We start from the raw sequence: 56,859 nt of genomic DNA on the forward strand, positions 1-56,859 counted from the left end.
ACCCGCCCGCGACTGGGCCAGGTCTGGCAGACCTCGGCGAGAGTGGCGACCAGGCCATAGAGGGCATCGTCGCGCCCCAGGGCATCGGCATGCTCGTCAAGGGTGGCGAACACCGCATCGGTGGCCCGCGCCAGCCGTGGATCCAGGGAAACGCCCTCGCGGTGGAAGGGCAAGGGCCGTCCGCCGAGGATGTCCTGCACCAGGGCCGGCGGTACATAGAGCATCCGATAGCGAAAGCCGCAGGCGGCACCGGCGCGGCCATCGTGGACCTCGTCCGGGTGAAAGACCATGGTCTCGCCCGGCAGACTGCTGGCCTTGGCACCGCGATAGGAAAAGCTCTGCACCCCGGCCAGGGTACGCCCGATGGCATAGGTCGCATGGCGATGGGGATCGAAGGCATGACCGCTGAAAAAGGCCTCGATGGATTCCAGGCGGTCATCCAGCGGGGCATGCCGGACCCAGTCGCGGGGCGAAGGCAGGGCGGATGTCGAAGTCATGGCCAACCTCCCGGGCGGCGATCAGCTGAGCAGGTCGCGGTAGGCATCGTGGAACAGCAGCAGGGCACAGCCTACCAGGCTCAACCCCAGCAGCCGATTCACCCAGCGCAGGCCCCGTCCGCGCAGCAGGGTGCGACCCAGCAGGCTGCCCAGCAGCGCATAGCAGGCCGGCGCCCCGCCAGCGGCGATGGCCAGCGGCAGCGAGCAGAGGGCGATCTTGGCGCCGGTCACCTGGGCCGCCGGAAACATCACCGTGGCGATGGGCAGCACGGCCAGCCAACCCTTGGGATTGAGTCCCTGCATCAGCAGTCCGCCCAGAAAGCTCAGCCGCGCATCCTGTGTCCCCTCGGCGTCGGTCGCGACCGTCGGCGTCGCCCTGGCGAGACGATAGCCCAGGTACAGGCTGTAGGCGCCGCCGGCCAGCGCCAGCCACGGCAGCACCCGGGCAGACACCAGGGCAGCACCGCCATAACCCAGGCCGAGAAACAGCAGCAGCATGGCGCAGCCAACGCCGAGATGGAAACCCAGGGCGCGCCGGGCCTGGCCCTGCAGACCGGCGTTTAGGCCCAGGGCGTTGACCGGGCCGGGGCTGTACATGACGCTCAGGGCATAGAGGACGATTTCCAAGGGGCACCTGCCGGAGTTCTAGGGAGAGGCCCAGGCTAGCCAGCGCGCCCTGCCCTGGCTTGTACGTTTGTGGCTCGTCCGCCTTGAGGGTCATCGTACGACTTGGCAGAATCCCGCTTTCCCTCGCCTGTCGTGGAGATCTCCCTTGTCCAGCGATCGCAGCACCCTGGCCTGGCGGGGCCGTCCCGATGGCAAGCCGCCGACCCTCAAGGACGTGGCCCGCCTGGCCGGAGTCTCGCCGATCACCGTTTCGCGTACCCTCAACCAGCCGGAGATCGTCCGTCCGGCGCTGCGCGAAAAGGTCTTTCGCGCGGTACGCGAGAGCGGCTACCAGCCCGCCATGCTCACCGCTGGCAGCGCGCCCCAGGAGAGCCGGCTGATCGCCATCCTGGTACCCACCATCGTCAACTCCATCTTCGCCGACACCGTGCAGGCGCTCATGCAGACCCTGACCAGGGCCGGCCACCAGACCCTGCTGGGCCTGACCGACTATTCCGCCGAACGCGAAGAGCAGCTAGTGGCCGCCCTGCTGCGCCGCCGTCCCGACGCCATGGTGCTCACCGGCACCCTGCACACTGCTGCCAGCCGGCTGCGCCTGTCCCAGGCCGGCATTCCGCTGGTGGAGTGCTGGGACCAGGGCGAGCGACCGCTGGACATGCTGGTGGGCTTTTCCCATGAGGCGGTGGGCCAGGCCATCGCCCGACAGCTACTGACGCGCGGCTATCGCCACTTCGCCAGCCTGACCCTGGACGATCCCCGGGGGCGGCTGCGCCGCGATGCCTTTCGTGCCGAACTGGCCCGCCAGAGACTGGCCGCGCCAGCCGATGTCAGCCTACCACCGCCGGCCACCCCGGCACTGGGTCGCCAGGGCTTGGCCCGCCTGCTCGAGATCGGCGCCCGTCCCGAAGTGGTGGTCTGCAGCTCCGACACCCTCGCCCACGGGGTACTCGCCGAAGCCCATGCCCGCGGCCTGCGCGTACCGGCGGAGCTGGCCGTGATGGGCTTTGGCAACCTGGCCAGCGCCGCCCATCTGCTCCCAGCGCTGAGCACCGTCGATGTCCGCGGTGCCGAAATGGGCACCCATGCCGCCGCGGTGTTGCTTGCCCGCCTGGCGGGTGCGGAGGCCCCGCGAAAACGGGATACCGGCTTCGAACTGGTCATGCGCGAGAGCACTCGCTGACGCTTGAATGATTGCGTAATCAGCTTAGCGTCCTCCTGCAGGTGCCGGCCTCGCCGCCGGCTTTGCCCGCTGAAAAGGACAATAACAATGCGCACTTCCCCTGAGCCGTCGCGGCGTACTCGCGTCCGCTATCTCGTCCTGGCGATGATCTTTCTGGTGACGGTATTCAACTACGTCGACCGCGCCACCCTCTCCATCGCCGCACCGGCCATGCGTCACGACCTCGGTTTCGACGCCGTGGCCATGGGGCTCGCCTTCTCGGCCTTCGGCTGGGCCTACACCGCCATGCAGATTCCCGGCGGCATCGTGCTCGATCGCTTCGGCTCCCGGCTGGTGCTGGGCGCCAGCCTGATCCTCTAGTCGGCGCTGACCTTCCTGCAGGGCTACGTCGGCCTCTTCTCCTCGGCCCTGCTGGCGCTGTTCGTGCTGCGCTTTCTCATGGGCGTGGCCGAGTCGCCGGCCTTTCCGGCCAACAACCGCCTCACGGTGATGTGGTTCCCGCGCCAGGAGCGCGGCCTGGCCACCGCCATCTTCCAGTCGGCGCAGTATTTCGCCCTGGCGGTGTTCACGCCAGTGATGGTGATCCTGCTCAACCAGTTCGGCTGGGAGCACGTGTTCTTCTGGACCGGCGGCGCCGGCATCCTCATCGGCCTGCTGTGGTTCGCCACCGTGCAGGAGCCCCGGCATGACAGACGCGTCAGCCAGAGCGAGCTGGACCATATCGAGGCTGGCGGCGGCCTGCCCGACCTGGGCGACACCCGGGCGCCCTTCAGCTGGCGCACCTTCAAGGCCATCAGCGGCAATCGCATGATGCTGGGCATCTACCTGGGGCAATTCTGCCTGACCACCATCACCTGGTTCTTTCTCACCTGGTTTCCCACCTACCTGGTCGAGGCCAAGGGGCTGACCATGCTCAAGGTCGGCCTGATCGCCGCCATCCCGCCGGTGGCCGGCTGCCTGGGCGGCGTTCTCGGCGGACTCTGGTCGGACGGCATGCTGCGCCGCGGCTACAGCCTCACCGCCGCGCGCAAGACGCCGATCATCGTCGGCCTGTTGCTCTCCAGCAGCATCGTGGTGGCCAACTACACCCAGTCCATCGCCCTGGTCACCCTGGTGATGTCCATCGCCTTCTTCGCCAAGGGCGTCGGCAACCTCGGCTGGTGCATCGTCGGCGATGTCTCGCCCAAGCGCGCCATGGGCGTGAGCGGCGCGCTCTTCAACTTCTGCGGCAACATCGCCAGCATCGTCACCCCACTGGCGATTGGCCTGATGATCAGCCAGCTCGGCTCCTTCGACGTGGCCCTCACCTACGTCGCCGCCATGGGCCTGCTCGGCGCCTTCTCCTACCTGGTCATCGTCGGCCCGCTCAAGCGCCTGGACCTCGGCGAACTCAACGACGAGCCAGCCGCCACCGCCGACGCCGCCCTGCCTGCCACCCGTCCCTGATCCCTCACCCCGGAGACTTCCCCATGACCGATATCGCCTACAGCGCCGACCAGGACCGCATCGCCTGGGTCCGCCTGGCTTCCGTGTTCCTGCCGCTGGCCACCCCCATCAGCGACGCCAAGGTGCTCACCGGCCGGCAGAAGCCGATGACCGAGATCGCCATCCTCTTCGTCGAGATCGAGACCCGCGACGGCCAGCGCGGCCTGGGCTTCAGCTATTCCAAGCGCGCCGGTGGCCCCGGCCAGTTCGCCCACGCCCATGAAATTGCCCCGGTGCTGCTCGACGAGAACCCCAGCGACATCCAGAAACTCTGGACCAAGCTCTGCTGGGCCGGCGCCTCGGTGGGTCGCAGCGGTCTCGCCACCCAGGCCATCGGCGCCTTCGACGTGGCCCTCTGGGACCTCAAGGCCCGTCGCGCCAACCTCTCCCTGGCACGCCTGCTGGGTGCCCAGCGCGACTCGGTGCGCTGCTACAACACCTCCGGCGGCTTCCTGCATACGCCGCTGGAGCAGTTGTTGGTGAACACCGACCTCTCCCGGGAAAAAGGCATCGGCGGCATCAAGCTCAAGGTCGGCCAGCCCGACTGCGCCCTGGATCTGGAACGTGTCTCCCGCGTGCGCCGCCACCTGGGCGACAGCTTCCCGCTGATGGTCGACGCCAACCAGCAATGGGACCGACCCACCGCCCAGCGTATGTGCCGGCGCTTCGAGGAATTCAACCTGATCTGGATCGAGGAGCCGCTGGACTGCTACGACGCCGAAGGTCACGCCGCCCTGGCCGCGGCCTTCGACACCCCCATCGCCACTGGCGAGATGCTGACCAGCATCGCCGAGCACCAGGAATTCATCCGCCTGCGCGGTGCCGACTTCCTGATGCCCGACGCGCCACGGGTCGGTGGCATCACCCCCTTCCTCAAGGTGGCCGCCCTGGCCGAGCAGGCCGGCGTGATGCTGGCACCGCACTTCGCCATGGAATTGCACGTGCACCTTGCCGCCACCTATCCCACCGAGCCCTGGGTGGAACACTTCGAATGGCTGGAGCCGCTGTTCAACGAACGCCTGGAAACCCGTGACGGGCGGATGCAGGTACCGACCCGTCCGGGTCTCGGGCTGTCCCTGAGCGAGCGGGTACCCGGCTGGACGGCGCAGGAAGCGGAATTCGGCCGGCGCGCCTGACACCCGCTCTGGCACTCGAACTCCGCCGGGGTGTGGCACTCTATCCAGGCCAAGGCCTGGATAGAGAAATCCCATGTTCGGATCGCTGCGCAGTCGTCTGATTGCTCTGCTGCTGATGCTCGGCGGCATGGCCGTCGGGGTCGGCTGGCTGATGATCCTGCTCCTGCGCCAGTCGGAAAGCGCCCAGCTCGGCCAGGCCACCGTGGAAGCCGAGCAGGCCTGCCAGGCCATCGCCAGCAGCTACCGGTTCTACAGCAATGGCTGGTCCGGACCTACCGCTGGCCTCGTCGATCCGGCGCTGCAGCGCAGTCTCGCCGGCGTGGCCAGTGTCGCCCTGCTGCGCTATCGCGGCATGGCCGGTGGCCTCTGGCAGGAACAGGCCGGGCTCCTGGCCGATGCCAGTCCCTTCACCCTGACCGCCGCCGAACGCCAGCACCTGGCCGATCTCTCCGCCGCGACCCTGGCCGAGGCGCGCAGCCTGAGCGACAGCTTCAGCGCGGACGGCGCCACGGTGCTGGTCGCCGCCTGCCCGCTGTCCGGCCCCATCCCCGATCTCGCCGCCTGGACCCTGACCCGCCTGACCTTCGCCGAAGGCAGCGGCCAGCGCCAGCTGAAACTGGGCCTGGGTCTGCTGCTGCTGGCCATGCTCGCCGCCACCCTGCTGCTCGGCCGACTCACTTGGCAGTGGTCGCGGCATGTCGCCCGGGTCGAGCGCGATCTCGGCGCCAGTGCCAGCCATGACCTGCCCACCCTCGCCCTTACCGGCGAGCGCGAGCTGGATCGGGTGCTGACGGCGCTCAACCAGGCCGGCCAGCGCCTGGCCCAGGCCCGCAGCGAAGCCCAGCGGCTGACCACCCAGGTGCATGCCAGTGAGCGGCTGGCGGCCCTCGGTCGGGTGGCCGCCGGGGTCGCCCACGAGATCCGCAACCCGCTGGCCGCCATGCGCCTCAAGGCCGAGAACGCCCTGGTCGGCGACAGCGGCCGTCAGCAACGAGCGCTGGACGCCATCCTGCTGCAGATCACCCGGCTGGACAGCCTGCTGCGTCGCCTGCTGGACCTCACCCAGCCGCCGCAACTGCAACCGACCACCGTCGAGCTCCCGGCCTTTTGCCGCGAAGTGCTGGCCGGTCACGAAGACCAGGCGGTCCAACGTGGTATCCACCTGACCGCCAGGGTGGCCGTCGAGCAGGGCTGTTTCGATCGCGACGCCCTGGCGCGTGCCCTGGACAACCTGCTGCTCAACGCCCTCCAGGCCGCCCCGGCCGCCAGCGAGATTCGCCTCGACGCCAGCCGGCGCGGCGACTGGCTGGTGCTGGCGGTGGAAGACGCAGGCCAGGGACCGCCTGCCGAGTTGCGTGCCCAGCTCTTCGAGCCCTTCGTCACCGGTCGCCCCGAAGGCACAGGCCTCGGCCTGGCCCTGGTCCGCGAAACCGCCCGCGCCCATGGCGGCGAAGCGCGCCTGATCGAACCCTCCGTCCCCACTCGCTTCGAGATCCTCCTGCCATGCCAACCCTGCTGATCATCGACGACGACGCCGGTCTGCGCGACGCCCTGGCGGAAACCGCCGCGGACCAGGGCTACCGGGTGCTGCAGGCCGAAGAAGGCGAAGCGGGCTTGCGGCTCCTGGCGCAGGAGACGGTGGACGCCGTGCTGCTCGACCTGCGCATGCCCGGGCTGGATGGCCTGGAGGTACTGGCGCGCATCCGCGCCCTCCCCGAGCCGCCGGCGGTCACGGTGCTCACTGCCTTCGCCAGCGCCGGCAATACCATCGAGGCCATGCGTCTCGGCGCCTTCGACCACCTCACCAAGCCCATCGGTCGCGATGACCTGATCCGGGTGCTGGCCGGCATGACCGCCCAACGCGGTCCCGCTGCGGCGCCGCCGGCCACGGTCGAAGGCCACACCCTGGTGGGCGGCAGCGACGCCCTGCGCCAGGTGCAGAAGACCATCGGCCGCCTGGTGGACAGCGAGGCCACGGTGCTGGTCACCGGCGAGACTGGCACCGGCAAGGAACTGGTGGCCCGCGCCATCCACGAGCACGGCAAGCGACGCGGGGCGCCCTTCGTCGCAGTCAACTGCGCCGCCATCCCGCCGGACCTGCTGGAAAGCGAACTCTTCGGCCATGTGCGCGGCGCCTTCAGCGGGGCCACCGCCAATCGCCTAGGCGCCTTTCGCGAAGCCCAGGGCGGCACCCTCTTTCTCGACGAGATCGGCGACATGCCGCTGGCGATGCAGGCCAAGATCCTCCGCGCCCTGCAGGAACGCGAGGTGACCCCGGTGGGCGGCGCACCGGTACGCCTGGACGTGCGCTTGGTGGCGGCCACCCACCGCGACCTGGCCCAGCGCGTCGCCAGTGGCGACTTCCGCGAGGACCTCTTCTATCGCCTGCACGTGGTACCCATCCACCTGCCGGCCCTGCGCGAGCGGCGTGCCGACATCCTGCCGCTGGCCGAGCACTTCCTCGCGCCCAGCGGTCGCGTCCTGGCGGACGATGCCGCCGCCCTGCTGCTGCGGCACCCCTGGCCGGGCAACGTGCGGGAATTGCGCAACGCCATCCAGCGCGCCGCGACCCTCGCGCAAGGCGAGCGCATCGTCGCCGCCGACCTGGCCTTCCTGCAGGGCGAGACCCCGGATGCGGTCACCATCGACGCCAGTTGGCCGGAGGAGACCCTGGCGGAAGCCACCGCGCGCCTGGAGCGGCTGCTGATCGAGCGGGCCCTGCAACGCAGCGGCGGCAATCGCGCCGAGGCGGCCCGCCGGCTGGGCATTCATCGCCAGCTGCTCTACACCAAACTGAGTCGACTGGGCCTGGGTGTCGGCGAAGAAGACAGCGGGATCTAGGCTGTCCGCTTTGCCGACAGGTCTGTCCGCCAACCGGACGCACTGCCTGGTCCGGATGGCCACCAGAAATCGCAAGCTATTGATTTACATATAAAATAAATGTTGGCACAGGCCCTGCAATAGCGTAATCGTCAACCACCGCAGGAGTCATCCATGCCTACCAAGACCCAAACCCTCGTGATCGGGACCTTCGCCCTGCTGTCCGTCAGTGGCCTCGTCCTGGCACAGACCGCACCCGCCGGCAGCGCGGCCACCACCACCGCTGCCAGTGCCCAGATTCCCACCCAGCAGGGCCAGCTCAAGCAGTTCCTGCTCAATCCCCGGGGCGATATCGACGGCCTGATCCTGGCCGACGGCACCGAGGTCAACACCCCGCCGCACCTGTCCGAGCAACTGGCCGCCACCTTCAAGCCAGGTGACAGCATCAACGTCGTCGGCCTGCGCGCCGCCAGCCTGCCGCTGGTCCAGGCGGTCTCGCTGACCAATGTCCAGACCGGCAAGACAGTCACCGACGAAGGCCCCGAGCGCAGCGGCAAACCGCGTCCGCCGCCGCCCCGTCCGGGCGTCGAACGCGATAACGACAGCCTCCAGGGCCAGATCGTCCAGCTGCTGCACGGTCCCCGTGGCGACGTGAACGGCGCCCTGCTGCAGGACGGCACCGCCCTGCGTCTGCCGCCCCACGAAGCGCTGCGCCTGCAAGCCCTGCTCAAGCCTGGTCAGAGCATCGCCGTTCGCGGCGAGCTGGTGGCCAATGCCCAGGGCCGTGCCTTCCGGGTCAGCGCCCTCGGCGCCGATGCCAACTCGCTGCAGACTCTGGACACCCCGCCGGTGCCCCGTGGCCCCGGTCGTCTGCCGCCGCCCCCGCCCCCTGGCGTCCAGCCGGTCGCCCCGGGTGCCCAACCGCCGGCGCCGCCCGCTCCGCCGGCCGGCTGATCAGGCCAGCAGTCGCCGGGTCGCTTCGGCGATCCGGCGGCAGGCTTCCTCCAGCACCTCCCGCGAGGTGGCGTAGGAAACCCGGAAGTAAGGCGCCAGGCCAAAGGCCGAGCCTGGCACCACCGCCACCCCGCCCTCGTCCATGAGGTAGCGGGCAAAGGCCGTATCGCTGTCGATCACCTCCCCGTTCGGCGTCCGCCGACCCAAGACCCCCGCGCAACTGGCGTAGACATAGAAGGCCCCCTCGGGCCGCCGCGCCGACAGACCCGGCACCGCATTTAAGGCATCCACCACCAGATCCCGCCGCTCGCGAAACAGCTCGCAGCGCTCGCGCACGATGTCCTGCGGCCCATCCAGGGCGGCGATGGCCGCGGCCTGGCTGACCGAGCAGGGGCAGGAGGTCACCTGGCTCTGCACACTGGCCATGGCCTGGATCAGCGCCTTCGGTCCACCGGCGTAGCCCAGGCGCCAACCGGTCATGGCATAGGCCTTGGAGACGCCGTTGATGGTCAGGGTACGCTCTCGCAGCCGCGGCTCCAGCGCCGCCGGGGTGACGAAGCGAAAGCCGTCGTAGAGGATGTGTTCGTACATGTCGTCCACCATCAGCCAGACCTGCGGGTGGCGCAGCAGCACCTCCAGCAGCGGCCGATAGTGTTCCTCGCCATAGGCCGCCCCCGAAGGGTTGGACGGCGAGTTGAGCATCACCCAGCGGGTACGCGGGGTGATGGCCGCCTCCAGGGCCGCGGCGGTCAGGCGGAAGCCATCCTCCTCACGGCACGGCAGCACCACCGGCGTGCCGCCGAGGATGGTGACGATGTCCGCATAGGTCACCCAGAAGGGCGCGGGGATGATCACCTCGTCGCCCGCGTCCAGGGTCGCCATCATGGCATTGAAGATCACCTGCTTGGCGCCGGCCGAGGCGGTCACCTCGTCCTGGGCGAATACCAGGTCGTTCTCACGCGCGAACTTGCGGCGGATGGCCTCCTTGAGCGCCGGGCTGCCGTCGAGCACCGTGTACTTGGTCTGGCCGGCGCGGATGGCCTGGATCGCCGCTTCCTTGATGTGCTCCGGGGTATCGAAATCCGGCTCGCCCGCACCCAGCACCAGCAGATCGGCGCCCTGGCGGCGCAGGGCGTTGGCCCGCTCGGTGATCTTGAGGATCTCGGAGACGCCCACGGAGGCGAGGCAGTGGGCGAGGTGCAGGGTGGAAGCGGCGGCCATGACAGGGCTCCAGGCAGAGATGAAAGCGGGTGCCGGCGGCGTCCGGCAGGGTCGTCTCGCACTATCGAACCGCCGCGGCCGGCCTTCAAACGCTATAAAGGACTCACGTCATTCCGCCGGGGCATGGTCTGCTGCCGGCCCGGGCGCTAGAGTGGCGGCCATGTCCAATACCCGCTCTCCCCTCGCCGCCTACCGCCGGGCCCTGGCCCAGGGCGACCGCCTGCCCGATACCGCCCAGGAGGCCGCCGCCCAGCAGCTGGAAGCCTGCCATGGGGCGCTGCTGGCGGGCCGTCCGGCACGCGGCCTCTATCTCTGGGGTCCGGTCGGTCGCGGCAAGACCTGGCTGCTGGACCTGTTCCACGCCAGCCTGCCGGTGCCCGCCCGCCGCCAGCACTTCCATCACTTCATGCGCTGGGTGCACCAGCGCCAGTTCCAGCTCGGCGGCACCCGCGATCCTCTGCAGGCGCTGGCCCGGGAACTGGCCGCCGAAGTGCGGGTGCTGTGTTTCGACGAACTCTTCGTCAGCGACATCGGCGACGCCATCCTGGTAGGCGGCCTGCTGCGCGCCCTGCTGGACCAGGGCCTGGTGCTGGTGGTCACCTCCAACCAGCCGCCGGAGCAGCTCTATGCCGACGGCTTCAATCGCGAGCGCCTGTTGCCGGCCATCGCCGCGCTCCAGGCGCAGCTGGACGTGCTGGAGCTGGACGGCGGCCAGGACCACCGTCTGCATGAAGGCCAGGCCGAACCACGCTATTGGGTGGACGATCCCACCGCCCTGGCCGCGACCTTCGCCCAGCTCACCGTCGGCCAAGCCGCGACCGATGAGCCCCTCGCCCTCGGCGAGCGCCTGTTGCCGGTTATCCAGCGTGCACCCGGCGCGATCTGGCTGGACTTCGCCACCCTCTGCCAGGGCGCCTGGGCGACCACTGACTACATCGATCTCTGCACCCGCTTCCCTGCCCTGTTGCTGGGCAACGTCCCCTGCCTGTCCGGCGATCCCCGCGCGGGCCGGATCGCCCGCGGCACCGAAGACGGCGCGACGCGCGTCCTCGCCGGCGATCGCGAACTGCCCCGCCTGGCGCCCCAGGACGACGCCGTGCGCCGCTTCATCGCCCTGGTCGACGAAGCCTACGACCGCCGCCGCCCGCTCTACCTGAACGCCGCCGTGCCCCTGGAGCAGCTGTACACCCGCGGCTTTCTGGAATTTCCTTTCCGCCGCACCCTGAGCCGGCTCAGGGAGATGCAGCAGGCGCGGTACTAGGCGGACCCGAACGATCGCCCTGCGGCGACGAGGCACGCCACGGAGCAGCAGGGCCCCGTGTTAAGGTGGGACGTCCTTTCTCTTCACGAGGCCCGGTCATGACTCCGCGCATCGAACCCTTCTTCGACGCCACCACGTCCACCTTCACCTATGTGATCTACGAGGCGCCCGGCAGTCGCTGCGCCATCGTCGACTCAGTGCTGGACTACGATCCGCATTCGGGCCGCACCGCCACCCTCTCGGCGGATCGCGTCGCCCGCTTCGTGCGCGACCAGGGGCTGACGGTGGAGTGGCTGCTGGAGACCCATGCCCATGCTGACCACCTCTCCGCCGCGCCCTATCTGCGCCGGCAACTGGGCGGCCGCATCGCCATCGGCGAGGGCATCCGCCGGGTCCAGGGCGCCTTCAAGGACGTCTTCAACCTGGAAGCGGAATTCCGCCTCGACGGCTCCCAGTTCGACCACCTGTTCCAGCCCGACGAGGTCTTCCATATCGGTGCCCTGACCGCCTGCGCCTTGCACGTGCCCGGCCACACCCCGGCCGACATGGCCTATCAGGTGGAAGAAGCACACGTCTTCGTTGGCGATACCCTGTTCATGCCCGATGTCGGCTCGGCCCGTTGCGACTTTCCCGGTGGCAGCGCCCGCGACCTCTATCGCTCGATCCGCCGCCTGCTGACCCTGCCGGAGGCCACCCGTCTCTACCTGTGCCACGACTATCCGCCGGCGGGTCGCGAGGCGCGCCACGAGACCACCGTGGGTGAAGAGCGCGCCCTCAATGTCCACGTCCGCGATGGGGTGGACGAAGACGCCTTCGTCGCCCTGCGCACCCGCCGCGACGCCACCCTGTCCATGCCGACCCTGATCCTGCCGGCGATCCAGGTGAACATCCGCGCCGGTACCCTGCCGCCGGCCGAGGCCAATGGCCGCCGTTACCTGAAGATTCCCATCGACGGTTTCTAGCGCAGGCACCATCCGTCGTACAAGCCAATAGCCACAGGAATTGGACGCAGCGACACCGCTGCGTCCAGGCTTTTCCGGGCGGGGCAAACCTGGCGCACCTTGCAACCCAGCGGCCAGGTTGGACAGGCCTTCGGCCAAAGCTAGATACGGTCCAGACAGTGGCGCCTGGCCAGCGACCACCCATCTCCCGACCGGGAAACCTTGCCGCGTTCGCCCCTCCATAGCAGGGCAGGCAATGCGTTCTGCACTACATTCCTACGAGAGGTAGAGCGACCATGACCACCAAGCAATCGAATTCCAATCCAGGCAACTTCGCCAATGATCGCGAGAAAGCCGCCGAAGCCGGCAGCAAGGGCGGTCAGAACAGCGGCGGCAGTTTCGCCAATGACCGCGAGAAAGCGTCCGAGGCCGGTCGCAAGGGCGGTCAGAACAGTGGTGGCGGCCAGCGGTAACCCGGCGTCATTCAGACCATGACCAAGGGCAGGATCATCCTGCCCTTCCTGCCCTTCCTACCTTATCACCTCTCGTTACTTCGCTCCGGGCTCGGGTATCACCGAGATCTGCCCATTCTTCTCCAGCACCGCGAAGCGGATCTGCTCCAGCCGCTCCAGCCCCTGACTCTGCCGCGCCGCTTCGAGGATGTCCTCTTCGGTCAGGCGGGCCTTGCGCAGCCGCGCGGTCAACGGCTTGCCGTACTCCACCACGATCAGCGGCACGCCATCGAGAAAGCGCCCCACCTTGGGTGAGCGCTCCTTGAACAGCGAAAGCAGGATGTCGATCAGCACCAGGGTGGCGATCACCACGAAGGCGTTGATCACCGAAAAATCATCCCCCAACAGCGCCTGCTGGGTCGCCTCGCCGATCACCAGCAGCAGGACGAAATCGAAAGTGGTGATCTCCGACAGCGCCCGGCGCCCGGTGATGCGAAAGAGCACCAGCAAGAAGACGTAGATCGCGGCGGCGCGCAGGACGGATTCCATGGCAGTTCCTAGGGATAGACGAAGGCAGAGAGTTCCAGGGGTGGCTGGCCGGGTCGCAGGATGCGCCAGTCGACCGTGCCCAAAGCATCCGGACGCAGCGCCAGGTGCACGCGATTCGACCCCGTACCGCCGGCCAGTTCCAACCAGAGCACCCCGTCGCTGCTGGTCATGCGCAGGGGCTGCGGATAGAGAGCTTCCACCGTCCAGTCGGCCACCAGGCGTTCGTCGAGGCCGACGCGGTTGACGCCGGGCGCGAGTTCCAGGGTCAGGGTCGCCGCTGCCCCGCGGCGCTGGAAACGCTCGTAGTCGACCCTGAGCTGGCCATCGTCGCTGATCCGGGTCGCCTTGGCCCAGGGCCCGCCACTGGCGAACAACCCGGCCAGGGCCAGCGCCACGAACATGGCCAGCAGTACCCAGCCCAGCCGCTCGCAGCGCCAGATCCAGCGTTGCAGGCCCGGCTCCTCGCGGATCGGCAAGCGCTTCTCCAAGGGTGACGCCATGACGGTTGCTCCGGAATGCGATAGCCCTTGGAGCCTGACCGAAGGTCGCCGGTTCGACCGCTTCGCCCCACCCTGGGGCATACTGCGCGCCCCCTTTCGCCTGGAGTCCTGTCGATGCCCGTCTGGTGGCTGCTCGTCCTGCCCTTCATCGCCGGTGCCTGCCTGCCGCTGCAGGCCGGCATCAACGGTCAACTGGCCCGGCACCTCGGCAGTGTCTTCGCCGCGGCGTCCATTTCCTTCCTGGTCGGCCTGCTCGCCCTGCTGGGCCTGACGCTCTGGCAGCGCGGCGTCCCCACCCTGGGGGCCTTGCGCGAGTTGCACTGGTGGCACTGGTGCGGCGGTCTGCTGGGCATGTTCTTTATCGCCATGGCCGCCTTTGCCGGTCCGCGCATCGGCGCCACCCTGTTCATGGCGCTGGTGATCGCCGGCCAGCTGGCCATGTCCCTGAGTCTGGATCACTTCGGCTGGGCCGGTTTTCGTCAGGACCCGGTCACCCTGGGCAAGCTGGCCGGCGTGGTGCTGATCGGCGCTGGCGTCTGGTGCATCGCCCGGGCCTAGTAGAGATCGCGGCGGTAGCGATCATCCTCCAACAGCCGCTGGACCTCGGCCTCGCCGAGCAGCCCCTGCAGGGTGGCGTGTACGCCACGCCCCAGCCCTTGCAGACTGCCGCAGACCATGATCACGGCATCCGCCGCCAGCCAGTCCAGCAGCAGGTCCGCCTGCGCGCTCAGGCGCTCCTGCACGTAACCGGCGCCGTCCCGCGAGAACACCCGGTCCAGCCGGGCCAGCTCGCCTTGCGCCTGCCAGGCATCCAGCTCCGCTCCATAGAAATCGTCGTGCGTCGCCGTGCGTTCGCCAAACAGCAGCCAATTTCGCCGGTGTCCGGCGGCGATGCGGGCGGCCAGCAGCGGGCGTACCCCGGCCAGGCCGGTACCGGCAGCGATCAGGATCAGTGGGCGCTCGTCCAGCGGCGGCCGGAAGCCGGGGTGGGCGCGTAGCCGCGCCTGTACCTGGTCACCGGGTCGTAGCGCCGTGGTCAGCCAGCCGGAGGCGATGCCCAGGCGGCCATCCGCCTTGCGCTCCTGGCGTACCAATAACCGCAAGGCGCCTTCGCCGGGCAGCGAGGCGATGGAGTACTGACGTACGACGAGCGGCTTCAGGGCGTCGACCAGGGCCTGGGCGTCCAAGCCCGGTAGCGTGGTCTGGTCTTCCGGCAGCAGACGGGTTTCCAGAGCCGTCGCCAAGGTGAGCGTCACCCCCCCGATCTCGACCCTGCTGTCAGCGGCCAGGCCCAGGGGCTGCAGCCAGGCCGCCACGCGCTCGGCGCGCTGGCGCGGCGCGATCTCCAGCAGGTCACCCGGTGCCCAGTGGCTTCCAGGCGGTGGCCGCAGCTGCAGCTCGAAGGCAGCTCCGCCGGGGCTGCCGGCGTTGAGCCGCTGCACCGCCGCCAGCTGCCAGGACTGCAGCGGACGCTCGGACGGTGGCTCGGCACACGCAGCGCCCAGGGTCTGCAACTGCCCCTGCCAGACCGCAAGCGCCAGGGGGTCGCCATTGTCCACCTCCACCGGAGCGAACAGTGACCGGGCGCCCTGTCCATCCAGCCAGGCGTCCAGCCGTTGGGCGAAGGCGCAGTAGGCCGGATAGCGCCGGTCGCCCAGGGCCAGCACCCCATAGCTCAGGCTTGGCAGCGTTGCCGCCTGGGTCAGCATCCGCCGCTCGAAGCCGCGCGCGGCATCCGGGGCCTCGCCGTCGCCGTGGGTGGCGACGACGAACAGCGCCCGGGTGGCCTGCTGCAGCCGCTCCACCGAGAGACGCCCGAGCGCGACCACCTCGGCGCTCAGCCCCGCCGCCTGCAGCTGGCCGGCGGCTTGCCAGGCCAGCGCCTCGCCCTGGCCACTCTGGCTGGCATAGCCGATCAGCCAGTCGGCGCTCCCTGCCGCGGCCGGTGTGAGCCCGCTCTGCGCCTGGCGCGCCTGGCGGCGTTTGCGCCGGCGATCCAGATAGAGCCAGAGTCCGGTCACCATGAACAGCGGCATGGCCAGGCTGGCGAGCAGCAGGGCGATCCGTCCCGCCAGGCCGAAGTATTCGCCCGAATGCAGGGCATAGACGCTGAGCAACAGCCGGGCACCCAGCGGCTGCTCGCGGTAACGGCGATGATCGAGCACCCGCCCCTGGCCATCGAAGACAAGGCGATTGAGGGCGCGGAGGTGCTCGGCATCCTCGGGCAGGTACCAGAGGGTGGGATGGCTGACCTTGCGCGCCGGATTGGGCAGCAGCAGGCCGTAGCCCTCGATGCGTCCACCGGTCTCTGCGCGAAAGCTCTGCCAGAGCGCGTCCAGATCCACGTCCTGGCGCGCCACCACCCCCGTGGTCAGGGGCTCCGGGGCGGCGCCCAGCAGGCGCTCGCTGGCCTCGCGGTACCAGTCATAGGACCAATAGAGACCGGTCAGCGCCGCCAGCAGATAGAGCAGCAGGCACCAGGTGCCAGCCACGGCGTGCAGGTCCCAATGGAAGCTGCGCCCACGGCGCGCCCAGTCCAGGGTCAGCCAGGTGCGCCAGCGGCGTACCTGACGCGGCCAGCGCAGGTACAGCCCGGACAGACAGAGCACCAGCAGGATCAGGGTGGCGGCGCCGGTCAGGGCCTTGCCCACCGGTCCCAGGGCCAGGGAGCGGTGCAGGTCAAGGATCAGGCGAAAGAACGCCTGGCCACGGGGCGACGTCAGCACCTCGCCGGTGTAGCGATCGAACAGCTGCACCTCGCCACGGCCCTGACCCTTCGCCGGTGCCAGACCGAGCAGGCCGTAGCCCTCCCCCGCCATGCTGGAAACGAAGCTCAACTCCCGATCTGCAGGCACGAGACGCTGCCGCACCTCCGGCAGCGTCAGCGGACGCTGGTCCGGAGCGGCGGTGGTCGATGGCGGATTGAGCAGTTGCAAGAGCTCCAGCTGGAAGCTGTAGAGCGCCCCTGTCACCCCCAGCACCACCAGCACCAGGCCCGCTGCCAGCCCGAGCAGGCTGTGCAGCTGGAAGAGGCCCCTGCGGATCAGGGCTGAGCCCATTGTCGCAAGAGGTTGTGATAGACGCCGGTCAGTTGCAGGCAGGCCTCATGGCCCTGCCCCAGCTCGGCGGCCGCCCGCTGGATGCCCTGGTCGAGTTCGAACAGCTGACTGCGCTGACCGGCATCGCGCACCAGGCTCTGGATCCAGAAGAAGGAACACAGCCGCGCGCCTCGGCTGACCGGCAGCACCCGGTGCAGGCTGCTGGCCGGATAGAGGATCAGGTCGCCGGCCGCCAGTTTGACGCTGTGGGCGCCATAGGTGTCTTCCACCACCAGCTCGCCGCCGTCGTACGTGTCCGGCTCGCACAGGAACAGCGTGGCCGACAGGTCGGTACGCAGATAGCCGCTGCCATCCGGCAGGGCCCGTAGCGCATTGTCCACGTGCAGCCCGAAGGACTGGCCGCCCTGATAAAGATTGAACAGCGGCGGAAACACCCGCGCCGGCAGCGCCGCGGCGACGAACAGCGGATGCCGCGCCAACGCCTGCTGGATCAGTTCACCCACCGCCCGCGCCGCCGGCTCGTCCGCCGGCAGCTGCAGATTGTCCTTGGCCATGGCCGACTGGAAGCCGGCGGTGTGCTTGCCATCGGCCCAGGCCGCCGCCTCCAGTCGCTGGCGGCACTCCCCTACCTGCTCTGGCGTGAGCACACCCGGAACGCTGATCATCATTGGCGCTGTTCTCCTCAAAGCCGAAAGCCCTGCGGGTGCAGGGCTCGGCGTCTGGCGGACGACCTTAGAAGCTGTAGGTCGCGGTCAGGATGGCGGAACGGGCATCGCCATATTCGATGGCCGACGACCGGGTGCTCACGCCCAGTTGCGAGCGGACCCGCTCCACATAGTCCTTGTCGAAGACATTGTTGACGTTGAGTTGCAGGTCGACGTTGCGATTGACGCGATAGCCGACCATGGCGTTGTGCAGCCAGTAGTCGTCGAGCTTGGCGCCGTCGTTGCTGGAGGTGACGTTGCGCTCGCTGACGTAGCGGGCACCATAGCCCACCCGCCAACCGGCCGGCAGCTCATAGGTGGTCCAGAGATTGAGCGAGCGCGGCGGGGTGTTGGCGAGGGCCTGGCCTTCGCGATTGCGCCCGTCCAGGGTGTCGGCGGCCTTGAGCGTCTCGCTGTCGAGGAAGGTGAAGTTGGCGTAGACATTCCACTGCGGGGTGATCCGCCCGGTGGCGCCCAGCTCGATGCCCTGCACGCGCTGCTCGCCGGCCAGGGCGGTGCTGCCGTCGGCCAGGGTTTCCCGGGCATTGCTCTTCTCGACGCGGAACAGGGCGCCGTCCAGCTCCAGGCGCCTGTCGAGGAATTCCCACTTGGTGCCCAGCTCCCAGGTCTTGTTCTTTTCCGGACCCAGATCCTGGTTAGCCGCGCTCAGGCCGGCGCCGGTGGAGGTCAGGCTTTCCGCCGAGGGGTTGAAGGAGGTGCCATAGGCCACATAGACCCGGCCGTTCGGAGCCGGCTTGAACACCAGGCCAGCGCGCCCGCTCAGCTTGGCGTCATCGGAACTCAGCTTGGTCTTGGCGCCGCGCACGCCGTTGGCGACCGGGGTGGTGTCGCTGTCGCCGTCGAACCAGTCGTAGCGCAGGCCCAGGTTCAGATCCCAGAAGTCGTTGAGAGCGATGGTGTCGAAGGCATAGAGCGCCTTGTCGGTCAGCACGTTGTTGGCGATGGCCGAGGTCTGCTTGTTGGTCGCGCCGTCATAGCGCTCCGGCGGCGCGGACAGGGAATAGCCTGCGGCCGGGAAGGTCAGGCCATAGCTGTAGGTGTCGCGGTCGTAGTCCTCGCGGGAGAACTCGGCGCCCAGCACGAAGGAATGGCCCAGGCCGAAGGTATCGACGTTGCCGGTCAGGTTGGTCTGGTTGATCCACATCTCCGAGGTCACGTCGCGGCCATAGCCCTGGGGGCCGGCCGGGCGATAGCGACCCGCGGCCACGCCATCCAGGTTGACGTGGGACGCCGAGATCACCACGTCGCGCTCGATGCGGCTGTAGCGGGTCAGGTTCTGCAGGCTCAGGTTGTCGTTGAAGCGATGCTCCAGCTCCACGGTGAAGACATTGTTGTCGATGTCTTCCTTGTCGATGTTCTTGAAGCCGAAATAGGCATCGCGATCCACCCCGCTCAGACGCTTGCCGTTGAGCGCTGGCACGCCGTAATCGGGCTGGTTGTTGTCGGTCTGGTGGAAGTAGCTCAGGGTCAGCCGGGTGTCGTCCGACAGGCCCAGGGCCAGCGACGGCGCGATGCCCCAGCGCTCGCGGTCGATCTGATCGCGGCCGGGCACGTCGTTCTCGTGGGCCATCAGGTTCAGGCGGAAGGCACTGTCGGTACCCACGCCCTGCAGCGGCTGGTTGGTGTCCAGGGTCAGGCGGCGATAGCTGTCGGTGCCCAGGCCCGCGCCGATGCGGGTGAACTGGCGGTTCTGGGGCTTCTTGCTGATCAGGTTGATGGAGCCACCGGTGGTGCCGGCGCCGCCGAACACCGAGTTGGGGCCCTTGATGACCTCGACCGACTCCAGGTTGAAGGTGTCGGTACGGTTGGTCTGGGTGCTGTCGCGCAGGCCATCGATCTGGATGTTCGAGTTGGCGCTGAAGCCGCGGATGTTGATGCTGTCGCCGGAGCCACCACCGCCCTCGCCGGCGTTGAAGGTGATACCGGATACGTTGGACAGCACCGATCTCAGACTCAGGGCCTGCTGGTCCTGGATGACCTGCGCCGGCACCACGGTGACGGTCTGGGGGGTGTCCAGCAGGGGCGCGGTGTACTTGCGCGAGGCGGACTGTTCGGCCTTGAAGCCTTCCTGCTGCGCCTGACCTTCGATGGTCAGACTTTCCAAGCGGGTCACCGGCTCCTTGGCGTCCTGGGCCTGCGCCCCGAGGGACAGCGAAGCGACGGCGACACTGAAGGTGGAAACCAGCAAACGGCGCTGGGACAGCGAGGACATTTCCTTGGACATGATGGCGGGCCGCCTCCTTATGTGAATGCGGCGCGATTCTATTTGCAAACGATTATCAAATCCATAGCGAATGTAAACTATTCTTAACAATCCTGGTAAATAGACTGACAAACCGCTTTTCGCCAGGCATGAAAAAGCCCGCGTCCCTTGCAGGGCGCGGGCTCGACTACCGCGGGAAGGCCTTAGAGGTAGAAGGCCTTCAAGGGCGGGAAGCCGTTGAATTCCACCGCGCTGTAGCTGGTGGTATAGGCACCGGTGGACAGCCAGTACAGGCGGTCACCGCTGGCCAGGTTCAGCGGCAGGCCATACTTGTAGTGCTCGTACATGATGTCGGCGCTGTCGCAGGTCGGCCCGGCGATGACGACTTCTTCCATCTCGCCCTTCTTCTCGGTCCAGATCGGGAACTTGATGGATTCATCCATGGTTTCGATCAGGCCGGAGAACTTGCCCACGTCGGTGTAGACCCAGCGCTCGACGGCGGTGCGCGACTTGCGTGCCACCAGCACCACTTCGCTGACCAGGATGCCGGCGTTGGAAATCAGCGAACGGCCCGGCTCCAGGATGATTTCCGGCAGTTCGTCGCCGAAGTCTTCCTTGAGGAAGCGGATGATCTCCTCGGCATAGGTCTCCAGGCTGTTGGTGCGCTGGATGTAGTTGGCCGGGAAGCCGCCGCCCATGTTGATCATCTTCAGAGTGATGCCGTCTTCTTCCTTGAGGCGCTCGAAGATCACCTTGACCTTGGCGATGGCAGCGTCCCAGACGTCGATGTCGCGCTGCTGGCTGCCGACGTGGAAGGAGATGCCATAGGGCTCCAGACCCAGTTGGCGGGCCAGGATCAGCAGATCCAGGGCCATGTCGGGCTGGCAGCCGAACTTGCGCGACAGCGGCCAGTCTGCCGAGTTGGAGCCTTCGGTGAGGATCCGCACATAGATGCGCGAGCCCGGGGCGGCCTTGGCGATGTTGCGCAGGTCGGCCTCGGAGTCGGTGGCGAACATGCGCACGCCCTTCTCGTAGAAGTAGCGGATGTCCTTGGACTTCTTGATGGTGTTGCCGTAGCTGATGCGCTCCGGCTCGACCCCGGTGGACAGCACCTTGTCCAGCTCGTAGATGGAGGCGATGTCGAAGTTCGAGCCCTTGTCGCGCAGCAACTCTGTGATCTCGATGGCCGGGTTGGCCTTGACCGCGTAATAGATCTTGGCGAACGGGAAGTTGCCAACGAGGTCGTCATAGGCCCGGCCGATGGTGGCGGTGTCGATGACGACGAAGGGGGTTTCCTGCTGGTCGGCGAAGGCCTTCATCTTCTGGAAGGTTTCGCGAGAATAGTAATCTTCGACCTTGATGGACATGCGTCGGACTCCCGATGGGCAGAACAAATTGAAGGAGGGGGTGTTCTGAACGCCTAATCCGTTTCCCCACTTTGGTTCGCCTACTTCCCAAGGCACATCGCCGAAAGCAAAAAGGTCAACGCGTACTGGCGTTGACCTCGCTGTCTCGTCGTCGGTACTTGAGCCGGATGGATCGTTTCCAGCATGGACGTTCGGGCGCGAACTTTAGGGCCAGACGTCCCAGAGATCAATGTTAAATCCGTGATCTTTACCGAACGGTGACGCGCGCGGACTCACCCCCACTCCTGCAACCGACCGGAGCGGGCGACGAGATGTTCCGGAGGGGCGATGACAGGGGGTTGCCGAGCGGGCAGAGAAGGTGGGGAAGGTTGCAGCGTTGGGCTTCGACGATGGAGCTGTCTCAACCCAACCTACCAGAGCCTGGGCCCGTAGGTTGGGTTGAGCGCAGCGAAGCCCAACACGCCCAACCCCAGCGCCTTACCGGAACGGCGGCTCGTCGAAGCTGCGCAGCTTGCGCGAGTGCAGGGAGTCGAGCTGGGTACGCAGCTGGTCGAGGGCGGCGATGCCGATGGCCAGGTGCTGGCTCACCGCGCGGGCATAGAAGGCGTTGGCCGAGCCGGGCAGCTTGATCTCGCTGTGCAGGGGCTTGTCGGACACGCACAGCAGGGTGCCGTAGGGCACCCGCAGGCGATAGCCCTGGGCGGCGATGGTGCCGCTCTCCATGTCCACCGCCACGGCGCGCGCCAGGTTGATCAGCGGGCGTTCCTGAGCCCAGCGTAATTCCCAGTTGCGGTCGTCGTAGGTCAGCACGGTACCGGTACGCAGGCGGCGCTTGAGCGCCTCGCCGCGTTCGCCGGTGACGCTGGCGGCGGCCTCCTGCAGCGCTACCTGCACCTCGGCCAGGGCCGGGATGGGAATGTGCGGCGGCACCACGCGGTCGAGGATGCCGTCGCGCCTCATGTAGGCGTGGGCCAGCACGTAGTCGCCGATGGTCTGCGACTGCCGCAGGCCGCCGCAGTGGCCGATCATCAGCCAGCAGTGTGGGCGCAGCACCGCCAGGTGGTCGGTGATGTTCTTGGCGTTGGATGGGCCGACGCCGATGTTGACCAGGGTAACGCCATGGCCGTCGCTCGCTATCAGGTGGTAGGCCGGCATCTGGAAGCGGTGCCAGGCGATGGCGGCGATGACCGCCTGGGCCTCGGTGGGGTCCATGTCACGTTCGATGATGACGTTGCCCGGCAGCACCAGGCGCTCGAAGCGCGGATCGCTGCGCAGTTGCTCCAGGCCATGCTGGATGAACTGGTCGACGTAGCGATGGTAGTTGGTCAGCAGGATCCAGGGCTGCACGTGGCGCCAGTCGCTGCCGGTGTAGTGGACGATGCGTCTCAGCGAGAAGTCGGTACGGGCGGCATCGAACAGGGCCAGCGGCAGCGGATCGATGCGCTCCCAGTCGTAGTGGCCGTCGGCGATGTCGTCGTGGGCGGCGGAGAGATCGGTGCTGGGAAAGACCCGCGCCAGCTCGGCGGCGGTCACGCCGCTACCGGCCAGTTCGTCGCCCTGCTCCACCACATAGGGGTAGGGGATGTCCTGGCGACTGCGACCGACCTCGACCTGGACGTCGTAGTCGCGCATCAGCGGCTCGAGCTGCTCCAGCAGATAGCCGCGAAAGGCCGCCGGATGGGTCACGGTGGCCACATAGGTGCCGGGCAGCTGGATCTTGGCGTAGGCGCGGGTGGTGGCCGGCGGCACGCCGGGCGCGCGATAGCGGATGCGGATCTCGGGATAGCGGAACAGCTGGCGCTCGGCGGCGCTGGGTTCGACGCGATCCTTGAGATAGCGCTTGAGCGCCGCATCCAGGGCCTGGGTGGCCTCCTGGTGCAGCGCCGCGAGCCGGTCGACCGCCTCGCTGGCGGTGGCGACGACGGTGAAATCCTCGGATACGGAGGTCATGCAGGTTTCCTTGTTGGGGCGCTGGCTATAGCTGACACCCTAACACCCCTGGGTGACAACGGCTGTGACGGCTCATAGGGGTTTGTCACCCGGGGCATGCTGCTCCCACAGCCGGCGATAGTGGCCGTCGGGCCGCTGCAGCAGCGATTCGTGACTACCCTCCTCCACCTTGCGGCCGTCGCGCAGCACCAGGATGCGATCGGCATGGCGGATGGTGGACAGCCGGTGCGCCACCACGATCAGGGTGACCTGGCCACGCAATTCGTCCAGCGCCCCCTGGAGCCGCGCCTCGGTGGCGCTGTCGATGCTGGCGGTGGCCTCGTCGAGCAAGAGCACCTTGGGTTCGCGCAACAGCGCCCGGGCCAGCGCCAGCAGTTGCCGCTCGCCGGTGGACAGGGTGAAGCCGCGCTCACCCAGCAGGGTATCCAGGCCTTCCGGCAACCGCGCCACCAAGTCGTCCATATGGGCGGCAGCCAGGGCCTCGCGCAGCCGCGCATCCGATACCTGGCTGCCCAGCAGCAGGTTGTCCCTGAGACTGCTGGAACGGATGAAGGGCTCCTGGGGCACGCTGGCCAAAGCGGCGCCCAGCACTTCCGGAGTCAGCGTGCCCAGTTCGCGACCGTCCAGGCAGAGGTGGCCGCCGGTGACCGGTTGCAGTCCGGCGAGCAGGTCGAGCAGCGTCGACTTGCCGCTGCCGGTGGGGCCGACGATACCGAGAAAGGTGCCCGGAGCGATGTCCAGGTCGATGCCGTGCAAGGTGTCGTGACCCGCGCCGGCATGGCGGAAGCGCACCGCGTCGAGGTGGAAGTGCGCGGTCGCGATGGGGCGGTCATCTTCGCCACTCAATGCCGGCTTCTCTTCCAGCAGGTGCAGCAGCCGGGTGCCGGCCACCGTGGCCTGCTGGAACAGGTTGAATCTCTGGGTGATGTCCATCAGCGGCTCGGTCACCCGCCCTAGGTAGGTGACGAAGGCATAGAGCACGCCGATCTCGGCGCCGCCCTGCAGATGCCCCATACCGTAGACCAGCAGCAGCACCGCCAGCACCGCCACGCTGACCAGGTCCAGCGCCGAGCGCAGCAGCAGGCCGGAGACGCGGATGGTGCGCATGCGGGCACCGTACTGGGCCTGGTTGAGGCGCTGGAAATCCTGGCGGAAGCGCTCGGTCTGGTTGAAGGCCTGCAACAGACCCATGCCGCCGATGGCCTCGCCCAGCCGGGCGCTCTGCTCGGCGCGCAGCATCCGCACCTCCATGGCCGCCGCCCCGCTGTATCGCTGATAGGCCCAGACGATCAGCACCGCGGCCGGGATCAGCAGCACGGCGATGGCCATCAGCCGTACGTCGAGCAGCGCCATGGCCACCAGGATGCCGATCAGCAGCACGATGTTGCCGACCATGTTGCCGAGAAAGGCCACATAGAGTTCACGCAGGGCATCGGTGTCGTTGGTGACCCGCGCCACCAGTTCGCCGGTGGCGGTGCGATCATGGAAGCTCTGCGGCAGGCTCAGCACATGACGGAACAATCGCCGGCGCTGCAGGAGCACCACGTCCATGGCGATCTCGGCGAAGCGTAGCGATTGCAGGTAACGGCCATAGGCGGCCAGACCCTGGGAGACCACATAGGCGGCGACCAGGCCCACCAGCGGCCAGAGGCGCAGGTCGTGGGGCACCAGGTAGTTGTCCAGATAGTGCTTGGTCAGCCAGGGCCCCAATACGTCGAACAGGGTCGCCACGACCAGGATCGCCAGGGTCCCGGCCAATTTGCGCGGATTGGCCAGCACCGGCTTGAGCAGCAGGGAAAGCACGCGGGTCTTGGTCATTGGCCGGCCTCCTCCGCCTGCTGCAGATTCCAGAGTCGGGCATAGAGACCACCGGCGGCGAGCAGCTCGCCATGGCGGCCCCGCTCCACCAGGCTGCCCTGGTCGAGCACGATGATCTCGTCGGCGTGCTGCACGGCCGAGAGCCGGTGGCTGACGATCAGGGTGGTACGCCCCTGCAGCCTGGCCAGCGTCTTGAGCAGGCGGGCTTCGGTGGCGGTATCCACCGCCGAGAGGGTGTCGTCCAGCAGCAGGATGGGCGCCGGAGAGAGCAGCGCCCGCGCCAGGGCCACCCGCTGGCGCTGGCCGCCGGAGAGGGTCAGGCCGCGCTCGCCCACTGGCGTATCCAGCCCGTGCGGCAGGGCCGCCAGGTCGGTGCCGAAGGCGGCGGCGTCGAGGGCTTCGCGGATCTCTCCGGCGGTGGCGTCGGGGCGACTGAGGGCGACGTTTTCGCCCAGGGTACGGGCGAACAGGAAGGGATCCTGGGGCACATAGGCGAACTGGGCGCGCAGGTCGCCCAGCCGGTAGTCCTCCAGCGGCACCCCACCCAGGCGAATGCAGCCCTGCTCCAGCGGAAACTGGCGCAGCAGCAGGCGCAGCAGGGTGCTCTTGCCGCTGCCGGTGGCACCGACGATGCCCAGCGTATCGCCCGCGGGCAGGTCGATGACCACGTCCTGCAAGGCCGGCTGGCGTGCCTGGGGATAGGTGAAGGCCGGGATATAGACCGACAGATCCGCCTGGTCCGGCGGCGTCTGGGTGCCTTCGTCACGGATGCGCTCGGTGACGGCGAACACCTCCTCCAGCCGACGGGCACCCGCTTCGCCGCGCTGCAGCAGGTTGAAGCACCAGCCGATGGCGAACATCGGCCAGATCAGTTGCACCAGATAGAGGCTGAAGCTGGTCAGCTGGCCGAGGGTGATATGGCCGTCGAGATAGCGCCAGCTGCCCATGACCAGGGTCAGCAGGGTGGCGAGACTCAGGGCGACGAAGATGATCGGCTCGTAGCGCGCCTCGGTGCGCTGCACCTGGTAGTCGGCCTTGGCCACGCTGCGGGCGCGGGCGTCGAAGTCGTCCAGCTCGGCTTCGATCAGGGCGTGCTGGCGCAGCATGCGCAGGCCGCTCAAGGCTTCCTGGGTACGGTCGTTGAGGGCGGAAAAGCCGGCCAGCGCCAGGCCGAAGCGCTGCTGCACCCGCCGCGCCACCCGATAGAAGCCCCAGGCCATGAAGGGAAAGGGCAACAGCGCCAGGGCGGCCAGGGGCGCGTCGATGCCGATGAACATGGCCAGCAGTACCAGCAGCAGGGTCAGCATGCCGTCGAAACTGGCCAGCACCCCTTCGCCGGCGGCGGTCTCCACGGCGTCGATGTCCTGGGTCGCGCGGGCCAGCAGGTCACCGGTGCGACTGGACTGGAAGAAGCCGGGGTCCAGCCGCGCCAGCTTGGCGAAGAAGGCGTCGCGCAACTCCACCCCGACCTGGTAGGAGGTACCGAACAACCGCACCCGCCACTGATAGCGGAGCACATAGAGGCCACAGCCGACCGCCACGATCAGGGCGACGCGCCAGAGCAGGCCGGTCTGATCCAGCTCGCCGGCGCGCAGGGCGTCGATGGCCTTGCCGATCCACCAGGGCAGCGTCAGGTTGAGCAGGCCGACGCCCAGCAGGCAGAGGATGGCAGTCCCGTAGGCACGCCGTTGGCGCAGGAAGAAATCACGCAACAACCGCCACAACGCCATAGAACCGCCTTACCCGAGCAAAGGTGCAGTATATCGGCTACCCAACCGGCAGCGGAGTTCCTTCGTCCCGATCCAGGTCCCATGTCAACGGGTGGCGCAGGGCGCGAGGTCGTTGTAGGGTGCCACTCCCTGCGGCACCCGGCCGCTGCGCCCCTTTTTCCTTTGCTAGGCTGACGCCCATGACCCTCGAACCCCAACGTCCTGTCGTCCTCTGCCTGTCCGGCCACGATCCGAGTGGCGGCGCCGGCCTGCAGGCCGACATCGAAGCCCTGCTCGCCCAGGGCTGCCATGCCGCCCCGGCGGTCACTGCCCTGACCGTGCAGGACACCGTCGACGTGCGCGACTTCCGGGTGCTGGATCGCGAGTGGGTACTGGCCCAGGCCCGGGCGATCATCGCCGACCTGCCGGTGGCGGCGGTCAAGCTGGGCATGCTCGGTTCGGTGGAGATGGTCGAGACGGTGCTGGAGATCATGGAGGCCCTGCCGGGCGTACCCCTGGTCTGCGATCCGGTGCTGCGCGCCGGTGGCGGCGGCGCCCTGGGCAAGGACGAGGTCGGCTACGCCATCCGCGAACGGCTGCTGCCGCGCGCCACCATCGCCACCCCCAATCTGCCCGAGGCGCGCATCCTCGCCGAGTTGCCCGAAGGCACCCCGGAGCAGTGCGCCGAGCGCCTGCTGCCTTTCTGCGCCCACCTGCTGATCACCGGCGGCCATGGCGAGGAACACGAGGTGCACAACCGTCTCTATGACCGCGCCGGTGGCTGCGTGACCCACGTCTGCCAACGCCTGCCCGGCAGCTACCACGGCTCCGGCTGCACCCTGGCCAGCACCCTGGCCGGGCGCCTGGCCCTCGGCGAAGCCCTGCCCAGCGCGGTGCGCAGCGCCCTGGACTACACCTGGCGCACCCTGAGGGACGCCGAGCGCCCCGGTCGCGGTCAGTACGTACCGCGCCGCCTGCCGCTGGACTTCTGCTCATGAGCCCCCTGCGCGGCCTCTATGCCATCACCGACAGCGCCCTGCTCGCCGAGGGTCGCCTGCTGCCCTATGTCGAAGCCGCGCTGCAAGGCGGCGCCCGGCTGGTGCAGTACCGCGACAAGTCGGGCGACGCCAGCCGCCGCCAGGACGAAGCCGCTGCCCTGGCCGAGCTCTGCCGCCAGCATGGCGCCCAGCTGATCATCAATGACGACCTCGCCCTGGCTCGCCAGCTGGGCGTCGGCCTGCACCTGGGCCAGGAAGACGGCTCCCTGGTCGCGGCCCGCGCCGAACTGGGGCCGGACGCGCTACTCGGCGGCACCTGCCACGCCAGCCTGGAACTGGCCGAGGCCGCGGCCCAGGCTGGCGTCAGCTACCTGGCCTTCGGTCGCTTCTTCGCCTCCAGCACCAAGCCGGATGCCCCGCCAGCGCCCCTGGAATTGCTCGACCAAGCCCGCAGTCGTTTCGCTCTGCCCGTCTGCGCCATCGGCGGTGTCACCCTGGACAATGCCCCACATCTGCTCGCCCACGGCGTCGACCTGATCGCCGTCGTCCACAGCTTGTTTTCCGCCGCCAGCGCGGGCGAGGTGGAGCGCCGCGCGCGCGCCTTCGCCCGGCTATTCACGGCCTGATCCCCTTCAAGGAGACCCCTATGTCCCGCTCCGCGCAACTCTTCGACCAGGCCCAGCGCCACATCCCCGGCGGCGTCAACTCGCCGGTCCGCGCCTTCAAGAGCGTCGGCGGCACGCCGCTGTTCTTCAAGCACGCCCAGGGCGCCTACATCGTCGACGAGGATGACAAGCGCTATGTCGACTACGTCGGTTCCTGGGGACCGATGATCCTCGGCCACAGCCATCCCGACGTGCTCGACGCCGTGCGTCGTCAGCTGGAACACGGCCTCTCCTACGGCGCCCCGACCGCCCTGGAAACCACCATGGCCGATCTCATCTGCGAGATCGTGCCGTCCATGGAAATGGTGCGCATGGTCAGCTCGGGCACCGAGGCCACCATGAGCGCCATCCGCCTGGCGCGCGGCTACACCGGGCGCGACACCATCATCAAATTCGAGGGCTGCTACCACGGCCACTCCGACAGCCTGCTGGTCAAGGCCGGTTCCGGCGCCCTGACCCTGGGCGTGCCCAGCTCTCCCGGCGTGCCGGCGGCCTTCGCCCAGCACACCCTGACCCTGGCCTACAACGACCTGGGCGAGGTGGAAGAAACCCTGGCCAAGGTCGGCGACCAGATCGCCTGCATCATCGTCGAGCCGGTGGCCGGCAACATGAATTGCGTACCGCCGGCGCCGGGCTTTCTGGAAGGGCTGCGCAGCCTCTGCGATCGCTATGGCGTGGTGCTGATCTTCGACGAGGTCATGACCGGCTTCCGCGTCGCCCTGGGCGGTGCCCAGGCGCACTACGGCATCCGCCCGGACCTCACCACCTTCGGCAAGATCGTCGGCGGCGGCATGCCGGTCGGCTGCTTTGGCGGCAAGCGCGAGATCATGGAGAAGATCGCCCCGCTCGGCCCGGTCTACCAGGCCGGCACCCTGTCGGGCAATCCGCTGGCCATGGCCGCCGGCCTTACCACCCTGCAACTGATCCGCCGTCCCGGCTTCCACGCCGAGCTAACCGACTACACCACGCGAATGCTGCAAGGCTTGCAGGACCGCGCCGATGCCGCCGGTGTGCCCTTCGTCACCACCCAGGCAGGCGGCATGTTCGGTCTCTACTTCAGCGGCGCCGAAGACATCGTCACCTTCAGCGACGTCATGGCCAGCGACAGCGAGAGATTCAAGCGCTTCTTCCACCTGATGCTGGACGGTGGCGTCTATCTGGCGCCCAGTGCCTTCGAGGCCGGCTTCACCTCCATCGCCCATGGCGAAGAGGAATTGCGCATCACCCTAGACGCCGCCGAGCGCGCCTTCGCCACCTTTAAGGACTAGCACCCGTCTGACAGGTGTCGTTCGTCTCGCCTGTGGAACCTCTCTGCCCCGCCGGCCTCACACACTAGTTGAGTGGCCGGCGTCACGGGTAAAAAAGTTCCGCCGTTGCGCGTAAAGGTTTTGAAAGCGTGCGTCGGCTTGACCCATAATGAGATGTCGGCGCGTTTCGCCGACCGGGTTCTCCGAACCTGCCTCGCTCGTGGAGGCGCTTCATGCACCGCGCTGGTCGTACCCTGTGCGCAGCCCTGATCCTGATGCCCCTGGCCGCCCTGGCCGGAGGCAATTCGCTGCTCGTCCCCAGCACCAGCCGTTGCAACCTGAATCTGGCCAACGAAGCCCTGGCGCAGGCGATCGCCCGCTGCCAGCAGATCGCCCACGACGGCGATTCCCAGGCGCAGTACGAACTCGGTGACTTCTACTACGAAGGCAAGCAGACGCCCAAGGACCTGAACCAGGCGCGTCAGTGGTTCGAGCAGGCCTCGCTCAAGGGTAATGCCGATGCGCAGAATCGCCTCGGCAACATGTTCTTTCGTGGCGAGGGCGTACCGCCCAACAACATCCAGGCCTACATCGTGCTGAAGATGGCCGCCATCAATGGCAACGACGAAGCCATGGACACCGCCGACCTGGTCAGCGCCCAGATGCGCCGTGACGAACTGGAGATGGCTACCCAGGTGCTGGGGCAGATCTTCCGCGACTATCTGCAGGACATGCAGACCGCAGGCAATCTCAATCCCTTCCAGCCGCCGCAGAACTGACGGCGAGCCCGGCAGAGCCTGTTCAAAGTCTCGCGAGCTAGAGACAAACAAGGCGAAAATGGCTTAGGAAGCGGAGTTTACAAGTCGTAAATGAGCATTCCGAAGCCATTTTCAACGCCGTTTGGCCGACGCGCAGCAGACTTTGGCCAGGTTCTCAGGGCTTGTCGGGCATTGGCATCGGAAACGGCATGACATTGGTGCCACCCTTGGCTTCGCTGATCTTGGGCTGCCCCAGGCGCTCCACCTCGTCGATGCGGATGATCGAGTGCATGGGCACGAAGCTGCGCACCACGCCTTCGAATTGCGCCTTGAGCTTTTCCTCGCTCGGATCCACCACTACCTGGGTGCGCTCGCCGAACACCAGTTCCTCGATTTCCAGGAAGCCCCAGAGATCGCTCTGGAAGATCTGCTTGGCATAGATCTCGAAGACCTGACCCTGGTTGACGAAGATGACCTTGTAGATGGCCGGCTTGCTGGGGGATGAGCTCATGGTGGACGCGGGTTTCGCCGAGGAAAAAGGGGGTAGCGAGCATAGCACGCCGGCCCCGGCAGCCGTCAGCGTTCGCCAGGGGTTTCCAACCAGGCCCGCTCGGCCACCACGGCTGTCACCCAGTCGATGAAGACCCGCAACTTGGCGCTGACATGACGATTGGGTGCGAAGGCCAGATACAGCGGCAGGGGTGCCACCTGCCAGTCCGCGAACAGCCTGACCAGTTCGCCACGATCGACCGCTTCCGCTGCCAGGTAGTGCGGCAGGCAGACCACCCCCAGTCCGGCCTGCCCCGCCGCCAGACAGGCATTGCCGTCGTCCACCTCCAGACTGTGGCGGCCCTGCAGCTCCAGGCGCTCGGCGCCGCGCTGCAGGGCATAGGGAAAGCCCTTGCCCCTACCCCAGAGAAACCGCACCACCCGGTGCGGCGTCTCGGCCAGCTCGGCGGGATGAACCGGCACACCCTGGGCGGCGAGATAGGCCGGTGCGGCATAGCAGCCCAGTTGCAGCGCCCCTAGCGGCCGGGCCACCAGGTACTGCTCGCGGATGCGCCCGCCGCGGATCACGCAATCGACGTTGTCACCGATCAGATCCACCTGGCGATCGCTGACGCCCAGCTCGAGCTGGATATCCGGATAGCGCTCGAAGAAGTCCGGCAGAGCCGGGATCAGGATCAACCGCGCCAGCGGGCTGGGCACGTCCACTCGCAGGCGGCCACGGGGCGTGCGGGTGGCGACCGAAAGCCCCGTTTCGGCATCGTCCACCGCTGCCAGCACGCCCAGGCAGCGGTCGTAATAGGCCGCGCCGTCGGCGGTGACCTGCACCTGCCGGGTGGTGCGATTGAGCAGGCGCACCTGCAGGTGCGCCTCCAGCTGCTGCACCTGCTGGGTGACGCGGGTGCGGCTGCTGCCGAGGGTCTCGGCCGCGCGGGTGAAGCTGCCGGCTTCCACCACCCGCACGAAGGTCTGCATCGCGGCGAACAGATCCATGCCGATTCCTGAACAGGGGATTGTTTGGATTGTACAAACAATGCTGACCGCCTGGCCGGGTTTATCCCCTGGCGAGCGGCGCCTAAGGTGGCTCCAGCTATCCCTACCGGAGCCCCAGCATGACCCGCGACGTCGTCTTTCCCGCCCAGCGCCACGCCCTCTACGAACAGCACCGCTATTCGCCAGCCATCCGTTCCAACGGCCTTCTCTTCGTCTCGGGCCAGGTCGGCAGCCGCGCCGATGGCTCACCCGAGCCGGAGCTGGAGGATCAGGTCCGCCTGGCCTTCGCCAATCTCGACGCCGTCCTCGCCGCGGCCGGCGCCACCTTTGCCGACGTGGTGGACGTCACCCTGTTCATGGTCGATGCCGAAGCCAGCTTCGAGCGGATCTGGCCGGTACTGCTGGAGCACTGGGGCACGGCGCCCTACCCGACGGTGACCGCGGTCGGCGCCACCTGGCTGGCCGGCTTTCGCTTCGAGATCAAGGTCATCGCCCGGCTGCCGGAGGGCGCTGCCCAGGCCTAGGCCGACCGCCTTCCGGGCGGCTCTTCCCCGTGCGGAAGGCCATCACTATAATGCGCGGTCCACTCGCCACCGACTCCCTGCCGCGCATGTCCAAGAAGCTCTATATCGAAACCCATGGCTGCCAGATGAACGAATACGATTCGTCGCGCATGGTCGACCTGCTCGGCGAACGGGAGCCGCTGGAAGTCACCCAGAATCCGGCCGAGGCCGACGTCATCCTGCTCAACACCTGCTCGATCCGCGAGAAGGCGCAGGAAAAGGTGTTTTCCCAACTCGGTCGCTGGCGCGAACTCAAGCTGGAAAATCCCGACCTGGTGATCGGCGTCGGCGGCTGCGTGGCCAGCCAGGAAGGCGCTGCCATCCGTGACCGCGCCCCCTATGTCGACGTGGTCTTCGGGCCCCAGACCCTGCATCGCCTGCCGGAGATGATCGACGCCGCGCGCACCACCCGGGCGCCCCAGGTGGACATCTCCTTCCCCGAGATCGAGAAGTTCGACCGCCTGCCCGAGCCGCGCATCGACGGACCCAGCGCCTTCGTCTCCATCATGGAAGGCTGCAGCAAGTACTGCACCTTCTGCGTGGTGCCCTATACCCGTGGCGAAGAGGTCAGCCGGCCGCTGGACGACGTCCTCGCCGAGATCATCCACCTCGCCGAGCACGGCGTGCGCGAGGTGACCCTGCTGGGCCAGAACGTTAATGGCTATCGCGGCGCCACCGGCGACGGCCGCATCGCCGACTTCGCCGAGCTGCTCTATGTGGTGGCAGCGGTGGACGGCATCGACCGCATCCGCTACACCACCTCGCACCCGCTGGAATTCTCCGACGCCCTGATCCAGGCCCACGCCGAGATCCCGGAGCTGGTGAAATTCGTCCACCTGCCGGTGCAGGCCGGTTCGGATCGCATCCTGGCGGCCATGAAGCGCAACCACACGGCGCTGGAATACAAGTCGCGCATCCGCCGGCTCAAGGCGGCGGTACCCGACATCTGCATCAGCTCGGACTTCATCGTCGGCTTCCCCGGCGAGACCGAGAAGGACTTTGAACAGACCATGAAGCTGATCGAGGACGTCGGTTTCGACTTCTCCTTCTCCTTCATCTACAGCGCCCGTCCCGGCACCCCGGCGGCGGACCTGGTCGACGACACCCCGGACGAGGTCAAGAAGCAGCGCCTGCAGATCCTGCAGACGCGCATCCACCAGCAGGGCTTCGAGATCAGCCGGCGCATGGCCGGCAGCGTCCAGACCATCCTGGTCAGCGACTTCTCCAAGCGCGATCCCGGCATGCTGCAGGGTCGCACCGAGAACAACCGCATCGTCAACTTCCGTTGCAGCGACGCCAGCCTGATCGGTCAGTTCGTCCAGGTGCACATCGACGAAGCCCTGCCGCACTCCCTGCGCGGCACCCTGCTGGCCCCCGTCGCCAGCGGTGCGCGCCCGCCCGTCGCCGTCGCGCTGGCCTGATGGATGGTCACACGCGCCCTTTGCCAAGGGCGCGACCCAGGTTACTCTCACGCTACGTCAAGTTTTCGTAAAGCCAATCCAAAGGGTTTCCCAGCACACCTTGAATACCCCCCAGACGCTCCAGCACTTCACCCTCGAACCCTTCGATGCCGACCGTTTCGCCAACCTGTGCGGCCAGCTCGATGAAAATCTGCGCCAGATCGAACGCCGTCTCGGCATCGAGATCCGCAATCGCGGCAACCAGTTCGAACTGGTCGGCGAGCCCGAGCGCACCCGCGCAGCGCAGAATCTCCTGCAGCGCCTCTATCGCGAGACCGCCAGCGGCACGGCGGTAGCACCGGAACTGGTGCACCTCTATCTGCAGGAATCCGGTCTGGAAGCCCTGCAGGAAGAGCACCGCAGCGGTGGCGACACCAGCGTCGCCCTGCGCACCAAGAAGGGCATGATCCGCCCGCGCGGCGCCAATCAGCAGCGCTACGTCAAGTCGATCCTCGATCACGACATCAACTTCGGCATAGGTCCGGCCGGTACCGGCAAGACCTACCTGGCCGTGGCCTGCGCCGTGGACGCCCTGGAGCGCGAGCAGATCCGCCGCATCCTGCTGGTGCGCCCAGCGGTGGAAGCCGGCGAGAAGCTGGGCTTCCTGCCCGGCGACCTGGCACAGAAGATCGACCCCTATCTGCGACCGCTGTACGACGCCCTCTACGAGATGCTCGGCTTCGAGCAGGTGGCCAAGCTCATCGAGCGCCAGGTCATCGAGGTCGCGCCGCTGGCCTACATGCGTGGCCGCACCCTCAACAATAGCTTCATCATTCTCGACGAGAGTCAGAACACCACCCTCGAGCAGATGAAGATGTTCCTGACCCGCATCGGTTTCGGTTCCACCGCGGTGATCACCGGTGACGTCACCCAGGTCGACCTGCCGCGCGGCACCAAGTCGGGCCTCAAGCACGTCATCGAGGTCCTGCGCGACGTGCCCGGCATCGGCTTCACCCACTTCGAGTCCAAGGACGTGGTGCGCCATCCGCTGGTGCAGCGCATCGTCGAGGCCTACGACCGCTTCGAGGCGCTGCAGGACCAGCCGCGCGCGCCTGGAGAGGATCGCCATGGCGATTGAACTGGACGTCCAGGTCGCCAGCGAGGCGGCCGACCTCCCCGAGGAGCCGGACTTACGCCGCTGGTGTGAACTGGCCCTGCGCGCCCGCCAGGGCGACTCGGAACTCACCATCCGCCTGGTGGACGAAGACGAAGGCCGCGAGCTGAATCGCACCTGGCGACACAAGGACTACGCCACCAACGTGCTGTCCTTTCCGGCCGACGTGCCGGACGAATTCCTCGATATCCCCCTGCTCGGCGACCTGGTGATCTGCGCCCCCGTGGTGGCCCGCGAGGCCGCCGAGCAAGGCAAGCCCGCCAAGGCGCACTGGGCGCACCTGGTCATCCACGGCTGCCTGCACCTGCTCGGCTACGATCATCTGGAAGATGACGAAGCCGAGGAGATGGAAGACCTGGAACGCCAATTGCTCGCTGAACTGGGCTACCCCGATCCCTACGGTGAATGACACACACATGAACGAAGATCGATCAGGCACTGGGCATCGTTCCTGGCTGGAACGCATCGTCCAGGCCTTTGCCCATGAACCCAAGAGCCGCCAGGAACTGCTGGAACTGCTGCGCGAAGCCCACGAGAACAAGGTGCTCGACAGCGAGGTGCTGTCCATCGTCGAAGGCGCCATCTCGGTGGCCGATCTGCAGGTGCGCGACATCATGGTGCCGCGCTCGCAGATCATCAGCATTCGCGCCCAGCAGACCCCAGCCGAATTCCTGCCGGCGGTGATCGAGGCGGCCCACTCGCGCTATCCGGTGATCGGCGATGGCCCCGACGACGTGCTCGGCCTGCTGCTGGCCAAGGACCTGCTGCCGCTGCTGCTGGACCCTGCACGGGTCTTCGACTTCAAGACGGCGCTGCGCCCGGCCACCTTCGTACCCGAGTCCAAGCGGCTCAACGTACTCCTGCGCGAATTCCGTTCCACCCACAGCCACATGGCCATCGTGGTGGACGAATACGGCGGCGTCGCCGGCCTGGTGACCATCGAGGACGTGCTGGAGCAGATCGTCGGCGAGATCGAGGACGAGCACGACGTGGAGGAAGAGAGCTTCATCAAGTCGCTGCCCAATGGCGACTTCGTGGTCAAGGCGCTCACCCCCATCGAGACGCTCAACGAAATTCTGGAAACCCGCTTCGCCGACACCGAGGCCGACACGGCCGGCGGCCTGGTGATGAATCGCCTGGGCCACCTGCCCAAGCGCAATGAGGAAACGGTGATCGACGATTTCCGCTTCCGCGTGCTCAACGCCGACGGCCGCCGCATCCACCTGCTGCGCGTGACCCCGGTCAACCGCTAGCACGGCCCAGGCAATGCCCATCGCACGCCCTCCTACGGACCGCCGTAGGTTGGGTTGAGCGCAGCGAAGCCCAACAGGCCTTGCCTCGACTGCACGACTGTTGGGCTTCGACGATAGAGTCGTCCTAGCCCAACCGACGGATCGCCATGGCCGCGATAGCCGTTACCATCCCCTCCCCAACTGCGACCTGGCTCGCTCTCCCTCAAGCGCCTTTGGCACTGACTCGCGCTGGCGAGTAAGCTTGCGCAGCCTCGATCGGACCAAGGATTTTCGATGCGCTGGATCTCTCAACCCGGCTGGAAGGGCAACCTTCTGGCGCTCTTCGCTGGCGCCCTCACGCCCCTGGCGTTGGCCCCTTTCAACATCTGGCCGCTGGCACTGCTGTCCGCCGGTCTCTTCTACCTGGGCCTCAAGGGGCTCGGTGCCTGGCGCGCCCTGCTGCGCGGCTGGTGCTACGGCTTCGGCGCCTTTCTCGCCGGCACCAGCTGGATCTACGTCAGCATCCACACCTACGGGGCCGCGCCGGTGCCCCTGGCGCTCTTTCTCACCGTGGGCTTCTGCGCAGGCATCGCGCTGTTCTTCGCCCTGCCCGCCGGCCTGTGGGCGCTGTGCCTGAGACGCAACCAGGCACCCCTGGGCGACGCCCTCACCTTCGCCGGCCTGTGGTTCGCCCTGGAGCTGTTTCGCAGCTGGGCGCTGACCGGCTTTCCCTGGCTGCTGCTGGGCTATAGCCAGCTCAGCGGTCCCCTGCAGGGGCTGGCGCCCCTGGGCGGCGTCTGGCTGATCTCGGCCGTGCTGGCCTTTACCGCGGCGCTACTGGTCAACGCCCCGCGGCTGATCCTGCGACCGGTGGCCTTGATCGCGGCCCTGGTGTTGGTGGCCCTGCCCTGGGTGGCCGGCGATGTCTTCCAGGGCCAGGTATGGACGCAACCGGCCGGCGCGCCGCTCAAAATCGCCGGGGTCCAGGGCAACATCGCCCAGGAACTCAAGTGGAATCCCGACCACGCCCGCGCCACCCTGGCGCTCTATCGCGACCGTACCGCCGAGCAGACCGACGCCGATCTGGTGGTCTGGCCGGAAAACGCCATTCCCGTGCTGCGCGAATACGTCAGTGACTTCCTCGCCGCCGAAGGCGCCCAGGTGGCAGCCCATGGCGGCGCCCTGGTGACCGGCCTGCCCGCCCGGGAACGCGACGCCGACGGCGATTCGCGCTACTTCAACAGCATCACCGCGGTCGGTAACGGCTCGGGTACCTACTACAAGCAGAAGCTGGTGCCCTTCGGCGAATACGTGCCGCTGCAGGAATACCTGCGCGGCCTGATCGGCTTCTTCGACCTGCCCATGTCCGACTTCGTCCGCGGCCCCGAGCAGCAGGAGCCACTACTGGTGAAGGGCTATCGCGTGGCGCCCTACATCTGCTACGAGGTGGTCTATCCGGAATTCGTCGCCAGCATGGCGGCCCAGAGTCAGCTGCTGCTCACCATCAGCAACGACACCTGGTTCGGCAAGTCCATCGGTCCGCAGCAGCACCTGCAGATGGCGCAGATGCGCGCCCTGGAAAGCGGTCGCTGGCTGGTGCGGGTCACCAACGACGGTATCACCGCCCTGGTCGACCCCTTCGGTCGCATCAGCCGGCAGATCCCGGCGTTCGAGGTCGGCGTGCTGCAGGGCACCGTGGTGCCCATGAATGGCCTGACGCCCTATCTGCACTACCGCCTCTGGCCGCTGGCGATCTTTTCCGCCCTGGTGATGCTGTGGGGTCTGCTGCTGCGTCGGCAGGATCGTCCGGAAGAGGCACCGCTGGTGGTCACCCAGAGCTAGGCGCGCGTCAGCGATAGGCGAGCGGATAGAGCAAAAGCCCGGCGGCCTCGTTGAGCAACTGGGCGGTCTGCTCGACCGCCTTGGCTTCCGGCAGCCAGCCACCGAAGGGCCGGGCATTGGGAATACCGATGAAGCCCATGGGCGCGGCCACCACCTGCAAGCCCTGACGTTCGAAGCACCAACGCGAACGGGCCATGTGATAGGCCTGGGTCACCAGCACCACTCGCTTCACCCCGGCCTCACGCAGCAGCGGCGCACTGAGGGTGGCGTTCTCCCAGGTGGTGCGGCTGGCACCTTCCTGCCAGCGCACCGGCACCCCCAGGTCACGCTCCATCACCTCGGTCATCAGTGCCGCCTCGCTCAGCGGGCGGTCATGGGGCGAGCCTCCGGTGATCAGCACCGGCAGGCCGCTGGCCTTGGCCAGCCGCGCCGCATAGCGCAATCGCTCCACCGCCAGGTGACTGGCGGCATCGCCGGCCCAGCCCGGATCGTCCACCTCGCGCCCGGCGCCCAGCACCACGATGGCATCGACCTGCTGCGCAAGCGTCGCCCAGCGCGCTTCGGGCAGGGCGGCGTCGCGCTCCAGCAGGCGACCGCCGGTTTCCACCACCACCGGCAGGGTACTGGCCCAGAGCCCCAGCAGACCGCCCAGGAAGCAGGCTAGACCCAAACGGGGATAGCGACGACGCAACCACCACCCTAGCAACAGGAGCAGCAGCAGGCCGCCCGGTGGCAGCAGCAGTTGCTTGAAGAAATAGCGCAGACCCATGGTCTCTCCGGTCGAGGCGACCTCCGGGCCGCGGCGGCGCTCAGTGTAGGGGAGCGCGGACCCGGGCAGAAGGACTCTCGACCAGGACCTGCCGCCCCTGGCAATGACTGCAAAAGGATCCCGCCGGCTGTACCCGCCCGCAGCCCAGGCAGCAGGCCATGGCCGCCTCCGTCGCCTGGTGACGTTCCAGCCAGCGCCTGATCAGGGCGTACTCGGCCGGACTCAGGCCCTGCACCTCGACCTCCCCATCGGCGCTGTCATAGAGACGCTCCTGGGTAGCCGCCTCATCCAGCGCCAGCGCCAGGCGCCGTTGCAGGCGCACGTCGACGGGCAGCTTGTCGGACTCGCGTCGAAACTTTCCCATGATGGCGATCATCCTCCCGGGTAATTGAACGGACGTTTGATCAGCCTAGTACGGCCCTTCCAACCCTGCCTCCCCCGGAGTGCGAAACAAGCGACAGCCCGGGACATTTCCCCGCGCTCGGGGGGTCATGTATGCTTGGCGGCTCGATCAAACGCCTCTGCAGCCCTCGACACGCCCATGCACGAACACTATCAGCCCCGCGAAATAGAAGCCGCCGCCCAGTCCTTCTGGGACCAGAATCTGTCCTTCAAGGCCACCATGCGTCCGGGCCAGGAGAAGTTCTACTGCCTGTCGATGTTCCCCTACCCCAGCGGCAAGCTGCACATGGGGCACGTGCGCAACTACACCATCGGCGACGTCATCGCCCGCTACCAGCGGATGCTGGGCAAGAACGTCCTGCAGCCCATGGGCTGGGACGCCTTCGGCATGCCCGCCGAAAACGCCGCCATGAAGAACGGCGTGGCCCCGGCCAAGTGGACCTACGAGAACATCGCCTACATGAAGTCCCAGCTGCAGAGCCTGGGCCTGGCGATCGACTGGTCCCGCGAGGTCACCACCTGCAAGCCCGACTACTATCGCTGGGAGCAGTGGCTGTTCACCCAGCTGTTCGAGAAGGGCATCATCTACCGCAAGAACGGCACGGTGAACTGGGACCCGGTGGACCAGACCGTACTGGCCAACGAGCAGGTCATCGACGGCCGCGGCTGGCGCAGCGGTGCGCTGATCGAGAAGCGCGAGATCCCCATGTACTACTTCCGCATCACCGACTATGCGGAAGAGTTGCTGACCTCCCTCGACGGCCTGCCCGGCTGGCCCGAGCAGGTCAAGACCATGCAGCGCAACTGGATCGGCAAGTCCCGCGGCATGGAGGTGCAATTCCCCTATGACCAGGACAGCATCGGCGCCGAAGGCACCCTGAAGGTCTTCACCACCCGCCCCGACACCCTGCTCGGCGCCACCTATGTCGCCGTGGCCGCGGAACACCCGCTGGCCACCCAGGCCGCCCAGGGCAATGCCGAGCTGCAAGCCTTCATTGACGAGTGCAAGCGCGGCGGCGTCGCCGAAGCCGACATCGCCACCCAGGAGAAGAAGGGCCTGGACACCGGCCTGTTCGTCCGCCATCCGCTGACCAACGCCCGCCTGCCGGTGTGGGTCGCCAACTATGTGCTGATGCACTATGGCGACGGCGCGGTCATGGCCGTGCCCGGTCACGACGAGCGTGACTTCGAATTCGCCAACAAGTACCAGTTGCCCATCGTCCAGGTGGTGGATACCGCCGAGGCCACCCGCGTGCTGGCCAATCCGGACGACTACAGCCCCGCGGAATACGAGCGCTACCAGTTCGACCCGGTGCAGTGGAAGGACTGGTACGGCAGCAAGGAAGGCTTCCTGATCAATTCCGGCGCCTACGACAACCTGAGCTACGACGCCGCCTTCGACGCCATCGGCGCCGATCTGCAGGCCAAGGGCCTGGGTCAGCCGCGCACCCAGTTCCGCCTGCGCGACTGGGGCATCAGCCGCCAGCGCTACTGGGGCTGCCCGATCCCGATCATCCACGGCGAAGATGGCATCGACATCCCGGTGCCGGCCGACCTGCTGCCGGTGGTGCTGCCCGAAGACGTGGTGCCGGACGGCGCCGGCTCGCCCCTGGCGCGCATGCCCGAGTTCTATGAGACCGCCGATCCGCGCAACGGCCAGCCGGCCCGGCGTGAAACCGACACCATGGATACCTTCGTCGAAAGCTCCTGGTATTTCGCCCGCTATGCCTCGCCGAACTTCACCGGCGGCATGCTGGACAAGGAAGAAGCCAACTACTGGCTGCCCGTCGACCAGTACATCGGCGGCATCGAGCACGCCATCCTGCACCTGCTTTATTCGCGCTTCTTCCACAAGCTGATGCGCGACCAGGGCCTGATCGATTCCGACGAGCCCTTCGAGAATCTGCTGACCCAGGGCATGGTGGTGGCCGAGACCTACTACCGCACCCTGCCCAACGGCAGCAAGGACTGGTTCAACCCGGCCGATGTCGAGGTGGAGCGCGATGCCAAGGCCAAGGTGATCGGCGCGCGCCTGAAGAGCGACGGCCAGCCGGTGGAAATCGGCGGCGTCGAGAAGATGTCCAAGTCGAAGAACAACGGCGTCGATCCCCAGGCGATGATCGACCAGTACGGTGCCGATACCTGCCGGCTGTTCATGATGTTCGCCTCGCCGCCGGACATGAGTCTGGAATGGTCCGATTCCGGCGTCGAGGGCGCCAGCCGCTTCCTGCGCCGCGTCTGGCGTCTGGCCCAGGCCCACGTCACCCAGGGCCTGCCGAGCGCCGACGCCCTTGGCGAGCTGTCGCCGGCCCAGAAGGAGGTGCGTCGCGCCATCCACCTGGCCATCCGCCAGGCCAGCCAGGATATCGGTCAGCATCACAAGTTCAACACCGCCATCGCCGCGGTCATGACCCTGATGAACGTGCTGGAAAAGGCTGCCCAGGACAGCGACACCGATCGCCGTCTGCTGCAGGAAGGCCTGGAGGCCGTCACCCTGCTGCTGGCCCCCATCACCCCGCACATCGCCCACGGTCTCTGGCAGCAGCTGGGCCACAGCGATGCGGTCATCGACGCCCGCTGGCCGCAGGTGGACGAAAGCGCCCTGGTGCAGGACAGTCTGCAGATCGTCATCCAGGTGAACGGCAAGCTGCGCGGCCAGATCGAAGTACCGGCCGATGCCAGCCGCGAGGCCATCGAGGCCGCCGCCCGCGCCAACGAGAACGTGGCACGCTTCACCGAGGGCCTGACCATCCGCAAGGTCGTCGTGGTCCCGGGTAAACTGGTCAACATCGTCGCCAACTAAGACACGCGAACGGAGCAGACAACAGATGAAGAAACGGATTCTCCCCGGCCTTGCGGTAGTCGGCCTGGCGACCCTGCTGACCGCCTGCGGCTTCCAGCTGCGTGGCACCGGCGAAACCCGCCTGACCGTGAACGAGCTGAACCTGACGGCGCGCGACGCCTATGGCCAGACCGTCAAGGACGTGCGCGACATGCTCGAGGACGCCCATGTGCGGATCACCTCGGGCGCGCCCTACACCCTGGATCTGGGTGGCGAAGCCCAGAGCGAGCGCACCGCCAGCTACACCAGCGGCGCCCGCAGTGCCGAGGTCGAGCTGACCACCCGTCAGCCCTACACCATCATCGGCAAGAACCAGGCGGTGCTGGTCAGCGACTATCTGGAAACCCAGCGCTACTACGTGACCGACCAGAACAACATCGTCGGTTCCGAACAGCAGAAGGACCAGCTGCGTCGCGAAATGCGTCGCGAACTGGTGCAGCAGCTGGCCGCCCGCCTGCAGGCCCTGACGCCGGAGCGCCTGGACAAGCTGCAACGTGACGCCGATGCCCGCGCCGCCGCCAAGGCCGAAGCCGACCGCCGCGCCCGCGAGTCCGCCCCGCCGCAGCAGTCGCCGATCGACATCCCCACCCCCGCGCGCTAAGCGCTGCAGCCGGAGCCGCAAGGCTCCGGTTTGCCCTTCCGGTTCAGCATGAAACTCAACGCCAATCAGCTGGGCAAGCAGCTCCAGGGCTCGCTGGCCGCCGTCTATGCCGTCAGCGGCGATGAGCCCCTGCTCTGCCAGGAAGCCAGCGATGCCATCCGCGGCGCGGCCCGTGCCCAGGGCTTCGACGAGCGCGAGGTCTTCGACGTCGATGCCGGCTTCGACTGGGGTCGTCTCTACGAGGCCGGCGCCAGCCTCTCGCTGTTCGCCCAGAAACGCATCCTCGAATTGCGCCTGCCCACCGGCAAGCCCGGCGACAAGGGCTCCGCCGCCCTGCTCGACTACCTCGCCCGCCCAGCCGAGGACACCCTGTTGCTGATCAGCCTGCCGCGCCTCGACGCTGCCGCCCAGAAGACCAAGTGGGCCAAGGCCCTGCTGGAGCACCCGCAGGCGCAGTTCGTGCAGATCTGGCCGGTGGAACTGGCGCAGTTGCCGCAGTGGATCAACCAGCGCCTGTCGCGCCTGGGGTTGGCCGCCACCCCCGAAGCGGTCGAACTGATCGCCGAGCGGGTGGAAGGCAATCTGCTGGCCGCCGCCCAGGAGATCGAAAAGCTCCGCCTGCTCATCGAAGGCTCCCAGGTGGACGCCGAGACCGTACGTGCCTCAGTGGCCGACAGTGCCCGCTACGACGTCTTCGGCCTGCTGGATGCCGCCCTGGCCGGCGATGCGGAGCACGCCCTGCGCATTCTCGAAGGCCTGCGTGGCGAAGGCGTGGAGGCGGCCGTGGTGCTCTGGGCCCTGGCCCGGGAACTGCGGCTGCTTGCCAACCTGGCCCATCTGCAGGAAAGCGGTACGCCCCTGGAGCGCGCCTTCACCCAGGTCAAGCCGCCGGTGTGGGACAAGCGTCGCCCCCTGGTCAGCCGCGCCCTGCAGCGCCAGGGCGCCCGCCGCCTGGAAGCCCTGCTGCGCGAGGCCCAGGTCGCCGACGAACAGATCAAGGGCCAGGCGCCTGGCGAGGTCTGGCTGACGCTGGCCAGCCTGGCCCTGACGCTCGCCGGCAAGCGACTGGCCCTGCCCAGGTCCTAGCGCTGGCCGGCGCTTGTAATGGCCGGCCCTTGCAATAGACTGGCGTGCCCCCATCAAGGGGGAGTCCCCACCCCTCGGAGCACGCACTCATGGCCAAGAAATACAGCCGCGGCCCCAACAAGGCCAAGGTCCTCGTCAGCGATCCCCGTTATCGCGCCCGCCAGGAAAAGCCCGCCAAGGGCAAAGGCAGCTACCGCCGCGAAGCCTTCTCGTTGCAAGACGAGAAGGCTTCGGTCTTTCTGGCCGCCTGAAAGCCGCGCTCAGACGCCTGACAGACGTCAGGACCCGGGCCGTGCTAAGGTGAGCCTTCCTGCCTAGACGTCCGGTGGAGACAGATGCAATTCGGGAAAACCCGCGGATTCAAGACCGGCGGCCTCCTCGCCGGAACCCTGGTCACTCTGCTGACCGCCGCCCTGGCCGCCTGCGCCCAGACCCAGACGACGCCCACCGCGGCGCCCTCTTCACCCGCCTCGTCCAAACCCGCACCCGCGGCCAATGCCCCCGCCTCGGCGGCCGAGGCCCTGCCGCAACTGGATGAGAGCTTCGAGCAATGGCGCAGTCGCTTTCGTACCCTGGCCCTGGGCCGAGGCATCTCGGCCGCTACCTTCGACCAGGCCTTTGCCGGCGTGCAACCCGATCCGGCGGTCATCGCCGCCGATCGCAGCCAGCCGGAATTCACCAAGCCGGTCTGGGAGTACCTGGAATCCGCCGTCTCGCCCCTGCGAGTGCGCAACGGCAAGAGCCTGCTGATCCAGCAGGCCGGGCTGCTGGCCTCCCTGGAAGCCCGCTACGGCATCGAGCCCGCGCGCCTGGTGGCCTTCTGGGGCATGGAAAGCAACTACGGCAACAACATGGGCAACAAGGGCGTCATCCGCTCTCTGGCTACCCTCGCCTATGAAGGTCGCCGCCCGGACTTCGCCCAGGACCAGCTCATCGCCGCCCTCGGCATCCTGCAGCACGGCGACGTCACCGCCGACCGCATGATCGGCTCCTGGGCCGGCGCCATGGGCCAGACTCAGTTCATTCCCACCACCTACGACCAGTACGCGGTGGACTTCGACGGCGACGGTCGCCGCGACATCTGGGGCTCCACCGCCGACGCCCTGGCCTCCACCGCCAACTACCTCAAGGCCTCCGGCTGGCAGGACGGCAAGCCCTGGGGCTACGAGGTCCAGGTCCCGGCCAACTTCGACTACAGCCTGGCCGACATGGGCGTGCGCAAGAGCCTGGCCGAGTGGAACGCCCTGGGCATCCAGGGCCTCGGCCTGCCGCAACCGGCCGCCCAGCCCAGCGACAGCGCCTCGCTGCTGCTGCCCGCCGGCCATCGCGGTCCGGCCTTCCTGGTGTTCAACAACTTCCGCACCATCCTCAGGTACAACAACTCCAGCTCCTATGCCCTGGGCGTGGCGCTGCTCTCGGAGCGCTATCGCGACGCCGGCCAGATCGCCGGCAGCTGGCCCACCGATGACCTGCCGTTGAGCCGTAGCGAGCGGGTCGAACTGCAGCAGCGCCTGGCTGCCCTGGGGCTGGACCCGGGCAGTGCCGACGGTATCATCGGCGCCAACACCCGCAAGGCCATCCGCGCCTACCAGCAATCCCAGGGCTGGCCCGCCGACGGCTATCCCAATCACCAGCTGCTGGAAAAACTGCGCGGCTGAGGCCTTCGACGACCCGTACCTCAGCCAGGGGCGGGTCGTCGAGCGTCAGGCGTAGCGCGCCTCTCCCACCAGCACCGCCAGCAGGGCCGTTGCCGCTGGCGACAGTTCGGCGAAATCCCGACAGCCCACCACCAGCTCCCGACGCGCCCAGGCATCGCTCAGCGGATGGCTGGCCAGTACCCATCGCTTTTCCGCCTGGACCAGACTCGCCGCGGGCAGGATGGCCACGCCCAGGCCCCGGGCGACCAGGGCACAGGCCTGGGCCGGACTCGGCACCCGGATACGGATCGCCAGCTCCCGCCCCCACTGCGCCGCCTGGGCTTCCACATGCAGCTGCAAGGCATTGCCACGCGACAGACCGACGAAGGGCTGTTCGAGCAACCGCGCGAACTCGATCGCCTCACCCGCGGCCAGCGGTATGCGTCCCGGTGCTGCGACCAGCACCAGGGGGTCCACCCGGAAGGGCCGGACGTGCAGCCCTTCCACCTCCGGTGCCGCGACGAAGATGCCCAGGTCGGCACGGCCTTCGCGGAGCGCCGGTACGATGCGCGAACTCGGCAATTCCTCGACTTCCACATCCACCCTGGGCTGCGCCTGGAGGAAAACCGCCAGGGGCTCATCGAGGTGCTCCATCAGCGCGGCGCCATTCGCCAACAAACGCACCCGCGTGCGGCTGTTGGCCACCGCGCCGGCAAGATCCTGGGCCATCTCGTCCAACCGCAGCAGGATCGCCCGGGCATGGCGCTCCAGGGTCAGGCCGGCCGGTGTGGGACGCACGCCACGCGCATGACGAACCAGGAGCGGCGTGCCCAGGCTGTCTTCCAGGGCCTTGATGCGGGCACTGGCCGAGGGCAACGCCAGGTGGCTCCGCTCGGCGCCCAGGGTGATGCTGCGCGCTTCCACGACATGGAGGAACAGCCGCAGGTCGAGCAGGTCGTAGCGCATCGCCTCAAAGCCTCTGTATGGACCTTAGGCAGCCTTCGCCAATCCCGGCTTCTCACCCAGGGTCCTGGAGCCCATGGTAACGCCTCCACCAGAGGAGACGACCATGACCCTGCTGCTCTGTATCCTGATCTTCGTGCTGGCGGGACTGACCAAGGGTGTGCTCGGCCTGGGCCTGCCCACCGTCGCCATGAGTCTGCTGGCGCTGCTGATGACCCCGGCCGAAGCCGCTGCCCTGCTGTTGATCCCGTCCCTGCTCACCAATGTCTGGCAATTCTGCGCCGGCCCCGCGCCCTGGCAGAGCGTCAAACGCCTGTTGCCGCTGCAACTGGCACTGGTGCCGGGTACCCTGCTCAGCATCCCGCTGCTGACCGGGAGCGATAGCGCCGGACTCGCCGCCGCGCTCGGTGCGGTGCTGGTCGCCTATGGCCTGATCGGCTGGACCGGCTGGCGGCCGCCCGTACCGGGCCGCCATGAGGGCAAGGTCGCGCCCCTGGTGGGCTTCGTCACCGGTCTGATCACCGGCATGACCGGGGTCTTCGTGCTGCCGGCGGTGCCCTACCTGCAAAGCCTGGCTCTGGACAAGGAACGGCTGATCGAGGCCTTGGGCCTGACCTTCACCGTGGCCTCCCTGGCGCTGCTGATCGGCCTCTGGTGGCAGGACGCGCTGGCCATAGAACGCCTGGGCGCCTCCAGCCTGCTGCTGCTGCCGGCCCTCCTGGGCATGTGGGTGGGCCAGCGCGTGCGTCAGGGACTCGACGAGCAGTTGTTCCGCCGGCTGTTCTTTGGGGGGTTGCTGCTGTTGGGTGCCTACGCCGTCCTGCATTATCTGCTGCGCCTGGGCTATCTTGGCTGAGCCCGTCATCACAGTGCAGCCTGGCCCAGCCGGTGTAGGCTGCACCTTCGGCGGGCGTCACGGTCTATGGGCGTAGCTGAACGGTCGCCGCACAGCGGTTAGCCTTCAGACCCGGCCCCCGTGCCCGACCGTTGCCCTTTTCCGACGTATACAGGACGCTTTCATGACGCTCGCTCCCAATGCAGGACGCCTCCCCGACGAGAACACCCTGACCCATCTGCCGCGCCTGGTGGCACGCTACTACAGCGATCGCCCCGACCCCAGCGATCCGGGTCAGCAGGTGGCCTTCGGCACCTCCGGGCACCGCGGTTCCTCGCTCAAGGGCAGCTTCAACGAGTGGCACATCCTCGCCATCACCCAGGCCATCTGCGAATACCGCCAGGCTCAGGGCGTCGACGGTCCGCTGTTCATGGGCATGGACACCCATGCGCTGTCCGAGCCGGCCTTCATCTCCGCCCTGGAAGTCCTGGCCGCCAACGGCGTGGACGTCCGTATCGACGCTGGCTGCGCCGAGACCAACGGCGAACCGGGTTACACCCCCACCCCGGCGCTGTCCAACGCCATCCTCGAATGCAACGCCGGCCGCAGCTCGGGCCTGGCCGATGGCATCGTCATCACCCCGTCGCACAACCCGCCGGCCGATGGCGGTTTCAAGTACAACCCCACCAATGGCGGCCCGGCCGACACCAACGTCACCAAATGGATTCAGGACCGTGCCAATGCCCTGCTGGCGAACGGTCTGGAAGGTGTCAAGCGGATGGATTACCGCCAGGCGCTCAAGGCTGCCACTACCCAGAGATTCGATTTCCTCGACCGCTATGTCAGCGGGCTGGGCCAGGTCATCGACCTGGACGCCATCCGTGGCTCCGGCCTGACCTTTGGCGTCGACCCCCTCGGCGGCGCCGGTGTGCACTACTGGCCGCGCATCGCCGAGCGCTATGGCCTGCCGCTGGAGGTGCTGTCGACCCGTGTCGATCAGACCTTCCGCTTCATGCGCCTGGACTGGGACGGCAAGATCCGCATGGACTGCAGCTCGCCCCACGCCATGGCCGGCCTGATCGAGAACAAGGACAGATTCGACGTCTCCTTCGCCTGCGACACCGATCACGACCGCCACGGCATCGTCGCCCGCTCGGTGGGCCTGCTCAATCCCAACCACTACCTGGCGGTGGCCATCGAGTACCTCTTCACCCATCGTCCGCAGTGGAGCCAGCAGGCCGGCATCGGCAAGACCCTGGTGTCTTCCTCGATGATCGACCGCGTGGCTCAGGGCATTGGCCGCCAGGTGGTGGAAGTGCCGGTGGGCTTCAAGTGGTTCGTCGATGGCCTGCTGGACGGCAGCCTGGGCTTCGGTGGCGAGGAGTCCGCCGGCGCGTCCTTCCTGCGCAAGGCCGGCGGCGCCTGGTCCACCGACAAGGACGGCCTCATCCTCGGCCTGCTGGCCGCGGAGATCACCGCCGTGACCGGCAAGGACCCGGGCGAGCGCTACCAGGCGCTGACCGAACGCTTCGGCGCCCCGGTCTACCAGCGCATCGACGCCGCCGCCGACCGCGAGCAGAAGGCTCGTCTCGGCAAGCTGTCCGCCGCCCAGGTCACCGCCAAGGAGCTGGCCGGCCAGCCGATCACCGCCATCCTTACCGAGGCGCCCGGCAACGGCGCCGCCATCGGTGGCCTCAAGGTAGTCACCGAGAACGGCTGGTTCGCCGCCCGTCCTTCGGGTACCGAGGACGTCTACAAGATCTACGCGGAAAGCTTCGAGGGCGAAGCCCACCTGGGCCGTATCCAGGAAGAAGCTAAGGCACTGGTGGATGGTGTGCTGCGCGGCTGATAACGCGCGCCCTCACCCCGACCCTCTCCCAAAGGGAGAGGGGGCTAGAAGCGGTGAGGTGTTCATCTCCGCAATGGAAAAGGGCAGCCACTGGGCTGCCCTTTTCCATGACGACGCCAGGATCAGTTGATCTTGGTGCCGTGGGCCTGCTGGTCGGCGTGGTAGGACGAGCGCACCAGCGGACCGGACGCGACATTCTTGAAGCCCATCTTGGCGCCCTCCTCGGCATACCAGGCGAAGGTATCCGGGTGGACGAAGCGCTGCACCGGCAGGTGGTTGCGCGAGGGCTGCAGGTACTGGCCGAGGGTCAGCATGTCGATCTCGTGCTCGCGCATGCGCTGCATGACCTCGATGACTTCCTCGTCGGTCTCGCCCAGCCCCAGCATCAGGCCGGACTTGGTCGGCACGTGGGGCACGCGCTTCTTGAAGTTCTGCAGCAGGTCCAGCGACCACTCGAAGTCCGAACCCGGACGCGCGGCCTTGTACAGGCGCGGGACGGTCTCCAGGTTGTGGTTGAAGACATCCGGCGGCTCCTGCTCGGTGATCGCCAGGGCAACGTCCATGCGGCCGCGGTAGTCGGGCACCAGGGTCTCCAGCTGAATGCCGGGGGTCAGCTTGCGGATCTCGCGCAGGCAGTCGACGAAGTGCTGGGCACCGCCGTCGCGCAGGTCGTCGCGGTCCACCGAGGTGATCACCACGTACTTGAGGCCCAGGTCAGCGATGGCCACCGCCAGGTTCTTCGGCTCGTCCACGTCCAGCGGCTTCGGCCGGCCGTGGCCGACGTCGCAGAAGGGGCAGCGCCGGGTGCAGATGTCACCCATGATCATGAAGGTGGCGGTGCCGCCGGAGAAGCACTCGCCCAGGTTGGGGCAGGAGGCCTCTTCGCAGACGCTGTGCAGCTTGTGCTTGCGCAGCAGCTGCTTGATGCGCTCGACCTCGGGGGTGACCGGGATGCGTACGCGGATCCAGTCCGGCTTGCGCGGCAGCTCCTCGGTGGGAATGATCTTTACCGGGATGCGTGCGACCTTTTCGGCACCGCGCAGCTTGACGCCGGCTTCCACCTTGTTGGGGCGGGCGGGCGGGGTAAGGGTCTGGACGCTGTCTTGTACTGTAGTGGTCATGTCAATCCGATTCCAGGGTGATCGGTTCGGGGTAGCCCAGGCGCAGACTCAGGTGACGCACCAGAGACTCGCGGACCTCGTCGAAAGCTAGTGGCCCGGTCACCAGATCGCGGAGCTGGGTCATGGCCAGGCCGGCATAACCGCAGGGGTTGATCCGGCGGAAGGGCGCCAGATCCATGTCAACGTTGAGCGCCAGTCCATGGAAGGAACGCCCATTGCGGATGCGCAGCCCCAGGGAGGCGATCTTGGCGCCATCCACATAGACACCCGGCGCATCGGCCCGGGCCGCGGCCTGCACACCCCAATCGGCGAGCAGCGCGATCAGGCTGTCTTCCATGGCGCTGACCAATTCTCGCACGCCCAGGCCCTTGCGGCGAACATCCAGCAGCACATAGGCGATGAGCTGACCGGGTCCATGGTACGTGACCTGGCCGCCGCGATCGACCTGCACCACCGGAATGTCGCCCACGGCGAGCAGGTGCTCGGGCTTGCCGGCCTGCCCCTGGGTGAAGACCGCAGGGTGCTGCAGCAGCCAGAGTTCGTCGGGGGTGGCCGGGCCGCGCTCGTCGGTGAAGCGACGCATGGCCTCCAGGGTCGCCGCGTAGGGCCGCAGGCCCCAGCGGCGCACGCCCAGGCTGGCCGGGGCGGGAGCGTTCATCAGATCACCATGTGCACGCGGCCGGTGGCGCGCAGGTCCTGGTGGATGGCCTGCAGCTGGTCCACGCCGGTGGCGGTGATGAGCACCTGCACCGAGAGGAAGCGGCCGTTGCGGCTGTCACGGCTCACCAGGGTGCCGCGATCCAGGTCCGGCGCGTGGCGCTGGACGATGTCGAGCACCAGCTCGGCGAAATCGGCACCGGCATCGCCGATCACCTTGATGGGATAGCGCGGGCAGGGAAATTCGATCTTGGGGGGTTGTACGTCTTCGGTCATGCGGACTTCCAGGCCGATCGCGGTCGGCAGGGGGTGAAAGGCCCGCGAGCGCGGGCCTTTCCAGGACAACGGATCAGTTGAACAATCCGTAGAAGAACAGGCGAATGCTATCCCACAGGCGACGGAAGAGGCCACCCTCCTCGACCGGCTGCAAGGCGACCAGGTCGGCGGTGTGCACCACCTTGTCATCCAGCTTCACCTCGACCTTGCCGATCACCTGGCCCTGGGCGATGGGAGCGGTCAGCTGCGGATTGAGCACCATCTCGGCATGCAGCTTCTTGGCCTGGCCACGCGGCAGGGTCATGGTCAGGTCGTTGGCCAGACCGGCCTGGACCTCACGGGCGTCGCCCTTCCACACCGGCGCCTTGGCCAGTTCGGTGCCCTTCTTGTAGAAGGACTGGGTCTCGAAGAAGCGGAAGCCGTAGGTCAGCAGCTTCTGGGTCTCGGCGGCACGGGCCTGTTCGCTGTTGGTGCCGAACACCACGGCGACCAGGCGCATGCCATCGCGAACGGCCGAGGCCACCAGGCAGTAGCCGGCTTCATCGGTGTGGCCGGTCTTCAGGCCGTCGACGGTCTTGTCGCGCCACAGCAGCAGGTTGCGGTTGGGCTGCTTGATGTTGTTCCAGAAGAATTCCTTCTGGGAGTAGATGGCGTAGTGCTGGGCATCGGCGTTGATGATGGCGCGCGCCAGGATGGCCATGTCATGGGCCGAGGAATAGTGGTTCGGATCCGGCAGGCCGGTGGCGTCCATGAAGTGGGTGTTCTGCATGCCCAGCTTCTGCGCGGTGGTGTTCATCATGTCGGCGAAGGCGTCTTCGCTGCCGGCGATGTGCTCGGCCAGGGCGACGCTGGCGTCGTTGCCGGACTGGATGATGATGCCGTGCAGCAGGTCACCGACCGACACCTGGGTGCCGACCTTGATGAACATCCGCGAACCGCCGGTACGCCAGGCGTGCTCGCTGACGGTGACCATGTCCGATTCCTTGATGCGACCCCGGTTGATTTCCAGGGTGGCGATGTAGGCGGTCATCAGCTTGGTCAGGCTGGCCGGCGGCAGGCGCTGGTCGGAGTTGGATTCGGTGAGCACGGCGCCGCTGTTGGCATCCATGAGAATCCAGGCCTTGGCGGCCAGCTGGGGCGCCGCCGGAACCATTGTCTCGGCCGCCCAGACGGCCGGGACACAGGCGATCGTTACTAGGAGGAGCAGGCGTCGAGCGAGTTTTGCGATTGTCATCCGAATCTCTGAAAGGTTGGGGTATGGCAGGAGCAGCGGACCCAGACCGCACGGTCCACGGCGATCCGCGCGAGGCGGATCACGACGGCTGGGGCCGGCGACTGGGCGTCATGAAGCATCCCTGCTTCAATCCGGTTGCACGAGAGACGCCTGACCCAGGCGGGCCACGCGTACGCTGTTCTGGAGCTGGGAGACCTCAGCCGGCTGGACCGGTCCGAGGCGGACCCGATGCAAGGTCTGCTGGTTGCGCACCGTCGAACTGATGAACACCGGGGCACCGGTCAGGTCGCTGAGCTTGTCCTTGAGCAATTCCGCAGCGTCCGGATTGGCGAAGGCCGCCACCTGCAGATAGAGCCCAGCGGCTGGGACAGAAACGTTTTTTTTTTGCGTCGACGGCCGCGGGCGTCACCGGCTCGGCGTGCTGGTTGACCGGTGGCGTATAGGTCTCGATGGCGCCGAAGGTCTGGGTCTCGGTGGTCTTCTGGGCCACCGGCGCCTGGCGCGGCTGGGCCAGCACCATGGGCACCGCCTGGCCGCGTTGGGCCCAGTACTGCTGCGGATCTATGCCTTCGACACTGACCCGGGCGGTGCCGATCTCGGCGTAGCCGAGCTTCTTGGCCGCGGCAAAGGACAGGTCGATGACCCGGTCGGAATAGAAGGGCCCGCGGTCGTTGACGCGCAGGATCACGCTGCGGCCGTTGTCCAGGTTGGTGACCCGCACGTAGCTGGGCAGCGGCAGGGTCTTGTGCGCCGCGGTCATGCCATAGAGGTCGTAGGTCTCGCCGTTGGCGGTGGCCTGACCATGGAACTTGGTGCCGTACCAGGACGCGGTGCCGGTCACGCGGTAGTTGCGCGAATCGGTCAGCGGGAAATAGGTCTTGCCCAGCACGGTGTAGGGATTGTTCTTCAGCGGCCCGTTGTAGGGCATGGGCACGGCGTCGGGAATGCGGCTGACGTCCACGTCCCACCAGGGCGCGCCGTCACGGTGCGGACGCAGGTAGCCGCCTGGTCCGGCCACGCCCTTGCTGGTCGGCTTGGGTGCCTGGCTGGAACAGCTCACCAGCAGCAGGCCGAGGCCCAGGCAACCGGCCAGGCGCGCCAGGGCAGTCAGGCGCATCACGGCTTGGCACCCTCGGCGGCATGGCGCTCGGCGATGGCATTGGCCAGATCGGTCACCGCCATGGCGTACATGACGCTGCGGTTGTATCGGGTAATGGCGTAGAAATTGGGCAGGCCCATCCAGTACTCCGGTCCCTTGTCTCCGTCGAGGCGGAACGAGGTTACACGCAAATCGTCACGCAGGGCAGGGTCTTGGGCGTTCCAGCCCAGGGCGCGCAACTCGGCGACGCTTTTGACCGGCTCGATGCCGGCCACCACGCCCTCCTCCACCCGCTCGCCGCTGACCTGGGCGCGAATGGCGGTGGGACCGCGCCCGGACCAGCCGTGGCGCTTGAAGTAGTTGGCCACGCTGCCGATGGCGTCGGTGGGATCGGACCAGATGTTGATGTGGCCGTCGCCGTCGAAGTCCACCGCATAGGCGCGGAAGCTGCCCGGCATGAATTGCGGCAGGCCCATGGCGCCGGCATAGGAACCGGTCAGGCTGAGCGGATCGACCTGCTGTTCGCGGGCGAGCAGCAGGAATTCGCGCAGCTGGCTACGGAAGAAGGGCGCGCGCGGCGGATAGTCGAAGGCCAGGGTCGAGAGCGCATCCAGCACCCGGTAGTTGCCGGTGTTGCGGCCGTAGAAGGTTTCCACGCCGATGATGGCGACGATGAACTGGGCCGGCACGTCGTATTCGCGCTCGGCGCGGGCCAGCGCCTCTTCGTGGGTCTTCCAGAAGTCGACACCCTGGGCGATGCGCCGATCGGTGATGAAGATGGGGCGGTATTCGCTCCAGGGCTTGACCCGCTCGGCCGGTCGCGAGATGGCGTCGAGGATGGCCTGCTTGCGCTCGACTTCGCCGAACAGCGCCTGCAACTGTTCCGGGGCGAAGCCATAGCTCTGACTCATCTCGGCGATGAAGTCGCGCGTCAGCGGTGCCGTGTCGTAGTCACCCGCGACGACACCGGTCGTCACGCCCATCGCCGTGGCGAGCCCGAGGCTCTGCAAGCAGCGACGCATCCATCCCATTGTCGGCATCTCACCCTTCTTTGTTGCGTGTTAAACCTGGGCGATCCACTTGCGGTGCGTGTGGATCGACATCAAAACTCCGAACCCGGTGAGCAAGGTGACCACCGAGGTGCCGCCATAACTGATGAATGGCAGCGGGACACCCACCACGGGCAGGAGGCCGCTGACCATGCCGATGTTGACGAAGACATAGACGAAGAAGGTCATGGTCACGCCGCCGGCGAGCAATTTGCCGAACAACGTCTGGGCCTGCACGGTGATGGTCAGGCCGCGACCGATGAGCAGCAGATAGAGCACCAGCAGCAGGCAGACACCGACCATGCCGAACTCTTCGCCGAGGACGGCAATGATAAAGTCCGTGTGACTTTCCGGCAAAAAATCCAGATGAGACTGGGTACCCAGCAGCCAGCCCTTGCCGAACACCCCGCCCGAGCCGATGGCGGCCTTGGACTGGATGATGTTCCAGCCGGCGCCCAGCGGATCCATTTCCGGATCGAGGAAGGTCAGCACGCGGCGTTTCTGGTAGTCGTGCAGCACGAAGAACCACATGGCCACCGCCAAGGGCACCGCGGCGCTCACCGCGCCGATCAGCCAGCGCCACTGCAGGCCGCCGACGAACAGCACGAAGCCGCCCGAGGCCAGCACCAGCATGGCGGTACCGAGGTCGGGCTGATCGAGGATCAGCACGAAGGGCACCACCACCAGCGACAGGCTGATCAGGCTGTGCTTGAAGTTCGGCGGCAGACTGCGCTTGGACAGGTACCAGGCCATCATCATGGGCATCAAGAGCTTCATGAATTCCGACGGCTGGAAGCGGATGACCCCGGGAATATTGATCCAGCGGGTCGCGCCCATGGCGTTGTGGCCCATGACGTCCACCACCACCAGCAAGGCCACGCCGACCACATAGCCCAGGGGTACCCAGCGCGCCATAAAGCGCGGTTCGAGCTGGGCGACGACGGCCATGGCCACCAGGCCGAGACCAAAGGAGCTGGCCTGCTTGAACAGCAGGTCGAGATTGCGCCCACCGGCGGAATAGAGGACGAACAGGCCGGTCGCGCCCAGCATCAACAGCAGGATCAGCAGAGGGCCGTCGATGTGCAGGCGCTGCAGCAGGGTAGCCCGCCGCTTCATCACGTCCCCTTCGGGAATGGTGCGATCGAAGTTGGGAGCGAGACTCATGGCTGCACCTTGGTCGCGGCGGCGGTGGCCCCGGCGGTGGTCGGCTTGGCGTACTCGGCCTTGAGATGGCCCTGCTCATCGAGCAGCCAGGCGTCGAGCACCTGACGCACCACCGGGGCGGCCACGCCGCTGCCCGACTCGCCGTTCTCGACCATCACCGCCACGGCGATCTGCGGATTGTCGGCCGGGGCGAAGGCGACGAACAGGGCGTGGTCGCGATGCCGCTCCTTGAGCGCCGCCGAGTTGTACTTTTCGTTCTGGCGAATGGCGACCACCTGGGCCGTACCGCTCTTGCCGGCGATGCGGTACTGGGCACCGACGTTGATCTTGTGCGCGGTGCCGCGGGGATTCTGCACCACCATTTCCATGCCGTGGATGGCGCGATCCCAATAGCTGGGATCCTTGAGCTCGATGTCGGGCATGGGATTGCTGTCCACCGGCGGCTGGCCATCGAGGCTCTTGGCCAGGTGCGGGCGGATCCATTTGCCATGGTTGGCGATCAGGGTGGTGACCTGGGCCAGCTGCAGCGGCGTGGTCTGCATGTAGCCCTGGCCGATACCGAGGATCAGCGTCTCGCCGGGGAACCAGGCCTGGCGGCGGGTGGCACGCTTCCACTGGCGCGAGGGCATCAGGCCCGGTGCCTCTTCGAACATGTCCAGGGCGACCTTTTGCCCGAGGCCGAACTTGCCCATGTACTCGGAAAGCCGATCGATGCCGATCTTGTGCGCAAGATCGTAGAAATAGGTGTCATTGGATCGCATCAGCGCCATGTCCAGATCCACGTAGCCGTCGCCGCCGTGGTTCCAGTTACGGTACTTGTGATCGTAGTTGGGCAACTCGTAGTAGCCCGGATCGAAGACCCGCGCCTGGGGCGTGGTGGCGCCGCTGTCGAGACCGGCGATGGCCACCGCCGGCTTGATAGTCGAGCCCGGCGGATAGAGCCCGCGCAGCACCCGGTTGTAGAGCGGGCGATCGATGGAGTCGCGTAGCTCGGAATATTCCTTGAAGCTGATCCCGGTGACGAAGGGATTGGGGTCGTAGCTCGGCTGGCTGACCATGGCCAGCACCTCGCCGGTCTTGGGCTGGATGGCGACGATGGCGCCACGGCGCCCACCCAGGGCGGCTTCGGCGGCGGCCTGCAGGCGCGAATCGATGGTCAGGACGATGTCCTTGCCCGGCTTGGGGTCGGTGCGATTGAGCACCCGCAGCACCCGGCCGCGGGCGTTGGTCTCCACCTCTTCGTAGCCTACCTCACCGTGCAGCTCGGGCTCGTAGAAGCGCTCCACGCCGGTCTTGCCGATGTGGTGGGTACCGCTGTAGTTGACCGGATCCAGGCGCTTGAGCTCCTGCTCGTTGATCCGCCCGACATAACCCACCGAATGGGCGAAATGCTCGCCCATGGGATAGTGACGCACCAGTTGCGCCGTCACCTCGACCCCGGG

49 protein-coding genes and 3 pseudogenes (2 of these 52 cut by a window edge) are annotated in these 56,859 nt (G+C 67.4%); 27 read left to right on the top strand and 25 right to left on the bottom strand.

Annotation, left to right across the window (positions count from 1 at the left end; all coding sequences use genetic code 11):
- A protein-coding gene (locus tag C722_RS0121320) for an AraC family transcriptional regulator (RefSeq protein ID WP_017642467.1) crosses the window boundary here: on the bottom strand, positions 1-497 show its 5' portion. It extends 361 nt beyond the left edge of the window; 497 of the gene's 858 nt are visible here — the first part of the coding sequence; the start codon lies at positions 495-497; its stop codon lies off the left edge, out of view.
- Between the two features lie 21 nt (positions 498-518).
- Complete coding sequence (locus tag C722_RS0121325; RefSeq protein ID WP_017642468.1) at positions 519-1,124, bottom strand: LysE family translocator; 606 nt, start codon at positions 1,122-1,124, stop codon at positions 519-521.
- A gap of 145 nt (positions 1,125-1,269) precedes the next feature.
- On the opposite strand from C722_RS0121325, the gene C722_RS0121330 reads away from it, so the two are divergent.
- The 6 genes and pseudogenes from C722_RS0121330 (at position 1,270) to C722_RS0121355 (ending at position 8,699) form a co-directional block, all read left to right on the top strand.
- Entirely contained in the window at positions 1,270-2,304 is a 1,035-nt protein-coding gene (locus C722_RS0121330; RefSeq protein ID WP_017642469.1) for a LacI family DNA-binding transcriptional regulator, read from the top strand.
- Positions 2,305-2,391: 87 nt separating this feature from the next.
- Positions 2,392-3,750, top strand: a pseudogene (locus C722_RS25230) (MFS transporter).
- 23 nt (positions 3,751-3,773) lie between these two features.
- A complete protein-coding gene (locus tag C722_RS0121340; protein ID WP_017642472.1) occupies positions 3,774-4,925 on the top strand; it encodes a mandelate racemase/muconate lactonizing enzyme family protein in 1,152 nt (383 codons plus the stop codon).
- 73 nt (positions 4,926-4,998) lie between these two features.
- A complete protein-coding gene (locus tag C722_RS0121345; RefSeq protein ID WP_017642473.1) occupies positions 4,999-6,444 on the top strand; it encodes an ATP-binding protein in 1,446 nt (481 codons plus the stop codon).
- Positions 6,429-7,766, top strand: coding sequence for a sigma-54 dependent transcriptional regulator (locus C722_RS0121350; RefSeq protein WP_017642474.1), 1,338 nt, complete (start codon positions 6,429-6,431; stop codon positions 7,764-7,766). The genes C722_RS0121345 and C722_RS0121350 overlap by 16 nt, the downstream gene beginning before the upstream one ends.
- Before the next feature lie 153 nt (positions 7,767-7,919).
- On the top strand, positions 7,920-8,699 hold the full coding sequence (locus C722_RS0121355) for a hypothetical protein (RefSeq protein WP_017642475.1): 780 nt from the start codon (positions 7,920-7,922) through the stop codon (positions 8,697-8,699).
- On the opposite strand, the gene C722_RS0121360 is transcribed toward C722_RS0121355, so the two are convergent.
- Positions 8,700-9,920, bottom strand: a complete 1,221-nt coding sequence (locus tag C722_RS0121360) for a pyridoxal phosphate-dependent aminotransferase (protein ID WP_017642476.1) — start codon at positions 9,918-9,920, stop codon at positions 8,700-8,702.
- A 160-nt stretch (positions 9,921-10,080) separates the two neighbouring features.
- Between C722_RS0121360 and zapE the strand changes: the two genes are divergently transcribed.
- The 3 genes and pseudogenes from zapE to C722_RS0121375 all read left to right on the top strand — a co-directional run.
- Positions 10,081-11,181 carry a cell division protein ZapE gene (gene zapE / locus C722_RS0121365; protein ID WP_017642477.1) on the top strand — a complete coding sequence of 367 codons (1,101 nt, stop codon included), beginning with the start codon at positions 10,081-10,083 and terminating at the stop codon, positions 11,179-11,181.
- 98 nt (positions 11,182-11,279) lie between these two features.
- A complete protein-coding gene (locus C722_RS0121370) occupies positions 11,280-12,143 on the top strand; it encodes an MBL fold metallo-hydrolase (protein ID WP_017642478.1) in 864 nt (287 codons plus the stop codon).
- A gap of 302 nt (positions 12,144-12,445) precedes the next feature.
- Positions 12,446-12,595, top strand: a pseudogene (locus C722_RS0121375) (general stress protein); the annotation flags it as partial.
- Positions 12,596-12,670: 75 nt separating this feature from the next.
- Here the strand turns inward: C722_RS0121375 and C722_RS0121380 are convergent.
- On the bottom strand, positions 12,671-13,123 hold the full coding sequence (locus C722_RS0121380; RefSeq protein ID WP_017642480.1) for a DUF421 domain-containing protein: 453 nt from the start codon (positions 13,121-13,123) through the stop codon (positions 12,671-12,673).
- A gap of 8 nt (positions 13,124-13,131) precedes the next feature.
- A complete protein-coding gene (locus C722_RS0121385; RefSeq protein ID WP_017642481.1) occupies positions 13,132-13,623 on the bottom strand; it encodes a hypothetical protein in 492 nt (163 codons plus the stop codon).
- Positions 13,624-13,731: 108 nt separating this feature from the next.
- Here C722_RS0121385 and C722_RS0121390 point away from each other — a divergent pair, with 108 nt between their 5' ends.
- Positions 13,732-14,181, top strand: a complete 450-nt coding sequence (locus tag C722_RS0121390) for a DMT family transporter (RefSeq protein WP_256204562.1) — start codon at positions 13,732-13,734, stop codon at positions 14,179-14,181.
- Here C722_RS0121390 and C722_RS0121395 read toward each other — a convergent pair.
- The 7 genes from C722_RS0121395 to C722_RS0121425 form a co-directional block, all read right to left on the bottom strand.
- Complete coding sequence (locus tag C722_RS0121395; protein ID WP_017642483.1) at positions 14,178-16,682, bottom strand: sulfite reductase flavoprotein subunit alpha; 2,505 nt, start codon at positions 16,680-16,682, stop codon at positions 14,178-14,180. The genes C722_RS0121390 and C722_RS0121395 overlap by 4 nt on opposite strands.
- Complete coding sequence (locus C722_RS0121400; protein ID WP_017642484.1) at positions 16,667-17,350, bottom strand: Fe2+-dependent dioxygenase; 684 nt, start codon at positions 17,348-17,350, stop codon at positions 16,667-16,669. Before C722_RS0121400 ends, C722_RS0121395 begins: the two co-directional genes overlap by 16 nt.
- A gap of 64 nt (positions 17,351-17,414) precedes the next feature.
- Positions 17,415-19,631 (bottom strand): TonB-dependent siderophore receptor, encoded by a 2,217-nt coding sequence (locus C722_RS0121405; protein WP_017642485.1) that lies wholly within the window; start codon positions 19,629-19,631, stop codon positions 17,415-17,417.
- Positions 19,632-19,813: 182 nt separating this feature from the next.
- On the bottom strand, positions 19,814-20,977 hold the full coding sequence (locus C722_RS0121410) for a type III PLP-dependent enzyme (RefSeq protein ID WP_007159636.1): 1,164 nt from the start codon (positions 20,975-20,977) through the stop codon (positions 19,814-19,816).
- Positions 20,978-21,454: 477 nt separating this feature from the next.
- Positions 21,455-22,927: an AMP nucleosidase gene (gene amn / locus C722_RS0121415; protein WP_017642486.1), complete on the bottom strand. Its 1,473-nt coding sequence runs from the start codon at positions 22,925-22,927 to the stop codon at positions 21,455-21,457.
- A gap of 72 nt (positions 22,928-22,999) precedes the next feature.
- Positions 23,000-24,745 (bottom strand): ABC transporter ATP-binding protein, encoded by a 1,746-nt coding sequence (locus C722_RS0121420; RefSeq protein ID WP_017642487.1) that lies wholly within the window; start codon positions 24,743-24,745, stop codon positions 23,000-23,002.
- A complete protein-coding gene (locus C722_RS0121425) occupies positions 24,742-26,475 on the bottom strand; it encodes an ABC transporter ATP-binding protein (RefSeq protein ID WP_017642488.1) in 1,734 nt (577 codons plus the stop codon). Before C722_RS0121425 ends, C722_RS0121420 begins: the two co-directional genes overlap by 4 nt.
- Before the next feature lie 179 nt (positions 26,476-26,654).
- On the opposite strand from C722_RS0121425, the gene C722_RS0121430 reads away from it, so the two are divergent.
- The 4 genes from C722_RS0121430 (at position 26,655) to C722_RS0121445 (ending at position 30,143) form a co-directional block, all read left to right on the top strand.
- Complete coding sequence (locus tag C722_RS0121430) at positions 26,655-27,452, top strand: bifunctional hydroxymethylpyrimidine kinase/phosphomethylpyrimidine kinase (RefSeq protein WP_017642489.1); 798 nt, start codon at positions 26,655-26,657, stop codon at positions 27,450-27,452.
- Positions 27,449-28,078 carry a thiamine phosphate synthase gene (gene thiE, locus C722_RS0121435; protein WP_017642490.1) on the top strand — a complete coding sequence of 210 codons (630 nt, stop codon included), beginning with the start codon at positions 27,449-27,451 and terminating at the stop codon, positions 28,076-28,078. Before C722_RS0121430 ends, thiE begins: the two co-directional genes overlap by 4 nt.
- A 20-nt stretch (positions 28,079-28,098) precedes the next feature.
- Positions 28,099-29,385: a glutamate-1-semialdehyde 2,1-aminomutase gene (hemL, locus tag C722_RS0121440; protein WP_017642491.1), complete on the top strand. Its 1,287-nt coding sequence runs from the start codon at positions 28,099-28,101 to the stop codon at positions 29,383-29,385.
- 212 nt (positions 29,386-29,597) lie between these two features.
- Positions 29,598-30,143 (top strand): tetratricopeptide repeat protein, encoded by a 546-nt coding sequence (locus C722_RS0121445; RefSeq protein ID WP_017642492.1) that lies wholly within the window; start codon positions 29,598-29,600, stop codon positions 30,141-30,143.
- Positions 30,144-30,297: 154 nt separating this feature from the next.
- Here the strand turns inward: C722_RS0121445 and C722_RS0121450 are convergent, their stop codons facing one another.
- Positions 30,298-30,633: a DUF1820 family protein gene (locus C722_RS0121450; protein WP_007159644.1), complete on the bottom strand. Its 336-nt coding sequence runs from the start codon at positions 30,631-30,633 to the stop codon at positions 30,298-30,300.
- A gap of 65 nt (positions 30,634-30,698) precedes the next feature.
- The gene (locus C722_RS0121455; RefSeq protein ID WP_017642493.1) at positions 30,699-31,622 is read right to left on the bottom strand and encodes a LysR family transcriptional regulator; all 924 of its coding nucleotides are present in this window, start codon (positions 31,620-31,622) and stop codon (positions 30,699-30,701) included.
- Positions 31,623-31,741: 119 nt separating this feature from the next.
- On the opposite strand from C722_RS0121455, the gene C722_RS0121460 reads away from it, so the two are divergent.
- The 6 genes from C722_RS0121460 (at position 31,742) to lnt (ending at position 37,833) form a co-directional block, all read left to right on the top strand.
- Entirely contained in the window at positions 31,742-32,146 is a 405-nt protein-coding gene (locus tag C722_RS0121460; RefSeq protein ID WP_017642494.1) for a RidA family protein, read from the top strand.
- A gap of 86 nt (positions 32,147-32,232) precedes the next feature.
- Positions 32,233-33,606 (top strand): tRNA (N6-isopentenyl adenosine(37)-C2)-methylthiotransferase MiaB, encoded by a 1,374-nt coding sequence (gene miaB, locus C722_RS25235; RefSeq protein ID WP_085984318.1) that lies wholly within the window; start codon positions 32,233-32,235, stop codon positions 33,604-33,606.
- A 100-nt stretch (positions 33,607-33,706) separates the two neighbouring features.
- The gene (locus C722_RS0121470; RefSeq protein ID WP_017642496.1) at positions 33,707-34,723 is read left to right on the top strand and encodes a PhoH family protein; all 1,017 of its coding nucleotides are present in this window, start codon (positions 33,707-33,709) and stop codon (positions 34,721-34,723) included.
- Positions 34,713-35,168 carry an rRNA maturation RNase YbeY gene (gene ybeY, locus C722_RS0121475; protein WP_017642497.1) on the top strand — a complete coding sequence of 152 codons (456 nt, stop codon included), beginning with the start codon at positions 34,713-34,715 and terminating at the stop codon, positions 35,166-35,168. Before C722_RS0121470 ends, ybeY begins: the two co-directional genes overlap by 11 nt.
- A gap of 7 nt (positions 35,169-35,175) precedes the next feature.
- Positions 35,176-36,012 carry an HlyC/CorC family transporter gene (locus C722_RS0121480; protein ID WP_017642498.1) on the top strand — a complete coding sequence of 279 codons (837 nt, stop codon included), beginning with the start codon at positions 35,176-35,178 and terminating at the stop codon, positions 36,010-36,012.
- A gap of 273 nt (positions 36,013-36,285) precedes the next feature.
- On the top strand, positions 36,286-37,833 hold the full coding sequence (gene lnt, locus C722_RS0121485; RefSeq protein WP_017642499.1) for an apolipoprotein N-acyltransferase: 1,548 nt from the start codon (positions 36,286-36,288) through the stop codon (positions 37,831-37,833).
- Between the two features lie 7 nt (positions 37,834-37,840).
- On the opposite strand, the gene C722_RS0121490 is transcribed toward lnt, so the two are convergent.
- A complete protein-coding gene (locus tag C722_RS0121490; protein ID WP_017642500.1) occupies positions 37,841-38,602 on the bottom strand; it encodes a YdcF family protein in 762 nt (253 codons plus the stop codon).
- Between the two features lie 40 nt (positions 38,603-38,642).
- Entirely contained in the window at positions 38,643-38,966 is a 324-nt protein-coding gene (locus tag C722_RS0121495; protein WP_231356686.1) for a hypothetical protein, read from the bottom strand.
- A 177-nt stretch (positions 38,967-39,143) separates the two neighbouring features.
- Here C722_RS0121495 and leuS point away from each other — a divergent pair, with 177 nt between their 5' ends.
- From leuS to C722_RS0121520, 5 genes are all read left to right on the top strand, one after another.
- Entirely contained in the window at positions 39,144-41,807 is a 2,664-nt protein-coding gene (leuS, locus tag C722_RS0121500; RefSeq protein WP_017642502.1) for a leucine--tRNA ligase, read from the top strand.
- Between the two features lie 25 nt (positions 41,808-41,832).
- Positions 41,833-42,447: an LPS assembly lipoprotein LptE gene (lptE, locus tag C722_RS0121505; RefSeq protein ID WP_017642503.1), complete on the top strand. Its 615-nt coding sequence runs from the start codon at positions 41,833-41,835 to the stop codon at positions 42,445-42,447.
- 48 nt (positions 42,448-42,495) lie between these two features.
- A complete protein-coding gene (gene holA / locus C722_RS0121510; RefSeq protein ID WP_017642504.1) occupies positions 42,496-43,533 on the top strand; it encodes a DNA polymerase III subunit delta in 1,038 nt (345 codons plus the stop codon).
- An 89-nt stretch (positions 43,534-43,622) separates the two neighbouring features.
- Positions 43,623-43,784, top strand: coding sequence for an alternative ribosome rescue factor ArfA (gene arfA / locus C722_RS25240; protein WP_007159657.1), 162 nt, complete (start codon positions 43,623-43,625; stop codon positions 43,782-43,784).
- Positions 43,785-43,868: 84 nt separating this feature from the next.
- Positions 43,869-45,191 (top strand): lytic murein transglycosylase, encoded by a 1,323-nt coding sequence (locus tag C722_RS0121520; RefSeq protein ID WP_017642505.1) that lies wholly within the window; start codon positions 43,869-43,871, stop codon positions 45,189-45,191.
- Between the two features lie 45 nt (positions 45,192-45,236).
- Here the strand turns inward: C722_RS0121520 and C722_RS0121525 are convergent, their stop codons facing one another.
- Positions 45,237-46,136 carry a LysR family transcriptional regulator gene (locus tag C722_RS0121525; protein ID WP_017642506.1) on the bottom strand — a complete coding sequence of 300 codons (900 nt, stop codon included), beginning with the start codon at positions 46,134-46,136 and terminating at the stop codon, positions 45,237-45,239.
- A 103-nt stretch (positions 46,137-46,239) separates the two neighbouring features.
- Here C722_RS0121525 and C722_RS25245 point away from each other — a divergent pair, with 103 nt between their 5' ends.
- Both C722_RS25245 and pgm read left to right on the top strand, forming a co-directional pair.
- Positions 46,240-46,989 carry a sulfite exporter TauE/SafE family protein gene (locus C722_RS25245; RefSeq protein ID WP_017642507.1) on the top strand — a complete coding sequence of 250 codons (750 nt, stop codon included), beginning with the start codon at positions 46,240-46,242 and terminating at the stop codon, positions 46,987-46,989.
- Between the two features lie 163 nt (positions 46,990-47,152).
- Positions 47,153-48,817, top strand: a complete 1,665-nt coding sequence (gene pgm / locus C722_RS0121535) for a phosphoglucomutase (alpha-D-glucose-1,6-bisphosphate-dependent) (RefSeq protein WP_017642508.1) — start codon at positions 47,153-47,155, stop codon at positions 48,815-48,817.
- 122 nt (positions 48,818-48,939) lie between these two features.
- On the opposite strand, the gene lipA is transcribed toward pgm, so the two are convergent.
- The 8 genes and pseudogenes from lipA to mrdA form a co-directional block, all read right to left on the bottom strand.
- The gene (gene lipA, locus C722_RS0121540) at positions 48,940-49,938 is read right to left on the bottom strand and encodes a lipoyl synthase (protein WP_017642509.1); all 999 of its coding nucleotides are present in this window, start codon (positions 49,936-49,938) and stop codon (positions 48,940-48,942) included.
- Position 49,939: 1 nt separating this feature from the next.
- A complete protein-coding gene (lipB, locus tag C722_RS0121545) occupies positions 49,940-50,596 on the bottom strand; it encodes a lipoyl(octanoyl) transferase LipB (protein WP_017642510.1) in 657 nt (218 codons plus the stop codon).
- Entirely contained in the window at positions 50,596-50,871 is a 276-nt protein-coding gene (locus C722_RS0121550) for a DUF493 domain-containing protein (protein ID WP_017642511.1), read from the bottom strand. The genes lipB and C722_RS0121550 overlap by 1 nt, the downstream gene beginning before the upstream one ends.
- 73 nt (positions 50,872-50,944) lie before the next feature.
- Entirely contained in the window at positions 50,945-52,105 is a 1,161-nt protein-coding gene (locus C722_RS0121555; protein ID WP_026084012.1) for a D-alanyl-D-alanine carboxypeptidase family protein, read from the bottom strand.
- Positions 52,106-52,231: 126 nt separating this feature from the next.
- A pseudogene (locus C722_RS25250) lies at positions 52,232-53,222 on the bottom strand (septal ring lytic transglycosylase RlpA family protein).
- Positions 53,222-54,226, bottom strand: coding sequence for a lytic murein transglycosylase B (mltB, locus tag C722_RS0121565; protein ID WP_017642513.1), 1,005 nt, complete (start codon positions 54,224-54,226; stop codon positions 53,222-53,224). The pseudogene C722_RS25250 and the gene mltB overlap by 1 nt, the downstream one beginning before the upstream one ends.
- 39 nt (positions 54,227-54,265) lie before the next feature.
- The gene (rodA, locus tag C722_RS0121570; RefSeq protein WP_085984320.1) at positions 54,266-55,369 is read right to left on the bottom strand and encodes a rod shape-determining protein RodA; all 1,104 of its coding nucleotides are present in this window, start codon (positions 55,367-55,369) and stop codon (positions 54,266-54,268) included.
- A 44-nt stretch (positions 55,370-55,413) separates the two neighbouring features.
- A protein-coding gene (gene mrdA / locus C722_RS0121575) for a penicillin-binding protein 2 (protein WP_017642515.1) crosses the window boundary here: on the bottom strand, positions 55,414-56,859 show its 3' portion. It continues 462 nt past the right edge of the window; the window shows 1,446 of its 1,908 coding nt (coding positions 463-1,908); the start codon falls outside the window, past its right edge; it ends in the stop codon at positions 55,414-55,416.

This window comes from Pseudomonas sp. 313 (assembly GCF_000316965.1).
GTDB classification, from domain to species: Bacteria; Pseudomonadota; Gammaproteobacteria; order Pseudomonadales; family Pseudomonadaceae; genus Chryseomonas; species Chryseomonas benzopyrenica.

Bases quoted from the DNA above. Each gene is read 5' to 3' on its own strand.
- C722_RS0121340 (WP_017642472.1), top strand. From the start codon at position 3,774: ATGACCGATATCGCCTACAGCGCCGACCAGGACCGCATCGCCTGGGTC.
- C722_RS0121345 (WP_017642473.1), top strand. From the start codon at position 4,999: ATGTTCGGATCGCTGCGCAGTCGTCTGATTGCTCTGCTGCTGATGCTC.
- C722_RS0121350 (WP_017642474.1), top strand. From the start codon at position 6,429: ATGCCAACCCTGCTGATCATCGACGACGACGCCGGTCTGCGCGACGCC.
- C722_RS0121355 (WP_017642475.1), top strand. From the start codon at position 7,920: ATGCCTACCAAGACCCAAACCCTCGTGATCGGGACCTTCGCCCTGCTG.
- C722_RS0121360 (WP_017642476.1), bottom strand. From the start codon at position 9,920: ATGGCCGCCGCTTCCACCCTGCACCTCGCCCACTGCCTCGCCTCCGTG.
- zapE (WP_017642477.1), top strand. From the start codon at position 10,081: ATGTCCAATACCCGCTCTCCCCTCGCCGCCTACCGCCGGGCCCTGGCC.
- C722_RS0121370 (WP_017642478.1), top strand. From the start codon at position 11,280: ATGACTCCGCGCATCGAACCCTTCTTCGACGCCACCACGTCCACCTTC.
- C722_RS0121380 (WP_017642480.1), bottom strand. From the start codon at position 13,123: ATGGAATCCGTCCTGCGCGCCGCCGCGATCTACGTCTTCTTGCTGGTG.
- C722_RS0121385 (WP_017642481.1), bottom strand. From the start codon at position 13,623: ATGGCGTCACCCTTGGAGAAGCGCTTGCCGATCCGCGAGGAGCCGGGC.
- C722_RS0121395 (WP_017642483.1), bottom strand. From the start codon at position 16,682: ATGGGCTCAGCCCTGATCCGCAGGGGCCTCTTCCAGCTGCACAGCCTG.
- C722_RS0121400 (WP_017642484.1), bottom strand. From the start codon at position 17,350: ATGATGATCAGCGTTCCGGGTGTGCTCACGCCAGAGCAGGTAGGGGAG.
- C722_RS0121405 (WP_017642485.1), bottom strand. From the start codon at position 19,631: ATGTCCAAGGAAATGTCCTCGCTGTCCCAGCGCCGTTTGCTGGTTTCC.
- C722_RS0121410 (WP_007159636.1), bottom strand. From the start codon at position 20,977: ATGTCCATCAAGGTCGAAGATTACTATTCTCGCGAAACCTTCCAGAAG.
- amn (WP_017642486.1), bottom strand. From the start codon at position 22,927: ATGACCTCCGTATCCGAGGATTTCACCGTCGTCGCCACCGCCAGCGAG.
- C722_RS0121420 (WP_017642487.1), bottom strand. From the start codon at position 24,745: ATGACCAAGACCCGCGTGCTTTCCCTGCTGCTCAAGCCGGTGCTGGCC.
- C722_RS0121425 (WP_017642488.1), bottom strand. From the start codon at position 26,475: ATGGCGTTGTGGCGGTTGTTGCGTGATTTCTTCCTGCGCCAACGGCGT.
- C722_RS0121430 (WP_017642489.1), top strand. From the start codon at position 26,655: ATGACCCTCGAACCCCAACGTCCTGTCGTCCTCTGCCTGTCCGGCCAC.
- thiE (WP_017642490.1), top strand. From the start codon at position 27,449: ATGAGCCCCCTGCGCGGCCTCTATGCCATCACCGACAGCGCCCTGCTC.
- hemL (WP_017642491.1), top strand. From the start codon at position 28,099: ATGTCCCGCTCCGCGCAACTCTTCGACCAGGCCCAGCGCCACATCCCC.
- C722_RS0121445 (WP_017642492.1), top strand. From the start codon at position 29,598: ATGCACCGCGCTGGTCGTACCCTGTGCGCAGCCCTGATCCTGATGCCC.
- C722_RS0121450 (WP_007159644.1), bottom strand. From the start codon at position 30,633: ATGAGCTCATCCCCCAGCAAGCCGGCCATCTACAAGGTCATCTTCGTC.
- C722_RS0121455 (WP_017642493.1), bottom strand. From the start codon at position 31,622: ATGGATCTGTTCGCCGCGATGCAGACCTTCGTGCGGGTGGTGGAAGCC.
- C722_RS0121460 (WP_017642494.1), top strand. From the start codon at position 31,742: ATGACCCGCGACGTCGTCTTTCCCGCCCAGCGCCACGCCCTCTACGAA.
- miaB (WP_085984318.1), top strand. From the start codon at position 32,233: ATGTCCAAGAAGCTCTATATCGAAACCCATGGCTGCCAGATGAACGAA.
- ybeY (WP_017642497.1), top strand. From the start codon at position 34,713: ATGGCGATTGAACTGGACGTCCAGGTCGCCAGCGAGGCGGCCGACCTC.
- C722_RS0121480 (WP_017642498.1), top strand. From the start codon at position 35,176: ATGAACGAAGATCGATCAGGCACTGGGCATCGTTCCTGGCTGGAACGC.
- lnt (WP_017642499.1), top strand. From the start codon at position 36,286: ATGCGCTGGATCTCTCAACCCGGCTGGAAGGGCAACCTTCTGGCGCTC.
- C722_RS0121490 (WP_017642500.1), bottom strand. From the start codon at position 38,602: ATGGGTCTGCGCTATTTCTTCAAGCAACTGCTGCTGCCACCGGGCGGC.
- C722_RS0121495 (WP_231356686.1), bottom strand. From the start codon at position 38,966: ATGGGAAAGTTTCGACGCGAGTCCGACAAGCTGCCCGTCGACGTGCGC.
- leuS (WP_017642502.1), top strand. From the start codon at position 39,144: ATGCACGAACACTATCAGCCCCGCGAAATAGAAGCCGCCGCCCAGTCC.
- lptE (WP_017642503.1), top strand. From the start codon at position 41,833: ATGAAGAAACGGATTCTCCCCGGCCTTGCGGTAGTCGGCCTGGCGACC.
- holA (WP_017642504.1), top strand. From the start codon at position 42,496: ATGAAACTCAACGCCAATCAGCTGGGCAAGCAGCTCCAGGGCTCGCTG.
- arfA (WP_007159657.1), top strand. From the start codon at position 43,623: ATGGCCAAGAAATACAGCCGCGGCCCCAACAAGGCCAAGGTCCTCGTC.
- C722_RS0121520 (WP_017642505.1), top strand. From the start codon at position 43,869: ATGCAATTCGGGAAAACCCGCGGATTCAAGACCGGCGGCCTCCTCGCC.
- C722_RS0121525 (WP_017642506.1), bottom strand. From the start codon at position 46,136: ATGCGCTACGACCTGCTCGACCTGCGGCTGTTCCTCCATGTCGTGGAA.
- C722_RS25245 (WP_017642507.1), top strand. From the start codon at position 46,240: ATGACCCTGCTGCTCTGTATCCTGATCTTCGTGCTGGCGGGACTGACC.
- pgm (WP_017642508.1), top strand. From the start codon at position 47,153: ATGACGCTCGCTCCCAATGCAGGACGCCTCCCCGACGAGAACACCCTG.
- lipA (WP_017642509.1), bottom strand. From the start codon at position 49,938: ATGACCACTACAGTACAAGACAGCGTCCAGACCCTTACCCCGCCCGCC.
- lipB (WP_017642510.1), bottom strand. From the start codon at position 50,596: ATGAACGCTCCCGCCCCGGCCAGCCTGGGCGTGCGCCGCTGGGGCCTG.
- C722_RS0121550 (WP_017642511.1), bottom strand. From the start codon at position 50,871: ATGACCGAAGACGTACAACCCCCCAAGATCGAATTTCCCTGCCCGCGC.
- C722_RS0121555 (WP_026084012.1), bottom strand. From the start codon at position 52,105: ATGACAATCGCAAAACTCGCTCGACGCCTGCTCCTCCTAGTAACGATC.
- mltB (WP_017642513.1), bottom strand. From the start codon at position 54,226: ATGCGTCGCTGCTTGCAGAGCCTCGGGCTCGCCACGGCGATGGGCGTG.
- rodA (WP_085984320.1), bottom strand. From the start codon at position 55,369: ATGAAGCGGCGGGCTACCCTGCTGCAGCGCCTGCACATCGACGGCCCT.